Here is a 53,839-nt window from a genome sequence, read left to right as displayed (position 1 = left end):
TAATAAAAGTATATTATTTTAATTCTTAATATGTCTTGACATAATTAGATATAATTAGATACAATTACGTGTTATCAAAACAAAGAGAGGAATTAAATATGAAAAAAGCTGGAAGACCAATTGAAAAAGAAAATCGAACAAAAGTAGGTTTATCGTTACAAGGGTCATCAGTTGACAAATTGTCTGAATTAGCAGCAATGACTGGAAAAAGTAAAAGTAGAATAATAGAAGAAGCTATTTCTATGTTTTCACAAAGAGAAGTTATTGTTCAAGAAAGAATAAAAAAAATAGAAGAGCTTGGAGATAAAGCACTACTAGATATTGATGCTATATTAGAAGATAGACTAAAAAAAGAACAAGAAGAAAGCTCTAATATGGAGGTGAGAAATGTAGTATGAAATATATAAAACTTAACAAAATTTACTACTAATATAAAGGATTAACATGACAATAAGTTGTTATAAAAGAAAAAAAATTAATAAAAAGGAAACCTATGGAAGGTACAAAGTCATGTAAAAATGAATTATCTTTTACAAATCATTTAGAGTTGGATTTTAAAAATAATATACCAACATCTGAACTCAGGATTTTAAAGGAATTATCTTTAGATATAAGAAATACTTTAAAGAAGCACGATGGTTCTATATTAAATACACCTGAACTGGGAAAAAATACTTACCTTATTTTTATCTCAACAATGGTACTAAGAATAGTATGTATAAACGAAAAAATGACTTTAGTAGATATGTCAGATACAGCAAGTTTTGTAAAAAACTTTTTAAACAATTCAAATTCGGACCTTGATTGTTTAAACTAGTTTGAATAGTATAAAATATAAGCTTATATTTTTATTAAAGCCTTGCAGAAATGCAGGGCTTTTTTTATAGTAAATTTTCCCACGGGAAATTTATTCATCTTCTATATCAGGATAATCACTCTTTAATTTTTCAATAGTTTCTTTATATAGATTTGGAGTAGTCATAAGCTTTTCAATAGTAATTCCAAGAGCTATTTCTTCTTCATTCATAAGATATTGTATAACTTCAATAGTTCTAAAACTCAAAGATGGTTTATTGTTTAAATTTGTTCTAGCATCCCAAAAAGATTTATTTATTAAGTGATTTTTTGCCATTAGTAGTTATCTCTCCAATCATTAAAAGAATTTTGTTCTATGATTTCATTTTCTAATATTTTTGTAGAATTAAGTTCTTCTTCTACTCTAGTATTAAAATCTTGCTCTATAACATCCCAATCAATTCCATTTGGATAATATTGATTTTCAAGTATTCTAAGAGTTGCCATAGCATATACTCTTATGTCTAGTGCTTCATTTCTTGCTTGTAAAGGATTTTCCCATCTTCCACTCGTTTTGTTTTTTACTTCAGTAGTAAGCTGCTTAAAATGTGATTCATTGTATTCTGGTTTTTTTGGGAAATGCATAAATCCAGGACCAACATCTTTTGTAGTAAGTTGTCCATATACTACATCTTTAGCACTATTTACTCCTACTAAGTAAACTCTCAGGCTACCATCTTTTGATTTTGATATTCCAGATTTTAAAATAGGAGTTTCTACAGAGTTATCACCTTTCATACAAAATACATTTTGCTCTACCCTAGTTTTGCAATAGCTATATACAAAATCTGTTCTTTGACCTCCACTATCTATTCCCATTCCTAAAATTTTCATATCTATTCCACTTTCATGCTTGTAAGTGCTTTGCAAAATATTGTCAAGTTTTTGCCATACTTTAGGAAATTTTGGATCACCATCTAAAATATATTTTGCAATACTCCAGCTTTCTCCATATTTTCCCCATCCTACAACTTCAACTTCTAATCTATCATTTTGAGTATCAACACCAGCAGTTAAAATATATGCTCCATTTGGTACATCTGCATTATAATCTTCGGGTCTATCTAAAAACTCTTTTACATCAAGTTTTTTTATCTTTTCAACCCAAACATTTGCATCTTTTGTATTTACCCAACCAGCCATTTTTATTGAAACTTTTTTCTCTTTTTGCTCTTTTCTTGCATCTAAAAAACTTTGAAAAATCTCATTCCACTTAGCAAATGGTGAATAATAACTAGGTACTCTATAACCTTTATGTTCTCTTTCTGGATATTTATGTACATATCTTGCACCGTTTTCTTTTTTCATCATCTCATATTTTTGGTGTTCTTCAATAATACAACCATTATTTAAACAAACAAAAACAACATCATCTGTAAGCCTATATTCTTCATCATAAGTGAATTTAAATCCATCTTTTTCAAATACTACATCTTCACCACAATGTGGACATCTCATAGTGTATAATGCTTGAGATGATGATTCATATTTTGGCAATATCTTTGAGTTATGCTTTTTCCCTGGAGATGAATTATTATAAATCTTTTTATTGTTTGGAAATGCTTCAGCTCTATTTTTTGCTAAATCAAGAGGATCACCTCCTTCTATCTCATCAGCCCATCTATCAACATCATCATTTATTACTATTCTTCTACTCATTGAAGCAAATGTTGCAGCTGAATTAGACCAACCAAGAGCTATGCTTCCACCTTTAAATAAAAGTGATGTTATACTTGAACCATCTTTTGTTTTTCTAGCCCTAAATAAATCTTTTAATCTAGGTGTTGCTTTTATTGAAGCCCAAAGTTTTGAAGATGAATGAGTTCTTACAGCACTTTCAGTTGGTAGAATTTGAAGCATAGGGCAAGGATATAAATCTGCATAGCAAAATAGCATATTATTTCCAAGCTCTGTAAAACCAAGTTGTGTGCCTTTTATTACTGTTACTTCAGTTGTTGGACTTTGTGGAGATAGCTCATAAGCAATCTCTTCTAAATATGGCATTCTATCTGTTCTATATTGTCCAGGCTCACTTGAACTCTCACTAGGTAAAACTCTATAAGCATCAGCCCACTCTGAAACTGTCATAAGAGGGTCAGGCTCAAATCCTTTTTTAAAATATTCTAATAATTCAAAATTGATATGATTCGCACTCATCTTGATAGATTCCCTAAAATATATCTAATTTCATCATTTATTGTTGATTCAATTTCTTTAATATCTTTTTTCCCAACAACTCTTGAAGCCATTTTGTTTGGAAGATTTAGAAGCATATCTCTAACTTTTCTAGCTACTTCAAAAAATGTTTGCTCCACCTCAACTTTTGAAACATACTCTCCTAACTTAATTTGATAATCTAGTTCCGCAATTTGTCCCATATAATGTTCTCTATGAGCTTTTGCACTAGCATAATTAAAATCTTTGAATTCACCATATTCAGGAATATTTATATTTTTTTTAGATGCTTCTTTTTTCTTTTCTTCAAGTTCTTTCAGGGCAGCTAAATCATCATCTTCTATTTGTTTTCTCTCTTCAGGAGTTAAGTCTGCTAAAGTTTTATATCCTGGTTCAACATTAAATGGTAAAATTGTCTCACTATCTTGCACTTTATCATCTTTAGGAGTTCTACTTTTTTTTAGCTTATTATTTTCATCTAGTAAATTAAAATCTCTCAATCTTTGTAAAGAAGATTGTAAATCCAATTTTTTATCATCACCAACTTCTAAAATATTTTTTTTAATAAGTTTTGAAATATTTTGCTGTGAGCATCCAACTTCTTTTGCAAACTTACTTTGATTAAATCTCATATCTACCTATCCTTACTACTACAACTTAAAAATAAAAAGTCACAACCAACTTTAAAATTGTAAAACTGCATAACAATCGGGGTTGGCACTACCCTCGGTAGTTTTAAACCCAAAGGAGAACCTATTTTATTATTTAGCTGTTTTGATTGCATATTCCAACCTATCTTTAAAATATTTCATACCATTTAATGTAAATTCTTTTTTAGCTGTTGTTTCTAGATCAAGAACTTTTTTATAAGTTGCATTCCTTACTATTTTAAATAATAAAATTGGTTTATCATAATCATTTATCTTTGTATATATTCCAGCTTTTTTAATTGATATATTTGAATCAATAATGAAAAATTGTTTAGATTTAGAATTTAGTTCTTGCATGATTTTTTTAGAAAGACTTTTTTTAGTTCCAGGTGTTTGAATTAAAATTTCATTCTCTTTTAAAAGATTTTTAGATTTTAGAAACTTTTCCAAACCTTTATTGTGTCTATCTCCACCTAGATAGTGTTGCTTAAGAGCAAAATATCCCCAATTGCTCTTATCTATATATATTTCTGTAAAAGGATTTGACTTAGTTGCTTTTATTATCTTTATTGCATTTGGTAATTTTCTTTTAAAAGCTAAATTTGCTAAAGTTTCAATGTTTTGTCTATTTTTAATTGAAAAAGCCAAATCATTTGTAGCTAAAATTTCAGCATATGGTGTCTGCTCTTTTTCTATATTATCAAATTTATTTATTAATTCACTAATTCCAATTATATTAAAACTCTTCATCATCAAGCTCCTATATATCCAAATCTTTTATCAGTAATATAATTTGCAATATTTGAACTCTCTAGCTTTAAATTCAAATTACTATCTGATATAAACTTATTTTCTATATCATAGAACCAACCAATATGTTTAGTACCATTCTTATCTAATACCCAAGCTCTTTTTGGAATGTATGTATCAATCAATCCATTTAAAAATCCATCAAAGTCTTTTAGATAAGTTAAATCTATTGAAGCTTTATATTTATCAATTGCTTCAAGCATAATTTTTATATCTGTATTTTTCCATCTTCTATTATAAATAGTTTGGCTTCTACCTTTGTTAGAAGTTTTTTTATCATACCTATTCCAAAGTATCTCAAAATTAACTCCATAATTTTTATTTACTTTATCAGAAATTTTATCTGTAGATTCGTTAGAATCTGCATTTATATTATTAGATATATTACTATTAAAATCTTCGTGCTTTTCTTGAGCGATTTGATTTTTTAAGTTGTGCGATTGTATTTGATTACTTATCGTTTTTATCGGTACTTTAATACTGTTTTCTCGAGCGATTTCATTTTTTAAGGTGTGCGATTTTTGAGCGATTTCATTTTTTACATTACTATAGTGTGAGTTGTTTTTAAGTTCCCAAAAAGTAAAGAATTTAGCTATTTCTTCTTTAAATTCTTTTATCCATAGTCCAGAAGTATTTGAAGATTTTAAACCCCAAGAATTTTGATAAAACCTTATAGAATTTATATTTTCATCATGCATATCATAAAAATATTCCATAAATGCTCTTGCTTTATCTCTCTTACCCTTTTGTTGCAATTTTAAAACATAAGAGGTTGGCATCATCATATAAAATTTATTACTCATGATTAGTTATACCTACTTTTATAACTTTAGGCTTAAACCAAGCACAAGGTTTAAATGTAACTTTAGAATAACTGCTAAATGTTTGTTCATCTTTCATATTCAAACTACAATGCAACTCATTGTTTATTTCTCTAACTGCATTGCATTTGCTACAATCTTTTAAATCTTCTTTTTTAACTATTACTTTTTTCATTTTCATTTTTTACCTTTACATATCTATACCAGGAATTTCACCCTCTACATTGCTTGAATCTTCTTTAGAAGCATATACAAGCTCTATATGTGGAAAATTTCCAAAACTGTTTGTAGAGCCTTTAAAGTCACAGCTAATCACACCTGTTCTGCCATTTCTATTTTTAAGCAGTAAAATATTTGCTTTATTTACATCAGCTTCTATTTCATTCTTTTCAGCTTTTTCATAGTAACTATCTCTATGAGGGAACAAAACAGCATCAGCATCTTCTTCTAAACTTCCACACTCTTTTAAATCACTAAGCTGTGGTCTATTTTTAGATAATCCTTTTCTTTCAGTAACTCCACGATTTAATTGAGATAAAGCTATAACAGTTATATTTAACTCTTTAGCCAAGGCTTGAAACATTTTGCTTCCAATACCTAACTCTTCATGTCTTTTTTTATTTGGATTTAATTTTGCAAATCCAATATGATCAACAATCCAAACATTAGTTGGAAGTCCAGCTTTATCTCTTGCTCTTTTGATTTTTAAGAATTTTGATTTTAATTGACTAAAAGTAAGAACTTTGTCATCTATATGGAGATATTTATTATTGCTAAAATACTTCAATGTTTTTTTAAAACTATTTAAATCTTTTATATATCCAGATAACAAATCACTTATGCTTTCTTGATTTTCTTGAGCAATCATTCTCATTAGAGCATCTTCACTACTCATTTCTAAACTATCAATTACAACACCTTTATTTCTTTTAATATTATGTAAAGCTATTTGAAATGCCAAACTAGATTTTCCCATAGATGGTCTTGCCCCAATAACTATAAATTTGCCAGGTTCAAACCCACCAAACTTATTGTCAAAATTAGTTATACCTGTATAAATAATTCTATCTTTTCCCTCAGGTGTTGATGCCTTTTGATGTCTTATTTCAAATGATGCAACTATTTCTGAAATATCTCTACTCTTATAAGTTTTTGAAGTATCTGTTATTTTATATAGTTCATCTTCAACTGTTGCAACTGCTTGTGCAGAACTCATATCTTCTTCAATAGCTACTTTCTTGATAGTTGTTGCTAAACATACAAGCTCTCTTTTAATAGAACTATCTTTTATATCTTTTACATAAGCTTTGATATTTGATATAGGATTTGCAGCTAATATATCAAGCAATACATTATCATTAACATCACTTGAGCTAACTCTTTTTCTTATAAAATCTTCATCAATAGGCATATCTTCACTATGAAGTTTTAACATTGCATCATATATTTTTTGGTGAGCTGGAAAATAAAAATCTTTTGGAGCTAAAAGTTCTTTTGCTGTATAAAGATTTTCACCATCAAAGAAAATAGAACTAAGAACTGCTTTTTCAATATTTAGATTATTGTTCATTGATTGACTCCATATAATATTCTTTAGTTCTTGTATCTGGAATTTCTCTTGCAAGTATTTCAATACCTTTATCTCGAAGTTTTTTTATAACTGCAGCTAAACAATAACAATTAAATTCATGAGCTGCTATTGCTGGAGATATTGCATTTCCATTTTGCAAATAGATTAAAATATTATCTTGAGTTGTGTTAGCCATTTGCAATACCTCTTTTAAGTTTTTCAAGATAATCTTTTGTATCTTTTATGATTGTTTGCATATCTCTCATATTTGATACATCAAGCTTTTTTAATTTTTCTTTTTTTTCAACTTTGAAATTTCTTAGGATATGTATAGCTTCATTCATTGCTTACTCTTTAACTGGTATATATTCAACATCATGTTGAAGTTGTTGAAGCTCTTTGATTGCTTCAGAAATTTCTGTTAGTGTTTCATTTTTTTCTTTTCTATCTAATTTATGATCAAGTAAAGAAGTTTTAACTTTTGCCCAAGCTTCATTAAACTCTATCATTGCCTTATCTGCTTGTAGATTTATTTGAGTATCATCTTTTGAAGTATGGTAAATATCAAGCTTTTTTAACTCAAACCCATGTTTTTGAGCAAAATATTCTAAAGTGCTAAAATCAGCTGTTAGTTCTAAATGATGGTTCCACTCTGTAACTGTAATATCATTTTCAGCACTAGGCTTAAGCTTTTGCTCTAAAGTTCCATGACTAATACCCATTTCATGTGCAGCTTCATCTACAGTAAAACCATTTCTTAGTCTATCTTTATTAAAAGCCTTTTTAAAAATGGCTAAAAATCTTGAATCTTTAGACTGTTTATTATGTAAATAATCTCTCATACTATCTCCTAAAATTAGTGATTTTCACTCTAAAGTGTCCTTTATTTGATATAATCTTGTTGGTCGCAAAAAATACACAAGAAAGGACACATTACAATGGAAAGAACAACCCCTTTAACAAAAGAAGAATTAGCTCTAGAAATTCTTAAGCTTTCAGCTGTTCCTATTGAAAAAAATTCTAGTTACAATCTTAAATCAGAGATTGAAGCAAATGCAAAAGCTACAGCTAAAGCATATACTGAAATTCTAGATATTTTATACAACTATGAACCAAAAATCGAAGATTGATTTTCTCTAATTCCATATGAAGCTTTTAAAATTTCAATAATTTTTTTAGCTTCATATTTATCTTCACCAATTATTTCAATAATCTTTTTTACCTTTTTTAATACTTCTTTTTGTGTTAATTTTTCTGCCATTACTTTTAATTCTCCTTTTGTAATTGGTTTTTATCTTCAATAGATGATAAATTCTTAATTGAAATAAAACTTTTACCGAAGTATTTTAATTGTTCATTACTATCAGTAAATATTTCAACTGGTACATTTAAAGAATCTCTAACTTTCAATGCTGAAATAAGTTTAATTTCTCTTTTTCCAGTTAAATATCTTGATACAGTTGAGAGTTCACAATTTAGTATTTGTCTTATTGTTTCTTGAGTAATTTTTTTCATTTTGAAAAGTTACCATATTGGAAATTAAATTAAACTTAATATATTACCATTTTGGATATTACCAATATGGTATAATTAAATATATTTAGAAAGGCTTTATTATGGGTATTGGTTCAAAAATTAAAGAAATATTAGATTTAAAAAAAATAAAACAAAAACAATTTGCTGAGATGATTAATGAAACAACGGTTAATGTAAATAGATATATAAATGAACAAAGACATATTCCAAATTCATTACTTCCTATTATTGCAAGAGAATTAAACATTAGTGTTGACGAATTACTAGATGGTGAACTTATTGAAAAAAAAGTTAGATTCGTACCAGTTACTGGAACAGCTTCTTGTGGTGGAACTGAAATAAATCATCTTCAAGATGATAATAAAAAAGCATATTACAATGGTGATTTTTGGAAACCAACTTTATACTGCGTTATAGCAAATGGTGATAGTATGAGTCCAGAAATTGATGATGGCGATGAAGTTATTATTGACCCAGATGTAAGCTGTCAACATGGTGATATGGTTTACTACAAAATCGATGGTGAGAGTGCAATTAAAGTTCTAGCTATTGATAAAGAAGCTCACATTATGCAATTTGTACCTTACAACAGTAGTGAAACATTTAAAACTAAGACTATCAGGCTTGATGATGAAGAAACTATTGAAAGGCTTACTTACCATAAAGTTGTTTCTGTAAATAAGTTGAAATTTAATAATAGAGCTGCTAGGTTGAAGTTGATAGGGAGATAGAATATAAAAATGGGAAACATAAATTAAATTAGGAGAATTAAATGGAATTATTAGTAAATATATTAAGAGAAATGGGAATACCTTTAATAATTGCTGGAATAATTATTTATTGGCTATATTATTCTAGTACTGTTAAAGATGTTAATTTTAAAAATAAAATTTTAGATTTAGATACAAATAAAGAATACTCACTTGATGATATAAAAAGGATATATTCAAATACATATATATCTACAAGAAATATTAATGAGTTTGGTGAAACTTCAATTAAAAATATTTGTACTCTTATTGAACAAGTTAATGGAAATCTACATAATAAAGAAACTAAATATTATGACTTTATTGTACTTAGAATATTTAGAAGAAAAAATAAATATGATAATGATAAAAACAAAGTACTTGCTATTACATCTAAAATTTTAGATGAAATTGAGAATGAAAAAAAATTTTTCGGTCTAAATATAAGGGAAAGGGAAATACTAAAAGATTTATCTAAAAATAATAACCTATCAGAAGCAGATAAGAGAAGTATTTCTGATTTAAAAGATATTGTCACTAACAGATATAAAGAATTACTAAATAGGAATGAACAAAGTGATAAAATATCAAAAAAGGCAATGAATCTAGGATATATAAGTATTGGAATTACACTTTTTTGGTCTTCAGATTCTTTAAAAAATGCATTAACAGATATATTAAAAAATGCATTAAAAGAAACATTTACAGTTTTAATGCAAAACTAAACAACACGAAACATATATTAAATTAGGGGAATTTAGAAATTGAAAAAAATTACAAATAAAAAAAAATATATTATAAAACAAGAAATTAATAGAAGAAGATATCTATTAGAAAATAGTAGAAAAGATAAAGAACATCAAAATTCTTTTAGTAATTATTCTTTAGATGATTTAGATTATGTAAAAAAAAGACCTTCACAATCATCAATTTCAAAACGTATTATTGCACCAAAAAAATTTTCATTTATATATAATACGAATGAATCACTAAAATTTTTTAATACTTTTTTTGATGCAATCAAACAAGGATACACTAGATTTGATTTTGAGATGTCTAAGATTGAAGATTTAGGTATAGAAACACTTCTATATATTATATCTTTAGATAAAATATATAATGCTAAAGAAAAAAAAATACAAATAATGATATCCATTCCAAAAAAAGATGATTTGAAATTTAAAATGTATGTATCGGGATTTGCAAAGTATTTTACAAAAAATATACATTTAAAAGATATTGATGAAAAAACCATATTCCCTATATGTGATGGTGCTACAAATAAATATAAAGAGAAAGATGATGCTATAACATGCGGAGAAGCTGTTGATTTTGTTAAAGAACTTATAGATAAAGATAGACACAAGGATATGGTATTAAGATTATTATATACAGGACTTGCAGAACTTATGCAAAATACTGATGATCATGCATATAAAGAAGAAGAAAAAGAAGAAAAAGAAGAAAAAGAAGAAAAAGAAGAAAAAGAAGAAAAAGAAGAAAAAGAAGAAAAAGAAGAAAAAGAAGAAAAAGAAGAAAAAGAAGAAAAAAAGATTAACCCTAATGATATAATAAGAAACTGGTATCTTTTTGCAGTCCAATTACAAAAAGGAATTGCATTTTATTTTTTCGATAATGGAGAAGGAATAACAAAAACAGCTAGAAAATCTATTATAGAAAAAGCATTTGGATTAATTGAACTAAGACAAGAAAAGATTTTAGAATCTACACTAAATGGTCAGTTTCGTTCTGCAACAAAACTACCAAATAGAAATAAAGGTTTACCTCAAGTTAATGATTTATTAGTAAATAATGATATAATGATGTCAGTGATTCTAACAAATAGAATTTTAAGTACTTATGATAAAGACTCAAAAACTAGGAAGTTTAAAAAAATTGATTATAATTTTAAAGGAAGTTTGTTTGTCTGGATTTTACCAGACAGCAATTAAAAAATAAAATGAAAACAAAAACTATTAAAATTTCAAACGAATATTCAAAAACAGTAAAAGGTAGATACCATCCTAAAGATGGCAAATATACTGGTCAAAGATTCAGAGAGGAGTTTTTGCAACCTATTTTCAATGATTATGACAAAATAATAATTGACTTAGACGATTTATATGGATATCCTTCATCATTTCGAGAAGAAGCTTTTGGGGGATTAGCTAGACTATTTCCAGAAAATGATGTTTTAGCTAAATTAGAATTTATATGCAATGATGAGCCTCCTTTAATCAATCAAATAAAGCAAGATATAATTGATGCTAGAAAACAAAAGTAATCAAAATATAATAATTTTTTTACTAGTCTTTTTCAGTCTACTCTTTTTTTTCTTCAAGATAGATATTAAACTAATAATGATACCTATAGAATTGAAATATGATACTATTTTAGGAATATTAGGTAACCTTATGATTGCAGTATACATTGCTTCAGTCATATCTAAAAAACAGAAAAATGATGAACTAAAAATTGATAATTGTTTTAAAGAATTGAATCATTTACTTTGCCTACTTAATGAATTAAGAACTCATATTATGGATGAACAAGAAGAAAATAAACTAGATGATATTAAAATAAGATATATGTCATTAATATCTTTACAAATCGAATTAGTTAAAAAATATAAATTTATCCCAAAACATTTTAATGATAAACTTGCTGAACACTATCGTAACTTAGATAAAAGCTTAACATCGGAGAATACTATATGTCATGAAGACTATAAACATTCTTCATTGCAACTAGAAAGAGTAATATTAAATATAAAAAGTAATATTTTATAAATATTTATTATTTATAAACTCTTAAATAAAAAACTAATCAATAATTGAATGTACTATAACTCAATTCTTAGTCTAATTACTACAACAATTTATATTTTAGTAATTAAAAATTAAATTATTACAAAAAGTAACTATCTTATTCAATTAATAATTTCCATATTGGTAATATTTTAAGTTTAAATTAATTTCCATATTGGTAATATTTTAAAATAATTTCATTGTTTGGCGAGAGCCTTGATTCAAGTTGAATCTAAATGAGCCACTAAACTAGATAGAAAATAGTGAAGCATCTAGGGGTTGAGAGTAATCCATAAACTCGATTTGGTTTTGTACTGCATACCAAGAAAAATAAACTGCAGGAACTATTTATATTTGAGTTACCAATTTTGGTGATTCAATAGTAAATAGGAGAAAAAATGACATTAGAAGAATGTAAAGAAGATTTTATAAGGGAATTAGACAATCTAACTAATTGTGGTAGAGAATATGCTGAAATAGAATGGGAAACTCTTGAAAAAGAGAATTTGGATATAAAAAACTGGAAAAATGGTTATGCAAAATCTTTAGCCAAAGAAATTGTTGATAATTGGGATATATAAAAATTAAAAGGAGAAATAAAATGACTTTAATAGTTTTACTTTTTATGCTTATAATGATTGGAAAAATCTTAAGCGGTTTTAGAATGTTAATCAAAAAAGATTACAAACAAGAGATAGATACAAATGAAGCTTTAGTAAGTTTGACTATATTTATATCTTTCTGCTTATTTGCTTATGCTTTCTACATACTTCTATTGGAATCTCTTTCAAAAGTTTGATTACATTCACTGCATTGATAAGATTTTTTATCCATAAATTCTGGCATTACAGGATGTGGATATATTTTTAAAAGTTTTGTATTTGTCTCATTACAATATGGACATTCAACACCTTTTTTTATTGGTTTTTCAAGTTGTGATTCAAGATCTTTTACTTTTTGTTCTAGTTCTTGAACTCTTTTTGGTAAACCAACTAACTCTTTCCAAACTGGGATTTTTTCTAGTAAAGTATTTAATTCTTTAAGCATAAGTGAGCCTTTGTATATATTTTGTTTCGCAGCTATATTATATAACAAAGGTTCTCTTATGCATATTTCCATAGATTATATTTAAAAAAGTTGGTGCGAGGGTTCAAGCCAACTACTCCTTTTTTTTAGATATCAAAGATGCTTAATTTGAACCAATATCATCAGCAAGGTAAAGTTTTTTGTAGAGTTAAAACTTTAGAACCTAAAAAATAGTAGCCCTACTTCCTTCAAGGGCTACTTACTAATTAAAAAAATACTTATGTAAGAGCAAAAGTTAAAACAAAAAGTTTACAAAAAATATTTCTATAAACTTATAAAATTATTATTTTGACAAAATTATTCATAAAAGCAAGTGCTTCCGTTTCTGGTGCTTTTGCTCTTTTGTAAGTTTTTAAAATCAAAAAAGGAAAAAATATGGCAAAAAATACAGAAAAAAAACTATATATAAGAGTTTGGAATAGTAAAAACAAATTTGTAGGTGTTATATCGGTTAAAACTATTGATGATATAAAAAGACTTGCAAACACATATCCCAGATATGCATATTTAAATTTATAAAGATTTTAAAATATTGGTATAATGTATAAATTAATTTTATTAACAATTTGTAAAATAAAATTACAAGAGAAATATAAATATATTAGAAGCTAGCTAATATTTTAAAAATAATATAGGGAAATGATACAAGTGAAATTTGAACTAAAAAAAATATCAGATGATCAAAAAGATTCTTTGGAACAATTGGGAACAAAAGAAAAATTTTGGTTTATAGATGAAGACAAAGAAAAAAAGCTTTTTAAAATTGGTAGACCAGGAACTGGTGAAGATTGGGTTGAAGTTGTTGCTGCAGAAATTTGTGAACTGTTAGATATACCACATGCTAAATACGAATTTGCTACCTATGAAAATGATCAAGGAACTATTACAACAAATTTTGTTCCACAAAATGGTAGATTGATACATGGAAATGAAGTATTAGCAAGAGCTTATTCTAATGTGCATATAGAATATCAACAAACAATGAAATATCAATTAAGAGAATATAGATTAAGAGTAATAAAAGGAATACTAACTTTACCAACAACATTAAATGGTAAACCTATAAATCCTAGAATGAGCTCTTTTCAAAAAACTCCTGAAATAGTTACGGCTTTTGATATGTTTATTGGGTACATTATGTTAGATTGTCTTATTTCTAACCAAGATAGACATCATGAAAATTGGGGAATTATTATTATTGATAAAGATATCTTTTTAGCACCTACTTTTGATCATGCATCTGGCCTAGGTAATAAAGAAAAAGATTCTGAAAAAAAAGAAAGATTATCAACAAAAGATAAAAATTTTACTGTAAAAGCTTTTGTAAAAAAAGCTAAAACTCCTTTTTATCATAAAACCGATAAAGCACTATCAACACTAGAAGCTTTTCAACTTTGTTATGACTGGGAGCCTAATGTAGCAAATTACTGGTTAGATAAGCTAGATAAAATAAATGAAGATTTTCTATATGAAGTTTTTAATAAAATCCCTGACCATATAATAAGCCAAATATCAGTAGAATTCGCCATCGAGATAATCAAAGAAAATAAAAATAGATTATTAGAGATAAAAGAGGAAAAAAATAATGAAAAATAAATTAATTTTAGCATGGAAAAATCCAAATACAAGAACATGGACTCCTGTTGGAATTTTAGAATATAAAGAAAATAAATACTTTTTTAATTATACAAAGGGTGCAAAAGTTGAAAATTTTAATCCTTTTGGACAAATGATTGATTTAGAAAAAACTTATGAATCAGAAACTTTATTTCCTATTTTCCAAAATAGATTACTTTCTAAATCTAGACCTGAATATGAAGATTATTTAGAGTGGTTAGATATTAAATCATCTGAAAAAAATGATTTACTTGAATTGTCTATTAGTAGAGGAATTAGAGCAACGGATGACTTGCAATTATTTCCTTTCCCAGAAATAAATGAAGATGGTAATTATGAAGTTAAGTTTTTCAGTCATGGAATTAGCCATATGGCATCAAATTATATAGAAAGACTTTCTTCTCTATCTATTGGTGAGAAATTATTAATTACTCATGATTTACAAAATAGATTTGATAAAAATGCTTTATTACTAAGAACAGAAAAAGATCCTATAGAATTACTAGGATTTTGCCCGTCATTCTTTGCAAATGATTTTAATAAATTACTAAAGGCAAATGGACCTCAAAATATTAATGTATATGTTCAAAAAATAAACCATAAAGCTCCTATTCAACTTAAATTACTTTGTAAAATTGAAACAAAATGGCCAGTAGGCTTTACTCCATTTGATGAAGATATATTCAACCCTATAATAAATATAAAATAGCCTACTATAAGAAGGCTATTTTATTGAAATGTATTTGGAAAAAAATACTCCAAATAAAAAAAACTATACCCAAATGCAGTTGATATAGCTATAAATACTATATATATTATAAAAATAAATATTACTTGTATTTTAAATTCTTCAATATTAGTTAGAAACACTAATGCTTTAGCAATAATACATGCAACGATAAACCAAAAAACATCTAAAATCAAATAAGATAAATGATATCCCAAAAAAACTCCTCTTTAAAAAAATTAGTTAAAAAACTATAGGTATATTATCTGTATAACTTTTTTTTGCTATGAATTTATAATATTTTTATTATAAATCTACTAATTTATTGGTAAAATACGAACTACCGTACAAAATATAAATTTAATATTATTTTTTTAAATAACAATACGGATTAACAAAACACAAAACTAAACATAAATTAATCTAGGAGAGAAAGATATGAAAAATGAAATAAATATCATAAAAAATATCTATGCATTAGAAGCTGAACTGAAAAAATGCATAAATAAAAAAGAATCTATACCAAAAGAAATTTTAGCTGTTTTAGATGAAGCCAAATACTCAGTAAATAGGCTATCTGAAATAGTAAAAATTTATAAGGTAACAAAATGAATAGTGCAAAAAGATTATTAGATATTCTAAAAACTATAGAAAAAGAAGCAAATTATTATAAAGCTTGTGAAATTTTATTTAACTGCAAAGATACATTTTTACAACTATATTTTTATAAATACTTTTTAAATGATTTAAAAAATATAGAAAGAATACTCAAAGACACAGGAAAATATAAAGAAAATATACATAAATCAAAAATTGATTTAGTAGCCATAAGTATTTCTCCAAATTATGTAGAAGAAGTAAATTATGACTACTCTATTTCAAGCATTACAGATTCTTATAAACGAAAAAAAGAGTTAAGTATAGTTAATTTAACTGGAGCTATAGAATTTCTAGAACTTATGGAAACTTTTATCCCTGATGAAGTTTTCTACGACAAAGATATTGAAGATTTAAGAATAGCACTAAAAGACATTGATAAAACCAACTCACCTTTAGATGATATTATTGCTGATATTGATGAAGCAGTTCTATACTATGGATATTTTGGAAACAATATTATAGAAGATAAATTCCATAGAGTTCTTGGAAATACTTTAATAAATTTAGAAAAAATCAAACCTTATATAAAACAATTCCCAAAACCTTTTAAAATAATATTAGGCTTTTTTGAAGTTTATAAAAAAATAAAAGATATAAAAGAGGAAATTCCAGTTTTACTTGAATATGTAAAAAAAGAACTAAATGAAAATTCAGAGCCAATTGATGCTGAAATTTTAAGTGAAGAATAAAGGAAAATAATGAATGACAATCTAACTATTGCAATATATTGGAAAGAAATCACTATAGTAATTGAAACAATTTCAATTATTGCCATGAGTGTTTATTTTAAATACTATCTTACATCTTATCTCAAAGAAAAAGGTAAAAATCTTGCAACAAAACAAGATATTGAAGAAATTACAAATAAAGTAGAATCTGTAAAACAAGAGTATAAAATAGAATTTGATTTAATCAAAAATCAAAATGACTTGTATTTCTCTGAAGTAAAAAGTATTAAAGATAGATACAATTCAAAGCAATTTGAGATATACAATAATTTATGGGCTTCTTTAATTGAACTAAAATTATCTGCAGATACTTTATGGGATGAAGCAACAAAAACAAAATTAAAATATTTTGTAAAAAAAATTGCAGAAGCAGAAAAAGCTATAGAAACGAGTTCTTTACTATTAGAAGATACCGACTATTTAAATCTAAAACAACTATTAACAGAATTTAATAATTTTGAAGTTGGCAAAGAAAACATAATTAAGTTATATCAAATCAAAAATAAAACGAATCAAGAAATAACAGATTCTCATATTGAAAATTCTTCTATTAATAGTATGATTAACATAAACAAAACAATAAAAAATGAATACGATACTTTAATTGATACTTTAAAACAAAAATTCAAAGAACAAATTAAAGGTAATAATAAATAAAGGAGAAAAAATGGGAAAACTAATAAAAATTGATGATATAAGTAAGGAATTAGGAGATGTTCCTTTTTTAGATGCACCATACGGGTATTGGAATAAGGATAAAGATGGGTTTAATGGATTTGAACAAATAGCAATTTCAGACATGACTGAAGAACACATAAAAAATTCTATAAATATGATTAAAAAGACATATATTCCACATTATTCTAAAGGCGATTATATTTTAGAATTACTTGAAAAAAAGATTGAAGAATTAGAAGAGGAGTTATAATGAAAATAGAAAACCAAAAAGAAATATATAAAATAGCTAAAGAGATTAAACCTATTATGGATTTAGAAATAGGATGGGGAAATGAAATTTTAAATACTTTAATTGCTGTTGCATTAGATAAATATAAAAAGAATGTAGATGCAAATGCTTCATTTAAAGAATTATTATTATTTGTTGGTATTGATGGTTTTTTAAAAATATATGCTCCAATAAAGCCAAAAGCAGGTGTAATGAATGATAGAGACCATCTATATTCAAATGAAGTTAGTTGGCATGAAGATTATGAGTATTTTGTAAATGCTTTATATAATAAATTTTTGGAATTTAATAATATAGTTAAAAAAGTTTGTACAGAACTTGGAATAACTCAAAAAGAGTTGGCTGAAGAGTTGGGAATGAAAGCAACAGCTTTGTCAAACTGGGCAAATGGCGATATTCCACAAATTGCACAAAAAGCTTTAGAACTTTTACTTGAAAATAAAAAACTAAAAGATGATTTAAATATCATTAAAAAAGCCCACGAAATACTACATAGTTAAGCCGTGTAAAATTTACACAGCTTAAATTCAATATAAAACCAAAGGATGTAAGAAAATATTACACCCTTAAAGGTGTCAAGTTTTTCTTTATACCTTTAAAATTCAAATATTTGATTTAAAATATAATATAAAATCAAATATATGAATAAATACCTTGACATAAATCAAATTATTGATTATAATTTCTCTAATAGTTCAGATATTTGAACTTTTCTAAAAGAAATAAAATCTAAGGAGGATTTATGTTAGCACTTATATACAATGATACACAAATCAACTATGAATTATCAAAAGATTACGGAAAACTATTTTTAAATAGTGATGTTTGCTTAGGATATGGAATATCAAAACAAGCTTTAAATGATAATTTAAAAAGAAACAAAGATGAACTACAAGAAGGTACTCACTATATCTATGATTATGCTATGACAAATGGTGGAAGACAAAGAGTTATCAAATGGACTTCTTTGGGAGTTTATCATCTTGGATTTTTTATCAAATCAAAACAAGCTAAAGAGTTTAGAAAATTTATGGGAAATGTTGTAAATGCTCTTGATCCATTTAAAATAAATGATAAAAGAGTTGAATCAACTATACAGATAGAACTATCAAAACTAAATCAAGAAATCAAAGATTTAAAAAATCAACTAGCCCTAAAAGTACAAGAAGAAGTAAATCCATTTAAAGGTTATTACACTCCAAACTGGGCTTTTAGAGTAAGAGAAAATGAATATGCATATACTCGTAAGGACTGGATGCTACTTTTAAATGAGTGTGAAAGAACACTTGTATATGAAAGACAAAATAGAAGCTATACAAGGCAATTATCTTATAAAGGAGGTAATCTGATATGAAATATGGAAACTATATATTTGAAAGTTTTAAGGAGTTCCAACAAATTCTAAGTTTGGCGACAGCGAATGGAGTTGGAACAGGTGAGAAATTTTTTAATTTCTTAAGTGAAAATTATAGTCATAAACTAATTAAAAGCAACTAAAGGAGAAACAATATGAGTGCAGTTGATTTTGAAGTATTAAAACTAATACCAAAAATGCTTGAAGAAATGCAAGATTTAAAAAAAGAAGTTACTGAACTAAAGCAACACATAAAGCCAAAATATGATTTAACTAAAAGAGATGGAGTTATAAAATATCTCAATGTTTCAAATAGTACAATTACACGATATATAAGTGAAGGGATTTTTAAAGAAGGTTATCACTACCATAGAGAATTAAAGAATAATGCTAGTAAAATTATATTTGTAAGTGGTGCTATTGAAGAGTTCAGAAAGGAAAAAACCAAATGAAACTCTACAACAGAAACGGAATATTATACATCTATTTGAATGGGGTTAGAAAGAGCAGCGGCTTAAAAGATACAAAAGAAAACCGCAAACTCTTAGAAAATCACCATAAAAGAGATGAGTTCTATAAAAAATTTGATGTTAATACAAAAGGCAAAACAGTTATTGATTTTTGCGAAGAGGTTCTAAGAGAAAAAGAGAAAACCTTGGAACCTACATCTATGCATAATTATTATAATCATCTTGAGAAAAATATTTTACCAAAATTTGATAAAAAATATCCTCAAGAAATAACACCTATGTTTTTAAAGCAATGGTATGAAGAGATGGAATTTAAAAGCTCATTAACAATTTGTGTATCAGCTATATTAAAACCAGCATTTGAAAATGCGATTATAGAAGGATATATAAAAACAAGTCCATTTGTAGTTACTCTACCAACAGTAAAGAGTGATTACGAGATAAAACCTTTTACACTAGAAGAAATGACTAGAATTTTGAACTGTGAAAGAGGAGTGTTTAAAAACATTTTAGGAGTAGCTTTTTTCACTGGTATGAGAGCTGGTGAGATTTTGGCTTTAAAATGGAAAGATATTGATTTTGAAAATAAAAGTATCACTATTGAAACACAAAGAACAAGAGGATATACAAAAAAACCTAAAACAAAAAGTAGTGTAAGAACTATTGATATGATTTCTCAATGCGAAGTATTTTTAAAAGAACAAAGAAAACTAACTGGTTTAGGTGAATATGTATTTTTAAATACAAAAAATAAAGTATTCTATGGCTCTGGTGATTTACAATACAAATGGTATGATGTCCTAAGAAGATTAAAACTCGAAAAAAGAGGATTACATCAAACTAGACATACTTTTGCAAGTAATATGCTGTCTAATATGGAAAATCCTCTTTGGGTTTCTCAAATGCTAGGTCATAAAAGCTTAGTAATAACTCTTAATACCTACACAAAATATATCAAAAAAGATAGAAATGCAAAAACTACATTCCTGGACAATATGAATTTACAGTTTTGCACAAATCTAGCACAGTAGCTCATTTAACACCGAAAAGGTCACTATTTTACTAAAAAAAGCACTTTTAGATGATTTTTTATAAAATTTAATAAAAAATTGTAAAAATTTTAGGAAACTTAAAGTTTAACTATAATAAAGTTTTCGCAATTTATTTTATACGAGGAGTTATTATGAACAAAGCGGAATTTATTGATGCGGTTGCTGCAAAAGCTGGTTTATCTAAAAAAGATGCAAAAGGTGCTGTTGATGCAGTATTAGATACTATTACTGAAGCTTTAGTTAAAAAAGATTCTGTAAGCTTTATTGGGTTTGGTACATTCTCAACAGCAGCTAGAGCAGCTAGAGAAGCTAGAGTTCCAGGAACTGATAAAACTGTAAAAGTTGCTGCTACAACAGTTGCTAAATTTAAAGTTGGAAAAGCTCTTAAAGAGGCTGTTGCTAAGTAAGTTTTAAAACTTATTAAGAGAGTTTATTTTTATTTAAAATAAACTCTCCTTTCTTTTTTTATATTTATAATTTACTTTATTTAATATTAAGACTTATTTTAAAATATGTGGCTCTATGGCGGAATTGGTAGACGCGTACGATTCAAAATCGTGTTCCATTGGAGTGCCAGTTCGACTCTGGCTAGGGCTACCACTTGTTTTAATTCAATTTATATTATATTTATTAAACTCTTTTATAAAATTTTCTAATTCAGTTTCTATTTCTTCTTTAGCTATTCCATTTTGTAATGCACCCTTTTTTACACTATTTTGAAAAATCTTAGTTATTTTTCCATCCTCGAAAACTTTATATACAAAATATCCATTTTGTGAGTTATTATTTATATCTAAACTATTAGAAAAACTACCACTTGAATCATTTATCAAATTAATTTTTGAATCTTTAAATATCTTTTCAAGTTCACCATTTACTGCTATTTGTTTAATAAGCCAAGGTGTATTTGATATATTTGCTACTAAAACTATATTTTCATTTATATTTTTCTTATGCAATTCACTAAAAACTGCCAAAGAATCATGATTTAAAACTATCAAATATAATGGAAATTTCTTGAAAAAATCATCTTTTTTTGTATAGTTATTTCCATTTACTACATCAAAAAAAGCAGGTAGATTTTTGAATTCTAACTCTTTTTGATTTTTATCCTCTTTTATATTACTAGGAATCGTAAGATATATTAAAAATCCAAATCCAACAACAAATAATAAAACTACTTTGAAAATATTCTTCATAGACGCTTACCCTCTTTCTTTGCCCATCTTTTAAATAATCTATAATTTAAAACATCTTTTGGCATTTTTACACTATTTACTACAAATTCAGACAAAATATTAGCTAAATATGGAGCTAAAACAAAACCTCTTCCACCAACACCATTTAAAGTATATAAATTTTCATACAAAATCAACTGCTCATCTTTGATAAAAGCCCCATTTTTTATATGTGGATAAGATTTAAAACTATTTTTACTATCAATCAAATTTCCAACCATTGGAAAATAATCAATACTTGAAGCTCTAGCTCCTATTTTTATATCTACAACTTCTACATTTTCAAGTTCCAAAATATCATTTGCTTTTTCTAAAAGCTTTTTTGTATCATTATTCATTATTTTTAAAGTTTTTTCATTGTGAGATATAAAATTTATATCTTTTAAATTCAAATTGTAAGAGCTATCACTCATATCTTGATCAAATCTATTATGTGTCGCACCTATTGAACTTCTATATTTTTCATTTTCTTTAACACTTTTAGAGATTGAACACTCTTTATGATAGTTATACAATACTTTTGTAGTAGTTAAAATATCAATTTTTTGACCCCAAACTGCTCTTAATTTAAAATAATCTTCATTAATTAATGAAATATTTGCACCTGTACATAAAAATAGCTTATTTGCTTTAATCTCACCATTTAAAATCCAATAATTTTCGCTTTGATGAATTGTTTTAACATCATAATTAAATAATTTTTCAATACCACTACTAAGCTCTTTACATAAAATTTCAGGTTTTACAGTACTTCCTATTTCAAAATAATAGCCATTATCTTTTTTTTCAAAAGGAAAATTCATATAAGGTATATAATTATTAAATTTATCTTCATCTTCTTTATTTTTTGGAATTCTTATTGTTCCAGATTTTACAAAACTTTGTGGAAAATTCTCTTCATAAAACTTTGTTGAAAACTTTAAAGCATTTGTTACTAAAGTTTTAAAACTATTATCAATACCTAAAAGAGGCGATAAAAAAGCTCCAGCAGCTCCACTTGCACCCAAACAAACATCACTATTTTTATCAATAAGCAAAATGTTATTAGAATATTTTTTTAAAAAATAAGCTAAAGAACATCCAACTATTCCACTTCCAACAATTACATAATCATATTTTTTCATGAAAATAGTATATCAAAAAAAATCAAAGTATATTTTAAATTTAAGTAGATAAAATATAGAATTATTTTTAAAAGGTAGTTTATGAAAATTTTAGTAACAGATGATTCTAAAATGGCTAGAAAAATGGTAATAAAAACACTTCAAGATGCTTTGAATGATAAAAATTATGAAGTTTTAGAAGCTCAAAATGGTCAAGAGAGTGTTGATTTATATAAAGAGCACAATCCGAATATAGTTTTTATGGATTTAACAATGCCTGTAATGGATGGATTTGAAGCTTTAAAACAAATAAAAGAGTTTAATGAAAATGCAAAAGTAGTTGTAATATCTGCTGATATACAAAAACAAGCTATGGATAAAGTTAGAGAGCTTGGTGCACTAAATTTTGTAAAAAAACCAATAGATTTGAAGAAAATGGAACAAATTTTAAATAGTATAATCTCTTAAAAGGTAAAAAATGAGTAATATAGAATTAACAGAAGATGAAAAAGATTGCCTTCAAGAGCTTATGAATGTAGCTTATGGAAGTGCAACTGCTGCAATTACTGAGATATTTGACGCTTTTGCAAAACTTAGTATTCCAACTATTCAAATAATAAATGCTGTAGATTTAAAAGATTATTTAGCAAAAGAGTTGAATTTTAAAGATGAACACTTTGTAGCATCACAGCAAATAAATGGTCCTTTAAGTGGTGAAAATATGTTTATAATAGATAAAAAATCTGCTACAAATATGTCTATTAAATTTAGTTTTAGTGATGATCAAATTTCAAATGAAGATATTAGCGATATAACTTTAGAAATTACAAATATTTTATCATCTTCAACTATAAGTAAATTAGCAGAAAATATAGAAACTAGCGTCTCTTTTTCTGCTCCAACAATAAAAACTATAAATTCAATCAATCAATTAAACAATATATTTATAAGTAACTATGAAAAAGTTATAATAATATCTACAAAATTGGAGTTTGATGACTTAAATATTCATGGTGAACTATTTATTTTAACAACAGATAACTCAATTTTATTTATAAAAGATAAATTAAATAAGATATTGGATGAACTATGAGTAATCCTGCAAAAAATAAATTTGATATTATTTGTAATACTGTAGATAATGGGATTATTGTATTAAACAAAGAGTTAAAAGTATTTTTCTGGAATAGATGGTTAGAGACTAGAACTGGTATAGAAGCAAATAGTATTATTGATAAAAATATTTTAGATTTTTATTCAAATATTGATGAAAAAAAATTAAAAAGAAAGATAATAACAGCTTTAAAACTAAACTCTCCAACATTTTATACTCCACAAACAGATGATTTTTTAATAAATATAGAGATAAATAATATCTCTGATAGAGTATTTAATCAAATGCAACAAAGCATTACTATAACTCCATTAGACTTGGAAGAAGGTTTAGTTATTTTATATATATACGATATAACTTTTTTAAGTGAAATAAACTATAAACTTGAAATTGCAAAAAAAAGTTTAAGTGAAAAGAATGAAGAATTAAGACTTATTTTAGATACTACTATGGAAGCTATAATTATTTTTAAAGATAATAGTGTTGTTGATTGTAATAAAATAGCAATTGAACTATTTAATAAACAGATGAAATATGAGTTAATAAATAAAAGTTTTAATGATTTAATACATAATAAAAACAGAGATATTCTAAATGAAAAAGAGCCATTTGAAACTAATTTAATAAGAGAAGATGGAAGTGAATTTAATGCTATTATAAACATTAAAGATACAAGTTTAAACAACCAAATATTTAAAATTGTAACTATTGTAGATATAGAAGATTTAAAAAGAAAAGAGAATCTTATGGCAGAACAGACAAAACTGGCTGCTATGGGTGAAATGCTTGGAAATATTGCTCATCAATGGAGACAACCTTTAAATATTATCTCTATGTCATCTTCAAATCTTAAATTAAAAAATGATATTGGAGAGTTATGCAGTTCTACATTAAGTGAGTCATTATCTCTTATTTTAAGAACAACAAATCATTTGTCTGATACTATCGATACATTTAATGATTTTTTAAAAACAGATAAAGAGAAAAGCTTTTTTAATGTAAATGAAAATATCAAAAATAGTATCTCTTTGGTAGATAGTTTTTTCAAAAATTTTAATATTGATATTATTTTAGAATTAGAAGAAGGTATTTTTATAAATAGTTTAGCAAATGAATTTTCTCAAGCATTTATAAATATTTTAAACAATGCAAAAGATGCTATAGTTTTAAATCTAAAAGATGATGAAAATGGTTTAATAAAAATAAAAACAAAAAAACTTGATAATTTTATAGAAATTTCGATTTTAGACAATGCAAAAGGTATCGAAAAAGATATTTTAAATAAAATATTTGAACCATATTTTACTACAAAACATAAATATCAAGGTACTGGTCTTGGTCTTTATATGACTAGAAAAATTATAAATTCTAGCATGGGCGGTGAAATAACTGTTCAAAATAAGAAATTTGTACACAATCATAAAAAGTATGAAGGGGCAGAGTTTAAAATAAAAATTCCTATCAAACTTGATTGACTTTGACTCAAGGTTTGTGATATAATAAAGTCCTAATAATTTAAAAATTTTAATAATATAGGATTTGAAAAATGGCAAAAAGTTTATATGAAACATTAGAAGTAAGTGAAAATGCATCAGCAGATGAGATAAAAAAAGCTTACAGGAAACTAGCAAGAAAATATCATCCAGATGTAAATAAAGATCCAAAAGCTGAAGAGAAATTTAAAGAGATAAATGCGGCTTATGAAGTTTTAAGTGATCCACAAAAAAAACAGCAATATGACCAATATGGAGACTCTATGTTTGGTGGGCAAAATTTTAGTGATTTTGCTAGAAATCAAGGCGGTGGAGTTGATTTAGATGAGATTTTAAGACAGATGTTTGGTGGTGGTGCCGCTGGATTTGGAAGAAGTAATTTTGGTAGCGGATTTGGATTTGATGCTCCAGATTTAGATACAAATGCACAAATTACAATACCTTTTGAAGTTGCAGTTTTAGGTGGGAAAAGAAATATCTCTTTAAATAATGATTCATTTGATATAAAAATTCCAGAAGGAATTGAAGATGGTCAAAGAATAAGAGCAAAAGGAAAAGGAAAATCATATCAAGGACAAAGAGGAGATTTAATTTTAAAGATAAATATCTCTCCTAGCAATGAATATGAAAGAGAGTTTGATAATCTTATAAAATATTTTGATTTACCATTAAAAACAGCTCTATTTGGTGGTAAAGTTGATATTAAAACTATTCACAAAGATATAACTCTAAAAGTTCCACAAAATACAAAACAAAATCAAAAGTTTAGAGTAAAAGAGCTTGGTGTTTTAAATAGAAAAACAAAAGTAAGAGGTGATTTATATCTTAAAGCAAATATTATTTTGCCAAAAGTTGAAGATTTAAGTAGCGAGCTTCGTACACTTCTTGAAAAAGAGTTAAAAGATAGTTAGTAGGAGTTTTTTATGGAAAAAAATAGCTATATTGAACCAGTTTATTTAATATCAGTAGTTGCTGATATTTTAGGAGTACATCCACAAACTTTAAGACAATATGAAAGAGAGGGGCTAATAAAACCATCTAGAACTAATGGTAAAATAAGGCTATACTCGCAAAAAGATATTAATCACATAAAATATGTTTTAACACTCACAAAAGAGATAGGTGTTAATTTAGCTGGCGTTGATATTATATTAAAATTAAATGATAAAATAGAAGAACTTGAAAGTATAATTTCAACATACAAAAAAAAGGCTCAAAAAGCAGATAATTTGTCTGTTGTTCCTGATAAAAAAGCATTAGTAATTCAAAAAAGCTCTTTAGAGATGGTTATTATAAAAAAGTAATTAGTAATTTTTGGGAAATTATCCCAAAAAATTACTATTTTGGATCAATTAAGAATTTTCTATTTTTATAAATAGAGTGAATAAAAGCCAAACCAATTGGTACTATTGCGAAAGTTGTAATCAACATAGGTGGTAAATGATGGAAAATTTGAACTATCATAGATAAAGCTAAAAGCCCAATTGACCACATAGCACCATGCTCAAGATATATATATTTTGAAACAACCTCTCTTTCAACCATAAAGATAGTAAGACTTCTTACTGCCATTGCACCAATACCAAGTCCTAACATAATTATCACAACATTTTGAGTAATAGCAAATGCTCCTAAAACTCCATCTAAAGAGAAACTCATATCAATTACCTCAAGATACATAAAAGATATAAATCCTCCACTTAATTCTGTAACTTTAGAATCATTAGAATCTGTTTTAAGTTCTATAACACCCTTCAAAAGCTCTAAAAGATAAAAAGCAATCACACCAATAATCATTGGAACTAAAATTTCTAATTTATTTACAGTTACTAATTGCTCTCCCATAACTACTTCATTTGGAGCAACATATGTAATTACAAGCATTAAAAACATTATAAATAGAGCTTTAATATCACCTACTTTTGATAATTTTGTAGCAAAAGATTCTATGTATTTAACCCAGTGAGTATCTTTGTTTTCATCAAAAATGAATTTTAAAAATAACATTAATAGGAACATTCCACCAAAAGACATAATTACGTGGTGAGAACTTTGAATAATTTTTTCATACTCTTGAGGATTTTTAATAGCTAATTCAAAAGAATCAATAAATCCCATAGATGTTGAAAAATATACTATTAAAATAGGAAATACAAATCTAACCCCAAATACTGCAATAATCATACCCCAAAGAAGAAATCTTCTTCTCCAAACAAGAGCCATTGTTGCCAAAATAGTAGCATTTACAACTGCATTATCAAAAGATAAACTAAGCTCCAAAACAGATAAAATGGTACCTTGGTAAAGTGCAAAAAAGCCACCATATAAAAATAGTAACACTGAAGCTACAAACCAAACAGCAAAAAAGCTGTAAAAATAAGATATTAGAGGTTTTTGTTTCAATATAATCCCTTGATTTATAAATTTTTGCGATTATATCAAAATTTAATAAATATTAGCCATTTGCATTTAAGTAACTATTTAATTCTTTCAAATCCAATTTTTCAGATATTTTAATTTTTAAATCCATAATATAAAGATTATTTAAATCGAACTGCTCTAGTTTAACAAAATCTTTTTGTGTTGTAACAATTCCAAAATCTTTGTATTTTTTTAAAATAGTATCTATATCATCTTTTGTGAAAGTGTGATGATCTTCAAAAAAGATAGTCTCTATATTTTTTGGTAAAAATTCTAAAAGCCTTTTTGGTTTTGAAATTGCAGTTAAAAGAATAGTTTTTTCTGGAAGTTTTGATTTCTCACCATCTTTTTTTATCTCTACCTCTCTTTTAAAATCAATACCTTCTTTTAAAACTAAATTTGCTTTTTTATAAAAACTCTTTGGCTCTCTATAGGCTCCGCTTGGAATACAAAAGTTATTTGTTGGTTCATCTTTTGGTTTTAATAAAATATCAAATTTTTTAATATTGTATTTTGAAAATCCATCATCTAAAAAAATAACTTTACAGCCTAACTCTTTAGCTTTATTTATACCCAAAACTCTATCTTCACTAACTATTACTGTTGCATTTTTCAAAGATGTAGCTAAAAGCATAGCTTCGTCACCACTTATATTTACATCAACTTTTATTTCACCATATAAACTAACTACAAAAAGTCCTTTTGAAGCTCTTCCATAACCTCTTAAAATGATGCAAACATCTTTAATATTTTTTGCTAATTCAATTGTAATTGGTGTTTTCCCACTTCCTCCAACTGTTAAATTCCCAATAGATATTATAGGAATACCAAAATCAACTTTTGATGAAGTAACTCTTTTGATAAAAATAATAAAAATGTACAAAAAGCTAAAAGGTAAAAGTAAATAAGATAATATTTTTTGGAAAGAATTTGGAAAAAAGAGATAATCTTCAATCCAAAAAATAATTTTTTGCTTCAAAATTTCAAATCCACTCTTGTGCAATTTGCACAACTTGGTCACAAACATAATTTACCTCTTCATTTGTAAGCCCAGCATATATAGGTAAAGATAAAATTTGTTGGTAATTATTTAAAGCATTAGGAAATGCTGTTATTTTTATAGAATATTTATTTTTATAATAAGTCAAAAGATGAAGAGGAATATAATTTAAAGCTGTAGAAACACCTTTTTCTTTTAAAGCCCTCGCAAAAGCATCTCTATTTCTAGATATTTTTATTATAAATTGAGTGTATATATGTTCATCTTTATGAGGCAATATAGTAATATGTTTTATATCTTTTAATCTATCTTCATATAGTTTTGCTATCTCTTGTCTTCTTTTTATAAAGCTATCCGTTTTTTTTAGCTGAGCTATTGCATAAGCAGCATCAAGTTCAGAAATATCAAATTTATGCCCAATATCATCTACATCATAAACATAATCTAAGTTTCCATAACTATCATATGCTGTTGTAATTGCATGGTTTCTTAAAAGTTTTGCTCTAGTTGCTAACTCTTCATTATTTGTAACTAAAACTCCTGAACGACTAATTGCATACCTAGATGGAGATGGATTTGTTGAAAAGATTGTCATATCAGCACCTAAATTTCCAACTTTTTTTCCCTTATATGTAGTTCCTAATGCAGCTCTACAATCTTCAATAATTAAAATATTATATTTTTTACCTATTTCATAAATTTTGTCTAAATTTGGAGCAAGTCCACCAATAAAAGTAATAATCGCTGCTCTTAATTTTTTCGATTTATTTGCAATAATTGTCTCTTCAAACTTCTCAATATCTAAATTCATATCCTCTAAATTTATATCCACAAATATAGGTTCTGCATCAAAATGTCTTACAGTCTCTGGTAAGTTTACAAAAGAGTTTACAGACATTAAAACCTTATCACCTCTTTTTAATCTCATAGAACTAAGAGCTAAATGAAGAGCTGCTGTTGAAGTTGCCGTTGCAATAGCATACTTTGCTCCAATATATTTAACCATCTTCTCTTCAAACTCTAAAACTTTTGATAAATCATCTTTAGCTTGAAGAACTGACTTTAACTGATCAATCTCTTCGTTATCTAAAGTTGCTTTATATATTGCAATATTTCTCATCTTTACCTCAATTTCTATATTTTAGCAACTATTGGCAATCTTCTTTTGAACTCATTTATCTTTACTCTTTTTTTTATTGTCTCTATAAATTCATCTTCAAAACCAAGAGCCAAAAGCTCATCTTTACTTCTCTTTTCATCTATCATCTTCTTTAATAAAGAGTCTATTTTAGAATAACTATATCCCAAATCAGCCTCATCACTTTGACCTTCATAAAAATCAGCGCTAGGTGCCTTTTTTACTATACTATCGTTCACACCTAAATATTTTGCTAACTCAAACAGATCACTTTTATAAATATCTCCTATTGGATTAATTGCACAAGCTAAATCACCAAAAATAGTTCCATACCCTAAAAGTAATTCACTCTTATTTGAAGTTCCAACTACCAAAGAGTTTTCTCTTGCACTAATATCATATAAAACTGACATTCTTAATCTTGCACTAAAATTTCCAATTCTAAGGCTATTTTCGTCCATATTTTTTAGATATGCGCTTAACATTGGTTCAATTGAAACAATCTCATGCTTTATATCAAACTTTTTACAAAGCTCTATCGCATCTTCAACAGATGATTTTGATGAGTATTGTGATGGCATCAAAACGCAGTTTAAATTATCATCGAACACTTCTTTGCATAAAACTGCTACAACAGCAGAATCAAGTCCACCTGAAAGTCCTAAAGTAACTTTTTTTAATCCAGTTTTTAAAACTTCTTCTTTTAAAAAACTAATTAAATTTTGCTTAATATTTTTTATTTTATTCATTTTTAAACCTTAGTTTAAGATTATATATCATCTTTCTTTGTTTTTTGATAAATCTCATCTAAATAAGCCGAATTTCCCTCTTTTTGTTCAACTTTTTTTTCTATTAATCTAAATACAATATCTTTTAGTTCATCTTCATCAAAGTAGTTTAAGTAGTTTGGATTTATATCTATATTCTCATTTTCATCTGTTTTTAAAAGCTCTTTTATCTCTCTTATTAACTCTTCTTTTATATCTATCAATTCTTACTCTTTATTAAACTTTTTTAAAATCTCATCTAAATATAGTTCCATTTTTTGCTCACCAATATCAGTTTCACCACACTTACAACAGCCACATGAACTTCCAGCATCTGTTAAATCTTCTAAATCTTCAAGTGTTTTAGCACCTTTTTCTTTAATTGCATGTATTATTTCGCCAAGACTTACCTGCTTACAATCACAAACAATAAATGAGTGAGGAAAATTTCTTGCCATTAAATACCTCTTTGTTTTTTAATAATTTCATAAGCTTCATTTATCTCTTGAAGTTTTGTTGTAGCTTCATCAATAATATTTTGAGAAGCACCCTGCCCTGTAATAATATCTGGATGATATTTTTTAACTAAATTTCTGTAATTTTTCTTTAAAGTTGAATCATCATCATTTGGATTTGATTCTAAAATATTATAAGCTTTTTCTAGTGACAGTGCTTTTTCATTTGCTCTATGTTTATAAAAATTCTCAAAATTTGATATAAGATTTACATAATCTTTTTGTTCAATTTTTAAAGCTTGAGCAATATCTTCAGTTATCTCTTGTTCTTGTTTTGAAAAATCACCATCAATAAAAGAGAGATTTAATAAATACTCCATATATTTTAATCTTTTAGAGTAATCTGTTTTTGTTAAAATATATAATCTTTCACAAACAGTAATAAGATTTTCAAAGCTATCTTTCTCTTGATCATATAATTTTTTTAGATTTTCTCGAACTTCTTGTGAGTTTTGAAAATGAGTTGAAATATCTGTAAATGTATGTTTTATAATCTCAGCTTCAAGCTCTCCTACTTTTCCATCAGCTTTTGCAACTTTTGCCATAAGTGCAACCAAAAGCCCTGCTTCATGGTTTAATAAATCACCTCTAAAAATCTCTTTTTGTTTTAGATTAATATTTTTAAACTCTTCTGTTTTATAATTTTTTCCTATAATAAATAAAATCGCTATTACAATAGCTAAAACTACTAACTCCATTAATATCCTATTTTTGATTTTAAAATTTGAGTTTTTATTTTATCAAATTTAGACTGAGAGTATAAAAAGCTTAATTAATTATTTTTTTATTAATATTTAATTTTTTAAAACCATATCTAAAGTATATTGCATATCTTCATCAAGTTCCATATTTTTAATCATCCAGTTTAAATAGTTTGCATCTTTTTTAGCAACATCTTCTATATTTTCACCTTTATATTTCCCAAATTTAAAAGTTTGTACAAATACTGGAGTAGAAGTTAATTCCACTAATTTTTTCATAGGATTTTCATCTGGAAAAATTTCTTTTACTTTTGCTACAAGTTTTGATAAGAATAGCTTCATAACCAATACATCACCTATTGCATCATGAGCTTTTATTGTAATATTATATTTTTTTGCTTCACTCTCTTCTTGTTTGAAAAGTTCCAAAGCGTATCTTAGATATTGTAATCTATGATATGGAAGTTCGCTATAAAGATGTCTAGCGCATCTTAAAGTATCTATTAATTGAAAATTATTAATAAAACCCTCTTTTTTTATCATATCTAAATCAAAATTTATATTGTGTGCTATTAAAAAATTTTCACTACTATTTAATTCTTCTAATCTTTTATAAAATTTTGTATCAATAGCTTTTGGCTTATTTTCTAGTAAATTTGGTGTAATATTGTGAATTTCCATAGCTTCAAGTTTTATTGGAATATCACTACTACAAAGTTCATCAAAAGCTTCAATCTGTCCTTTTTGATCTACAATTAAGCTTCCAAATTGAATAACTCTATCTTCTTGTGAAGCACCTGTTGTTTCAGTATCAAATAAAATATAATATGCCATAGTAATTTTAATATCCTTTATATAATTAACATTCCATCACCATAAGAGTAGAATCTATAATTCTCTTTTATAGCAATATTATAAAGCTCTAAAGTTTTTTCTAATCCAATAAAAGAAGCAACAAGCATAATCAAAGTAGATTTTGGAAGATGAAAATTTGTAAGTAAATAATCAACTTTTATAGGTTTATTCATAGGATTTAAAAACAGATCACACTCACCTTGAATTTTGTTTGTTCTTGAATAATATTCAATAGTTCTAGTAACCGTAGTACCAACTGCTAATACTTTTTTCGCATTATCTAAACTCTTTTTTGCATCAATTCCTATTTCAAAATATTCACTATGCATTGGATGAGATAAAATATCTTCAACATCTACAGGTTTAAATGTACCTGCTCCCACATGAAGTGTAAGATAATTTAAACCATATTTCTTCTCAATTTCTTCTAATAACTCTTTTGTAAAATGTAACGATGCAGTTGGAGCAGCAACTGCTCCATAATTTTTTGCAAAAAGTGTTTGATAATTTACTTCATCCTCTTTTTTATCATCTCTTTGCATATATGGAGGAAGTGGAATATGTCCAATTTTATTTAAAATCTCAACCAAAGATAAAAAATCAACTCTTTTCTTACTATTTTCATCTTTAAAAAATACTACAACTCTTGTACCATCTTCATTTAATTCTAAAACCTCTGCTATTAGATTTTCATCAAAAAATATTTTAGTACCAATTTTTACTTTTCCTTTTATCATAACTAAATATCTATCCATAAAAAGAGGTTTATTTAAAAGAAGTTCTAATTTAGCACCTGTAGATTTTTGTCCAAATATTCTAGCTTTTATAACTTTTGTATCATTTAAAAATATTGTTAAATCTTGCGGTAAAAACTCTAAAATATTCTCGAAAGTAGAGTGAAAAATCTCATTTTTCTCTCTATTATAAACTAGCATTTTTGCACTACTAGGAGGATTTACGGGAAAAGTAGCAATTTGACTTGCAGGAAGATTAAAATCGTAACTTGAAGTTTTTAAAACATCTATCAAACTACTCTTCTTCCTCTTCTTCTTTTTGCGCTGGATTAAATACTTTTGCTATATAAATAGATACTCCATAAAGAATCAACAAAGGAGCAGCCATTAAAACTTGGCTAATAACATCTGGTGGAGTTAAAACTGCAGCAACAATAAAGATTAAAACAACAGCATATCTAAAAAAATCTTTAAGCATTTGATCATTTACAAGACCAATTTTTGCAAGGAAAAATGTAATAACAGGTAATTCAAATGCAATACCAAAACCAATCAAAAGTTTTGTAAAAAATCCAACATATTTTCCAATACTAGGTAAAACACTAACAACACTATTACCAAATGCGATTAAAAAATCAAATCCTACAGGAACAACTATATAATAAGCAAAAGATGCTCCTAGTAAAAACATTAAAGTTGCAAAAAATACAAAAGGAACAACAAGTTTTTTCTCATGGTCGTACAAACCAGGAGCCAAAAATAACCATAACTGCCAAAAAATTACAGGTAAAGAGATAATAAATCCTCCAAAAAATGCAACTTTCATAGCTGTAAAAAATGTCTCTTGAATTTCAACTGCTATCATAGAAGTTCCAGCTGGAAGAGCGTGTTTAACAGGAGCCATCATCCACTCTAAAATAGGTTCATAAAAAGAGAAACAAGCAAAAAACATAATAACTACAGTAATACTAGAAATAACCAATCTCTTTCTAAGATCTGCTATATGGGGTTTTAAATCATCAAACATTATTTAACTTCCTCACTATTTTTTAAAGAGAACTTTTCATCTTTACTTTTTTGAGCTTTATCTTCATTTACTTTTGCAAATTTTTCTTTAATTTTTTCAACCTCATTATCATTTTTTGAAGCTTCTAAATCATCTTTTAAAATATCATCTAGACCCAAATCAAACTTATTTTCAATACTTAAAGATGATTTTGTATCTTCAATTTGAGCTTTAAATTTATTTGCCTCTTCTTTTAATTCTGCTATATTTAGCTCATTATCCAAAGTTGTTTTTGCATCGCTTATCCCTTTTTTAATACTGTTAAACATTTTTGCTATTTTTACCATAGCATCTGGCAGTTTTTCGGGACCTAATGCGATAACTGCAACTATTGCGATTAGAAGAATTTCAGTTATTCCCATTCCAAACATTTTTTGCTCCATTTTTTTATAAGGTTGTGATTTTATCAAAATAGAACAAAGATAGTGATTAATCAAAAAATCTAAACTACTAAAAAAGTTCTAATTTATCTAAATTTAACCCATAGGGTATAAGATATCTTTTTGAATTATCTCAATTCTTTTTAATAACTCATTTGAAATTTTAAAATCAAAAGCTTTAAAAGAGTCATCAAGTTGCTCTATTTTTCTTGCCCCTACAATTGTAGAAGCTACAAAATCAAAATGCTTTGAATAAGAAATTGCTAAAGTAACAGGACTTACTTCATACTCTTTTGCAAGTTCTAAATATTTTTTAGTAGCCTCTAGAGTTCTTTCATTTACAAATCTATGTGCCATAGCTTGAACTCTTTTATTACTCTCTTTTAAATATGTTTCAAATCTTGAACCTTCTGGATAAAATCCACCACAATATTTTCCACTTAAAACTCCACCCGCCATTGGTGAATATGGTAATAAAGATATGTTTTCAAGCCTACAAACATTTGCTAACTCATCATGAAATCTTGGATTTAAAAGTGAGAAATTATTTTGAATAGACTCAAATCTAGCATATCCTTTATATTTACTTATTTCATTTGCTTTTGTAAGCCCATAAGCACTATCATTTGAAGTTCCTATATATCTTACTTTTCCCTCTTTTACGAGTGCATCAAAAGCTTTTAGACTCTCCTCTATTGGAACAATAGTATCTGGCCAATGCATTTGATAAAGATCTATATAATCTGTTTGAAGTCTTCTTAAACTATCTTCAATAGCTTTTTTTATATGAAAACTATCAATTGCTGTCAAACCATGTCTTACAGGTGGAACAAACCAACCTGAAGCAGCTCCTGCAATTTTTGTTGCTAGTATTACACTATCTCTTGGCTTTGTTTTAAGCCACTCTCCTACTATTTTTTCAGTATTTCCAATAGTCTCTTTTTTAGGACTAACAGGATATAGTTCTGCCGTATCAAAAAAATTTATTCCTCTATCATAAGCCTTATCCAATATCTTAAATGCTTCATCTTTTGATGTACTACTTCCAAAAGTCATAGTTCCCATACAAATAGAACTTACTCTAAGACCTGTTTTTCCAATATATCTATATTCCATTTTTAGCCTTTTATATCTAATTTTAAAGATTATACAAATCTCTTTCTTAAAAATATAAATAAAAAAAGAAATTTATTTTAATACTATTTTAGTAGAATTTAAAAAATATTTTTTAGGATTTAATTTTGATAAAAAAGAAAATAGTAGATTTAAAAGATAAAAATCTTGAATTTATACAAAAAGATGAAACAATAAAACTTCTAAGTTTTAATACTTTAAAAATGAGTTTAGAAATAGCTATTTTTAAAAATGATAAGTTTATAAAAAATAGCTCTATGGTATTTGCCCATCTTCCAAAAAGCTTAAAAGCAAAACTAAACCCTAAATAAAAGGAGATAAGTTTTACTTTTTATAAATTAATTTTGATTATATTTTAATTTTAATTGTTCATAAAGTTCATCAAAACTTACATCTTCTATTGTTTTAAGTAATTCAACCATCACAACATTATCTTCGCTTCCATTCCAAACTTTTTTATACGTTCCCTCTTTGTAGCCATTATCTTGTCTAAATTGATTTAAACAATTTTTACCAATATATAATTTTTGAAGCCAAGAAAAAGATAATCCAGCACTTTTACAAGCTCTAAAAAACTGCTCAATGAATCTCTCTATTCCACTAAAAGATGGCATATTTTTTGTCTCAATAGCAAGTGCTATATATGAAAGTTTTTCAGACTCTTTTATTATTAAATTTACATCAATATTTTGTGCTGCTTCATAAATACAGTGTGTATTTACTAAAGATACAGCTTTTGGAACATTTGTTTCTTGTAAAATATAACTCATTAAAAAGTGCCAAATATCTACAAGCTCAACATGAATATTATTCATATCAGGAGCTGAATTGATATTTTTCCAGTGCTTCCAAGGAGTTGAATCAATTAGCTCAGCTACTTCCATATGAATACATCTAAGCCAATTTATCTCTTTATTAAATTTATTTAGACCCAACTCCCAATTTTTACCATTTGTACTATCATTTAGCTGTTTTTGCAATAAAAACATCTCTTCAAGTTTTGAAGGGAAAGATGAAGCCTCTTCAAGTAAAGAAGCAAGAGGTAAACACTCCTCAACAATACTTTGTAAACTTAAACTTGATGGTAAAACCTCTTTATCACCTTTTAAAATATGTAAAAGTAATGATACAAAATATGGAATTTCATCTTTTGCTTCCCAAGTTAATACATCATTTGAGTCTAACTTTGCATATTTTATAAACTCATCAACTGAAGTAAATCCAACAACTTTTACAGCCTCTTTAAAATCTTTATATAACAAATCAACTCCTATTTTCAAATTTTTTTTCAACAAAAAGCTTACAATTTTCTCCACTACTATTTTTTACAACAATACTAGGAATTGCCTTTGACTTAAATCCATAAGCCTTACAACCATGAGGTTTCCCTGCTTCCCAAGTTACAAAATAGTTTGTACATTTTTGACAAATTATTTTTTTCTCCATCTTATATTCCTACTTGACTTTGAATAGCTTTCGATAAAGACATTAAATCTACATTTTCTAAACTAACTCCAGTAGGAACACCTTGAGCTATTTTTGTAAAACTTATATCAAAATCTTTTAATTTATCTTCAATATATAGTATAAAAGCATCATTTGCAATAGATGGAGTAATAGCAAATAAAATATTTTTTACCCCACTATTTTTTATATACTCTTGAAGCTTAATTATTAAATCAATTTCAAGCTCATCAATTACAAAATATCTTCCATCAAACTCTTTTGAATCTTCAATAATAAAAATATCTTTTGCACTTTGTACAATACACAATTTACTACTATCACGACTCTCATCTAAGCAATATTCGCAAATCTCATTTTCACTCATACTTTGACATCTTTTACATTTTTTAATACTTTTTAATGCATTTTCTATACTATGAGATAGTTTTATTCCACAATAGTTGTCATTCATTACAATGTGATAAGCAAGTCTTAAAGCCGATTTTTTTCCAATAGTTGGTAAAGATTCAAAAGCTTCTACTAGTTCATAAAATTTTTCTAACTCTCTATTCATTTTGGGATTATATTCTAATATTTATATTAAATTAATTAAAAGGTTTTTTGGATAAACTATATACTTTTAAATTTAAAAGGTTTTTTTATAATGGCACTAATCGACTTACAAAATATTTCCAAACAATACGATATTAAAGTTATTTTAAAAGATGCAAATTTCACTCTTCAAGCTGGGCAAAGAGTTGCAGTTATTGGTCAAAATGGACAAGGAAAATCAACGCTTTTCAAAATAATTATGAAAGCAGTTGAACCTGATAGCGGTGAAATAGCGATAGATAGAAGTATCAAAATAGAGATGCTAGACCAACAACCAAAATTCAAAGCAAATTTGAGTGTAAGAGATGCTATTGAAAATCAATTAGTTGAACTTAAAAGTGCAAAATTAGAGTATGAAAAAATTACAAATGAGCTAATGACAAATTATGAAGATGAAAATTTACTAAGAAGACAGAGTGATTTAGCATCTTTTATAGATTTTCATAATGCTTGGGATTTAGACAATATGATTGAGAGAGTTTTAATTGAATTTCAATTAAAACAGTATGAACACAAAGATGTAAATTTACTAAGCGGTGGAGAGCAACGTCGTGTGAGTTTAGCTGGTTTGATTTTAAAAAAACCAGATGTTTTACTTCTTGATGAGCCTACAAACCACCTTGATGTTTACATGGTTGAGTTTTTAGAAGAGTTACTATTAAAAAACAACTTTACCCTACTTTTTATATCTCACGATAGATATTTTATTGATAATATTGCTACAAATGTTGTTGAAGTTGATGGTGGAGAATTAAGAAGATTTAATGGTGGATACTCTTCATACTTAGAACAAAAAGCGCAAATTTTATCAAATTTACAAAAAGAGCATGAAAATCTTTTAAGACTTGTAAAACAAGAAGCTCACTGGATGCAACACGGTGTTACGGCAAGAAGAAAAAGAAACGAAAGAAGAAAAGCTGAATATTTTGATTTAAAACAAAAAGCAAAATCAAATCCAGCATATATTAAAAAAATGAGTATAGAGCTTCAAAGAGAGCAAAAATCTTTTAATAGTGAAGAGAAACAACAAAATAAGAAAAAAATGCTTTATGAGCTTGATAATATTTATAAATCTTTAGGTGAAAAGGATTTAATAAAAGATTTCACTGCTAGAATCTTACAAAAAGATACTATTGCTATTGTTGGTCCAAATGGAAGCGGAAAATCAACACTGCTTAAAATTTTTATGGAAAAAATGAAAATTGATAAAGGAAGCTTTAAAAAAGGTGATTTTCAAATAGGTTATTTTGATCAACAAAGAGATATGCTTGATGATGATAAAACTATTATGGAAATTTTCTGCCCAAATGGTGGAGATAGAGTTGTTTTAGATGATGGAAGAAATATGCATGTTTTTGGATATTTAAAAAATTTCCTATTTCCAAAAGAGTATTTAGATAAAAAAGTTGGTGTTTTAAGTGGTGGGGAGAAAAACAGAGTTGCACTTGCACTACTTTTTACAAAAAGAGTTGATTGTATGATTTTAGATGAGCCTACAAATGATTTAGATATTCCTACAATTAATATTTTAGAAGAGTACTTACAAAACTTTCAAGGTGCTTTAATATTTGTATCACATGATAGATATTTTGTAGATAAAATTGCAAAAAAACTTTTTGTATTTACTGGAAATGGTCATATTATGGAGAGTTTCCAACCATATAGTGAATATTTACAAATTGAAAAAGAGTTAAAAGAGCTGGATAATTTAGAAGTTGAATTAGAAAAAGAGAAAACATCTGTAAAAGTTGTAAATGAACCTAAAAAACAGACAAAATTATCATATAAAGATCAAAGAGAATATGATAGTTTACCAAATGAGTTTGAAGAGCTTGAAGCTAAAATAGAAGAGTTAAACAGCTGTTTAGCAGATCCAAAATGTTATGAAAAAATTGGAATTGTAGCACTTTCAAAAGAGCTTGAAGAGAAAAAAGCTATTTATGAAGAGAAAGTTGAGAGATTTTTAACTCTTGAAGAACTAGTTGAGAGTTTTAATTCTTAAAAAAGTATAATCGAGTTTCAAAAAATTTATATTTAAAAAAGGAGTTTAAAAATGAGCTTAAAAGAGAAATTAAACGAAGATTTAAAACAAGCAATGAGAGATAAAGAGGTTGTAAAAAGAGACTCTATACGAGCCATAAATACAATGATTAAACAAGTTGAAGTAGATGAAAGAAGAGTTTTAGATGATGCTGAAGTTATAAAACTAATTCAAAGAGGAATAAAACAAAGAGAAGAGGCAATTTCTCAATATAGAGCTGCTTCAAGAGATGATTTAGTTCAAAAAGAGCAAGAACAAGTTGATGTTTTTATGCTTTATCTTCCTAAACAATTAAGTGATGAAGAGCTTGAAAATGGAATGAAAGAGATAATAAGTGAAGTTGGAGCAACTAGCTTAAAAGATATGGGTAAAGTTATGGGAGTTGCTTCTAAAAAGTTTGCTGGTGTTGCCGATGGAAAAAGAATAAATGAGATGGTGAAAAAATTATTATCATAATACTATTACCTAAAGTTTAAGAGGATTAATGGATAAATATGAAAACAAATATATAACATTTACAATAAATGATGATAATGGTATAAAACAGATAAAACTAAGAAAAAAGCCTTTCTTTTATACTTTATATACATTTATTGGACTATTTTTTATATTTGTAGCAGCATTTATTTTTATAAATCTTTCGTTAATTCAAATGGATAATGATAGATTAGATATTGAACTTGAATTAGTAGAGTTTAAAAGAATAAACGAAGAGCTAAATAATTTAGTTAGTCAAACTCAACTAGAACTTCATGAAAAAAATGAAGAGATAAGTGAAGCTACTGATTATTTCAATAAAATGGAAAACATCATAGGAATTCCAACTGAAAATGAACTTCCACTAAAACAAAGAGTAGATATTGCAAGACTTAATACAGAAGAGAGAACAACACTTTTACAACTAATTCCTAGTGGTTCTCCTGTAGAAGATAGGGTTATAAATAGCTACTTTGGATATAGGCATCATCCTATTTTAAATAGGAAAGCTTTGCATATGGGGATTGATTTAAAAGCATCTGTTGGAACGCCTGTTTATGCAACAGCAGATGGTATTGTTGAGACTTCAAGTTTTGATAGATTTAATGGAAATTTAATAGCAATTCAACATATATATGGCTTCAAATCCTATTATGCCCACTTAAACAAAACTTTGGTAAAATCTGGCTCTTTTGTTAAAAAAGGGGATTTAATAGCATATTCAGGAAATACAGGGATAAGTAGCGGACCTCATTTACACTATGAAGTTCGTTTTTTATCAAGATCTCTTGATCCACTTACTTTTGTAATGTGGGACATGAAAAATTATACAGAAATTTTTGAAAAGGAAACAGAAATATCATGGGATTCTTTAATAACAGCAATCAGTCACATAAAAATACAAAATCCGACTCCACAACCACAATTATCACTGCAGGCACAAAAATAACGGGGAATATAAACTTGTCTTGTAATTTATATATTGATGGTTACTTTGAAGGAAATATAAACTCAGAACAAGAGATAAATATTGGAAAGAATGGAAAAATAAAAGGAGAGATAACTGCTTTAAGAGTTATTGTTCAAGGCTTAGCAGAAGGCTCAATAAATGCAACAAGAGTAGATATAAAACCAGATGGGAAAGTTACAGGCTCAATTGAATCAGAAGAATTTGTAATTGAAGCAAAAGGTATATTTGAAGGAAATAGTCTTGTAAAGACAAGTTTAAGCGAAAAATTAAAAGAGGAAAAAGAAGATTTTATTGAAAAAGAAGATATACAATAATAAAAAACATATAAAATTATCTTTTATACATTTTTAGTTATAATCACACTCATGCTGTTTGGTTTGCCACTCTTTTATTTTAGATAAATTAAAAAGGAAAATATGAAAAATTTTTTAAGTCAATTAAATGATATTGAATACAATGAAGCAATTTCAAATCAATTAGATACTCCTGAAAAACTAATACAGCTTCTGCTAAAAAGAGTTCATCCAAAAAATGTTGAAGTTATAATTGATATTTTAAAACAAGCTATTATTCCATCTATTAGCTCTGATTTAAACAATATTGCTGATGTTTTATTTGAACAACTTAAAAAAAATCCAAAAGATATTTTTGAAAAATCAGTACAGATACAAATAGAAAAATTAATATTTGAGAGATTTGAAAAAGATAAAAAATTAGTTATTCAAAAAACAGAAGATATATCAAAACTTGTTGTACTTATGGAAGAGTATTTCAATGAAGCTATTTTTAGTAGCGGAAATGGTTCTAAAAAAGTTTTAAATATAAAAGAGAAAATCCAAGCAATTAATCTAACAAATGGTGGAATCGAAGTTTTAAGCAAACTACAAAATGAACTTGTTGTTGCTGCTTCTTCTATTGAGCAAGAGATAAATAGTGTTACAAATAAACTAGAAAATGGAAAATCTAAAATAGAAGAGTTAGAAGAAAAAATAAATAGTTTAGAAAATGAATTAAATAAAACAAAACAAGAAAATAGAAAAGATTTTTTAACTCAAGTTCTTACAAGAAAAGCATTTAATGAAGAGATGGTAAAAGTTGAAAACTCTTACAGTAGATTAAAAACTCAATATGCAGTAATATTTTTTGATATAGACCATTTTAAAAAAGTAAATGATACTTATGGTCATGAGTGTGGAGATGTAATTCTTTCAACTTTTGGAAAAATTTTAGAGAAAAGTATTAGAGATATAGATTTAGTAGCAAGATATGGTGGAGAAGAGTTTATTGCTATTATACATTTTAATCTGGATAGAGAGCTATTAATGTTATTAAAAAGAATAAAATCAATAGTTACAGAAAATAGCTTTATTTATCAAGATAAAAAACTAAAAATCACTTTTAGCGCTGGAGTTACAATAAGAAATAAATATCCTACTTATGATATTGCTCTTCAAAAAGCAGACTCTTTATTATACAAAGCCAAAGATAGTGGGAGAAATAAAATTTTGTTAGATAATGGAATCGAGATTTAAAAGAGGTAGAAAAAAACCTACTTCTCTTTTCTTATTTTTGTAACTGATTTTCCACCAATAAAGTAGTTATCTGTACTAATCTCTTCTATTAAAACTATTGCATTTGAGCTAGAACGATTAAATATTTTACTAAAAAGTTCATTTATACCTTTTACTAACTCCTCTTTTTGCTCAACTGTTGCTCCGCCATCCTCATGCGTCATTTTTACATTTATTACTGGCATTTTTACTCCTTTTTTAAATTAAATTTAATAATATAAAATAGATTAATTTAGAGCATTTTTAAATTTTTTCAATTCCTCTTTTATATTTGGAACTCTCATAAAATGCTCTCCTATTAAAAAAGCATCAGCTCCAAGATTATGGAGTCTTTTTATAACTTCAATATCACTAACTCCAGATTCAGCAACAATTATTTTACCTTCAGGAATAAGTGGAATTAGCTCCTCACATAAATTCATATCCATCTCAAAAGTTTTTAAATTTCTATGGTTTATTCCTATAATATCTGCTTTACTTTTTAAAGCTTTAGTCAAATCCTCAAAATCGTGAATTTCAACTAAAACTTCTAAATTCAAACCTCTAGCATAACTATATAATTCATTTAACTCATCTTGACTCAGTGATTTTGCAATTAATAGTATAAAATCTGCTCCATATATCAAAGCCTCTGCAATTTGATATTTTGTAAGAATAAAATCTTTTCTTAAAAGTGGAATATTTGTAATATTTTTTATCTCTTTTAAATAATCTAAATTTCCTAAGAAAAAGTGTGGTTCTGTTAATATAGAAATTGCATTTGCACCAAAATCATTGTACTCTTTTGCTATTTGAAGATGATCAAAATCTTCTTTTATAACCCCTTTACTAGGACTTGCTTTTTTTACTTCAGCAATTATTCGAATAGGTTCATCGATTGAAGATTTTAAAAATTTCTTTACATCTTTTGTGGGGAAATTACCATCTGCTATTATATTTTCAAGTTCATCTAAAGATATTTTCTCTTCTCTTTTTTTTACATCTTCTAAAGTTTTATTATTTATTTTTTCTAGTATCATTCTCTTTACACTCCTTAATTTTTTCCCAATGCATCTTTATCTCTTCATCATTTAAACCTATTTCATCTACAATTAATTTCATATTTTTATATGCATCTTTACAATTTTTACTCTTATAATCGCCCCATGCTAGAGTATCTATAAAAGCAATATTTGTAGGATCTTGCTCCAATGCTTTTTTTACCAAAACCAAACCTTTTGGTATATCAATATCATAATCAATTAATAAATATGCCAAATAATTTTGATAAATAGGATTTGAAGATGTTTTTAAAGAGATATTAAATTTTTCAATAACACTTGCTAAAACACTATTTTTATCTTCTGCTAATTCAAACTCAATAATAGCTTGCTGTGCTAAATAATCAGGATTTGAACTATTTGTATATAATTTTTTGAGTAAATTATATGCTTTTTCTGGCTGTTTTGTTCGTTTATAAAGCTCTAAAAGAAAATCATCTTCAAGATTATTTCCTTCCAAAAACATTATAATATCATTTGCTTCAAAATTTTGAAACATTAAATTTGCTGTTTTATTTAATTGTAAAGCATCTTCACTATTTTTATAGTATAAAAACATCTCTTTTAGCAAAGATTGTATATTTTGCTTATCATTTAATTGATTATAAAAAGTCAAAAGTTGAAGTGCAATATTAAAATCATATTGGCTTTTTGGTAGATAATCTTTAAGATTTTCTACTGCATCTTTTTGTCGATTTAATTGGAAAAACTCTAAACTTGCCTTTGTCTGTATAAGTGAGCTTGAAACACCGTATTTTAGAGCTTTATTAAAACTATCATAAGCTTTTTGAAACTCCTCTTTTGATATATATATTGTTCCTAAAAGTTCATAGTTAATACTATTTTTATATAAATCTGCTAGAGTAACAGCATTTTTTAAAGCCAAATCAAACTCTTGAAGCTTTAAAAGAGCAAAACTATACAATCTTAAAAGTATCTCTTCTTCTTTAATATTTGGTATAAAATATTTTGAAATTTGTTCTTTTATCCCTTGATAATCTTGAAGTTGTGTAGCAATTGTTGCATAAGCAACCAAATATTCATATTTACTTGTATTTAAAAATAGTTTCAAGTATATCTCTTTTGCACTATCGTACATTCTTGAATTTTCCATCTCTAAAGCGTAAATTATGTAGTAATCTTCTAGTTGAAAACTTTTTTCTTCTACTTTTAAATACTTTCTATTCTCTTTTTCATTTTTAAACTCTGCATCTTTAATAGTGCAAGAGACAAAAAAACTTAGAACTACTGATATTATTAAATATTTTTTATAGCTGGGCACTCTTTATATACCTCTTTTTCATTATTTTTAAAATATTCCCAAAATGGAAAAGTCCTACACTGCGTTGGTCTATAATCATAAATAGAGCATTTTCTTTTTTCTAAATCAAAAAAACAACAAGCAAAACTATTATCTGCTAATTCTACCTCTTTTATGCTATATTTATACCCTACTTTAAAAAGATATTTTTCTCTAAAACTATCTAAAGTAAGTCCTAAATATTTTGATAAAGCTTCTATTTCAATAATATTTATCCAAATATATCCACTTTCACCTATGCAACAATTTCCAGCACAACTTTCACAAGCAGTAGGATTAAAAGAGAAATTGTATCCATTCTTTTTGATTAAATTACTCACAAAAAACCTTTATACTATGTGTTTGAGCCTCTTTATATATATTTTGTACAGTTTTCGTAAACTCATTGTTTTCATTAAAAACAATCAAAGGATTTAAAATTTTCACCAAAGATTTAGAATTTTTCTTAGCACAAATCATCACCAAAGTTGCATCTTTTGAATCATTTGGATGTACAAATTGTAAAGCTTCAAGGTTCAATTTAAACTCTTTTAAATATAAAATAATATCCGCTAACTGCTTACAATCATAACAGAAAAAAAATTTTCCATCATTTTTCAAAACTTGTGAAGATTTTTTTATAAAATCTCTTAAAGGCATATAATCATTGTATCTTGCAATTTTAATATTCTCTTTTTCACTTTTTATTACATCACTATGATAAAATGGTGGATTTGATATACAAATATCAAATTTTTTATCAAAATCAAGATCTAAAAATGAGCCTTTGTGCATTGTTGAAGATATTTTATTTATTTTTGCATTTTTTGTTGAAAAAAATTGAAAAATATCTTGAATCTCAACTTGATTTAGATTTGTTTTTCTGTATTTATTAAAAAATAAAAGACCTAAAATACCACTTCCACTTCCAATATCGAGAACTTCTCCACTTATATTTTTATATTTTTCTAAAGATTTACAAATAAAACTATGTAAAAAATGTGTATCACTATTGTAACAATAACCATTTTGAGGTTGATATAATACCAAAAAGCTTCCTTTTTTAAAATCTTTGGATTATATCTAAATTATTTATAGTTTTCTTTTAATAAAATAAGCTAAATTATAGTAATATTGTTTCCAAAATTATAAAATTTATAAATTTTTATTATATTTTAGTAAAGGAAAATTATGTCAAATGTTGAAGCTCCTTTAAATACACCTGTATGGGTAAATGAGAGTAGATGTAAAGCCTGTGATAGATGTGTATCTGTATGTCCAGCTGGAGTTCTTGGGATGAGACAAGATATTCACTCAACTTTAGGTTCTATGGCAACTGTTATTCATCCTGAAGCTTGTATTGGATGCAATGATTGTGAATTATCTTGCCCTGATTTTGCTATTTTTGTCGCTGATAAAAAAGAGTATAAATTTTCAAAATTAAGTGATGAAGCAAAGCAAAGACAAGAGAGAATTATAAAAAATAATTATAAAATATTAGATGAAGATAAAAAGGTTTGATTATGTCAAGAGAATTAATATCAACAGGAAATGAATTAGCAGCATTAGCAGCTATTGATTCAAAATGTGAGTTTTTTGGTGGCTATCCAATAACACCATCTAGTGAAATCATGCACGTATTATCATCAAAACTACCTGCAATTGGTGGAGTTTGTATGCAAATGGAAGATGAGATTTCTGGTATTTGTGCAAGTCTTGGTGCAGCTATGAGTGGAAAAAGAGCTATGACAGCATCAAGTGGACCTGGAATTTCACTAAAATCTGAGAATTTAGGATTAGGTTATATTGCAGAAGTTCCTCTTGTAGTTGTAAATGTAATGAGGGGAGGACCTTCAACTGGACTTCCTACAAGAGTTGCTCAAGGTGATATTTTACAAGCAAAAAATCCAACTCATGGTGATGTAAAATCTATCACTTTAATGCCTGGAAATTTAACTGAGTGCTATACAGAAGTAGTACGTGCTTTTAATCTAGCAGATAGATTTATGCAACCTGTTTTTGTGCTTTTAGATGAAACTATTGGGCATATGGCTGGAAAAGTTGTACTTCCACCTTTAAGTGAAATAGAAAAAAACAGAGTTTTTAGAAAAAGATTTGATGGAGATAAAAAAGAGTATCTTCCTTATGGTGCAAAAGATGATGAACCAGCTGTTTTAAATCCAATGTTTGAAGGTTATAGATACCATTTTACAGGACTTCATCATGGACCAACAGGTCATCCAACTGAAGATGCTGTTGTTTGTAGTGCTTTGATGAGTAGATTATTTAAAAAAGTTGAAAATCATACAGATGAACTTGAACTAAATGAAGAGTATATGATAGAGGATGCTGATATTTTAATTATTGCTTATGGTTCTGTTTCATTAGGAGCTAAAGAGGCTGTAAATCGTCTAAGAAAAGAGGGAATAAAAGCCGGAATGTTTAGTCCAAAAACTATTTGGCCAAGTCCTGAAAAAAGATTAAATGAACTTGTAAACAGATTTGAAAAAGTATTAGTTGCAGAGCTTAACATGGGACAATACACTCAAGAGATACAAAGAGTTAGTGGAAGAAAAGAGTTTGATACTCTTTTAAAAGCAAATGGAAGACCACTTTCTCCACTTGAAATAATAGAAAAAGTAAAAGGAATGTAATATGGCTTTTAACTACGATGAATATTTAAGAACAGATAAAATGCCAACACTTTGGTGTTGGGGATGTGGTGATGGAGTTATATTAAAAGCTTTAATAAGAGCAATTGATAAACTGGGTTGGAATATGGATGATGTTTGTGTAGTTTCAGGAATTGGTTGCTCTGGAAGATTTAGCTCATACATAAACTGCAATACTGTTCATACAACTCATGGAAGAACACTTCCTTATGCAACTGGAATAAAAATGGCGAATCCAAATAAAAAAGTTATAGTTGTAGGTGGAGATGGAGATGGTCTTGCAATTGGTGGAAATCATACAATTCATGCTGCTAGAAGAAATATTGATTTAACTTATATTTTAATAAATAACTTTATTTATGGACTTACGAACTCTCAAACAAGCCCTACTACTCCAAAAGGGATGTGGACAGCTACGATGGAAAGAGGAAATATTGATCCAACTTTTGACTCTTGCAAACTTGTAGAAGCAGCGGGTGCGAGTTTTGTTGCAAGAGAAACTATGATTGATCCAAAAAAACTTGAAAGAACTTTAGTTAAAGCTCTTGAGCATAAAGGGTTCTCATATTTAGAAGTATTCTCAAATTGCCATGTAAATTTAGGAAGAAAAAATAAAATGGCAAGTGCAACATCAAATTTAGAGTGGATTGACTCAATATCTTTGGCAAAAACAAAATTTGATATGCTAGAAGAGAGTGAAAAAATTGGTAAATATCCAACTGGAGTTTTAAAACAGGATGAAAATGCACTAGAATATTGTGAAGCTTATGAAAAAGTAAAAGAAGCACACAAAAATAAAACTATGGTAGAGCTTTAAGGAAATAATATGTCAAATAGAACTTTAATGAGATTTACAGGAGTTGGGGGACAAGGTGTTTTACTAGCAGGTGAAATTTTTGCTGCTGCAAAAATAAGTAATGGTGGATTTGGATTAAAAACAGCTACTTATACTTCACAGGTACGTGGTGGACCAACTGTTGTTGATATTACACTTCAAGATGAAGAGATTATCTATCCATACGCAAATGATGGAGAGATTGATTTTATGCTTTCTGTTGCTCAAATATCTTTTGATCTATTCAAAAATGGTGTAAAAGATGGTGCAACAATAGTTATTGAGCCAAACTTGGTACACCCTAGTGAAGAAGATAAAAAAAGATGGAATATTATTGAAATTCCAATTATTACAATTGCAAAAGATGAAGTAGGAAATGTTATTACTCAATCTATTTTAGCATTAGCAATAGCAAACTATTTCACAGGAGAAACTATTCCTAAAGAGGTTTTAAGAAGTACAATGCTCTCAAAAATTCCTCCAAAACTTCATGAACTTAACAACAAAGCTTATGATTTAGGTTATAAGTATGCAAAAGAAGCTGATAATAGAAAATAAAAGTTTAAACTAAGAAGTTTTTACTTCTTAGTTGTTTTCTTTAGGAATTTTTAAAATATTGTTGGATTTACTAAAAGCTATCAAATCTTCAGTATATTTTATCTTACTAAAATCTATATTTTCTAAACATCTTTCAAAAATAATCTCTGTTGATAGTGCATCAAAATATGCTCTATGATGATTTTGTACATCTATATTTAAAAGTTCTTTTAAAGTACTAAGACCATATTTTTGAGATTGTATGCATCTTTTTGATAAATCTATTGTACAAATTTTCCTATTTAAAAGTTTCCCTAAATTATACTTTTCAAAACTATCGGAGATAAAATTATAATCAAATTTTATATCATGAGCTACAAATACATCATCACCTAAAAACTCTTTAAACTCTTTTAGAACTTTCTCTAGTCTTGGTGCAGTTTGAAGCATATCTAGACTTATATTTGTAACTTCTTGAATATAAATAGGAATCTCTTTTGCAAAAACCAAAGAGTCAAATTTATCTAAGATTTGTCCATTTTTATACTTAACTGCTCCCAATTCTATAATTTGATGACCATTCTTTGGACTTCCACCATTTGTTTCAATATCAACAAAACAAAAAGTTTGTTCACATATTGGAGTTTTTGTGGTTCTAAGATATACAAAATCATCTTTTATATCTAAAGGAAACCCATTTATTAAAAGTAGCTCAAATTCTAGTTCACTATTTTCATAAAACTTATCACTTATATTTTCTAAAAGATCTAAAAATTCAGAAAATTCTATTGGCTCTTTTTTTAATCTTCTTACAATATCTAAAAAAGTCTGCTTTTGAGGTTTTAAAATATACTTTTTTTTAGGAGATTTCATTTGCAGCTTTCACAAAATCAAACATCTTTTGTTTATCTTTAACCCCTTTTTGCTTTTCAACTGCACTACTTACATCAACTCCAAAAAAATCAAAATTCTTTAACTCTTTTAAATTTTCAGAGCTTAATCCTCCAGCAAGTATAAATTTAGAACAGTTTATATCTTTAAACCAATCCAGTGCTAATCTTTTACCAGCTCCACCAAATTCATCTACAAATGCATCAACTAAATAGTAATCATCTTTTAAACTGTTTAAGTCTTCTTTACTTTTTACTCTTAAAACTTTTAAATGTTTAACTTCTAGTTTAAAAAAATCTACTATATTCTCATCATCAATAATTTGAGCTAGTTGCATTTTCGACTCTTTACAGGTTTTGTTTATAAAATCTGTTGTTTCGTTCACAAAAAGTCCAACAGTTTGTACAAAAGGTGGTAAATTTTCAACTATTTTTAAAGCAACAAGAGGTTCAATATATCTAGGAGATGGTTTATAAAACACAAATCCCAAGGCAGAAGCACCTGCATTTATGGCATTTAATGCATCTTCTAAATTTGTTATACCACAGATTTTTACTCTCATATTTTGAACTTCTTAATTTATACTTTTAAACTATCTATAGCTTTTTTATAATCACCACTTCCAAAAACAAAGCTTCCTGCAACAACAACATCAACTCCAGCATCTTTTAACTCTTTTATATTTTTATCACTAACTCCACCATCAACTTCAATTAAACAATTTGGATTTTTTTTATTTATAAGCTCTTTTAATTTTTTTGCTTTTTCAATCACGCTTGGAATAAATTTTTGCCCACCAAATCCTGGATTTACAGACATTAGTAAAACCATATCTAAATCTTCGAGTAAATACTCAATATCTTCTACTTTAGTATGAGGATTAAGTGTAATTGCAGGGCTTATACCCAAACTTCTTATTTTTTGAATAAGTCTATGTGGGTGTTTTTCACTCTCAATATGAAATGATAGATATTTTGGCTTTAATGGAGCAAATAGATCTACAAAGAAGTTGTTATTCTCAACCATTAAATGAATATCAAGTGGTTTAGAACTAGCTTTACTAACAGGTTCTACAACAACTGGACCAATAGTTAAATTTGGTACAAAGTGTCCATCCATAACATCTACATGAACTAAATCACAACCAGCTTCACAAATAGCCTTAATCTCTTGTTCCAAATTGCCAAAATCAGCTGATAGTATAGATGGAGCAACTAACATATTATTTACCTTTTTTATAAAAATTAGCCAAGATTATATCAATTTATCGCTTTTAGATAGTATAAATAAATTTTAGAGTAAAATTTGACTCATTATAAGGAATAATTTGGAAAAGAAACTATTTATACTATTTATATTTACTCTATCACTATGTTTTTCAGAAGATTTAAACTCTATTTATAAAAAAGCAAAAGAGCTAGAAGATAGTGGAGATTATAAATCTGCAATGCTTTTATATAAAAAAATAGCAAATGAGAGTTTAAAAAATCATTCTTTAGATAAAAGTGAAGATTTAGTAATCAAAGAGATTAAAAAAGAGCCAAAAAAAGAGTTTTTTGAACATAATATAGATAAATCTAAAGATAAAGATACAAATGATAATTTAGAGCAACTAGTTACAAAAGATTTTGGTATATATCCTTACAAAAAGAACTATTTTTTACCAGCAACATATACTTTTAACAATATTTCAAATAGAGATAATTTTGAAACTTCTTTTCAAATTAGTTTAGAAAAACCAATTTCTAATGATTTTTTTGGTTTAAACGAGACAATAAGTATTGCATATACTCAAAAATCATTTTGGCAAACTGCTTCTAGTTCTGCTCCATTTCGTGAAACAAACTATGAACCAGAAATTTTTATGCAAATTCCTAATGATGATAAATACTTAAAGCTTTATAAAACATCATTTTTACACACTTCAAATGGAAAAGGTGGCGATGATTCAAGATCTTTAAATAGATTATATTTACAAACATTTTTTCAATTTGATAATCTTTTTGTGTCTCCAAAAATTTGGTATAAAATCCCCCAAAATAGTAAAGATGATGATATGAAAGATTTTTATAAATATTATGGATATGGAGATATTTCATTTTTGTATGCTTATGGTAAACAAACTTTTGAACTACTTTTAAGAGATAATTTGAGATTAAATAGTTCAAACAAGGGGGCAGTTGAATTTAACTACACTTTTCCTCTTCCAGATTTTATATCTTCAAAAAATAGTTATGGTATTTTTCAAGTTTTCCATGGATATGGTCAAAGTTTGATAGATTATGATAGAGAAGTTACAAATATTGGTATTGGACTTACTTTTTCTAGATAAAACTTATTTTATACTTTCTTATGGCGAGAGAGTAGAGGAATCGAACCTCTCACGGCGTTTACACAAAAACCGTCAATCAGGGTTGAAGTTCAATATCATTTTTTTATAAAAGCATTATAAAATAGTACTTTGAAGCTTATCATTTATTTATTTTCACAACAAATTTCCCAACAGTTTAAAAAATATTTGGCACAATATGGCATATTTTTTTTAAAGTTTGAGTTATTTTATATTGTTCAAATATTCTAAAATTTAACTCCATACTTTCTATTCATTTCTAAATAATGTTCAACAGTACCCTTACCTAATCTAGTGTTATAATGTAATTTCCAATAAGCAGCTCTTTCTTCAATTGTTTTTGGAATTGGATCACCTTTTAACCAATAAAACAATCTTGCAAACAACAAAGCCAAATAACTGTTGTATCTTAAATCATTCCACTCAATCAAACCTATATCAACTCCAAGCTCTTTTAAAATTTTATCTCTTGACTTCATATTTCTTTTTAAAATATCTTTAAAAGGTAACTCATCAAATTGAGTTAATCCCATTCCAGCACCTATAGTCTTATCTTCAATTCTGCCAAGTCCAGTTTCAGTAACAGCAGTTTCAATTATCATATGCATAGCAGTTCCATGCATACCATGTCCTATACAATCACAGATTTTTTTAGCTTGTTTTACTATTGTTTCATCATCTACAAAACCATAATTCATATTTCACCCTCTTTTAGATTTTCCCGTGGGAAATTTTTATTAATTTGTTTTTCACAAAAAGCGTTATATCTATCAATTTGGTTTTCATAAAAAGTCATTGCACTTT

General features: G+C 26.8%; 78 protein-coding genes and 1 tRNA gene. 40 read left to right on the top strand and 39 right to left on the bottom strand.

Going from position 1 to position 53,839, the window contains the following annotated elements; genetic code table 11:
* Window positions 1–98 precede the first annotated feature (98 nt).
* Window positions 99–398 (top strand): ribbon-helix-helix protein, CopG family, encoded by a 300-nt coding sequence (locus AC5LG6_RS10570; protein WP_498586549.1) that lies wholly within the window; start codon window positions 99–101, stop codon window positions 396–398.
* 95 nt (window positions 399–493) lie between these two features.
* Window positions 494–817, top strand: coding sequence for a hypothetical protein (locus AC5LG6_RS10565; protein ID WP_498586548.1), 324 nt, complete (start codon window positions 494–496; stop codon window positions 815–817).
* A 90-nt stretch (window positions 818–907) separates the two neighbouring features.
* On the opposite strand, the gene AC5LG6_RS10560 is transcribed toward AC5LG6_RS10565, so the two are convergent.
* The 10 genes from AC5LG6_RS10560 to AC5LG6_RS10515 all read right to left on the bottom strand — a co-directional run bounded on the left by AC5LG6_RS10560 (window position 908) and on the right by AC5LG6_RS10515 (window position 7,723).
* Entirely contained in the window at window positions 908–1,132 is a 225-nt protein-coding gene (locus AC5LG6_RS10560; RefSeq protein WP_498586546.1) for a hypothetical protein, read from the bottom strand.
* Window positions 1,132–3,012: a phage terminase large subunit family protein gene (locus AC5LG6_RS10555; protein WP_498586544.1), complete on the bottom strand. Its 1,881-nt coding sequence runs from the start codon at window positions 3,010–3,012 to the stop codon at window positions 1,132–1,134. The genes AC5LG6_RS10560 and AC5LG6_RS10555 overlap by 1 nt, the downstream gene beginning before the upstream one ends.
* Window positions 3,009–3,662, bottom strand: coding sequence for a hypothetical protein (locus tag AC5LG6_RS10550; protein ID WP_498586543.1), 654 nt, complete (start codon window positions 3,660–3,662; stop codon window positions 3,009–3,011). The genes AC5LG6_RS10555 and AC5LG6_RS10550 overlap by 4 nt, the downstream gene beginning before the upstream one ends.
* A 129-nt stretch (window positions 3,663–3,791) precedes the next feature.
* Window positions 3,792–4,430: a hypothetical protein gene (locus AC5LG6_RS10545; RefSeq protein ID WP_498586541.1), complete on the bottom strand. Its 639-nt coding sequence runs from the start codon at window positions 4,428–4,430 to the stop codon at window positions 3,792–3,794.
* A 2-nt stretch (window positions 4,431–4,432) separates the two neighbouring features.
* Window positions 4,433–5,293 (bottom strand): LvrA C-terminal domain-related protein, encoded by an 861-nt coding sequence (locus AC5LG6_RS10540; protein ID WP_498586540.1) that lies wholly within the window; start codon window positions 5,291–5,293, stop codon window positions 4,433–4,435.
* The gene (locus AC5LG6_RS10535) at window positions 5,286–5,492 is read right to left on the bottom strand and encodes a hypothetical protein (protein WP_498586538.1); all 207 of its coding nucleotides are present in this window, start codon (window positions 5,490–5,492) and stop codon (window positions 5,286–5,288) included. The genes AC5LG6_RS10540 and AC5LG6_RS10535 overlap by 8 nt, the downstream gene beginning before the upstream one ends.
* A gap of 9 nt (window positions 5,493–5,501) precedes the next feature.
* Window positions 5,502–6,881 (bottom strand): DnaB-like helicase C-terminal domain-containing protein, encoded by a 1,380-nt coding sequence (locus AC5LG6_RS10530; RefSeq protein WP_498586537.1) that lies wholly within the window; start codon window positions 6,879–6,881, stop codon window positions 5,502–5,504.
* Complete coding sequence (locus AC5LG6_RS10525; RefSeq protein ID WP_498586535.1) at window positions 6,871–7,077, bottom strand: helix-turn-helix domain-containing protein; 207 nt, start codon at window positions 7,075–7,077, stop codon at window positions 6,871–6,873. The genes AC5LG6_RS10530 and AC5LG6_RS10525 overlap by 11 nt, the downstream gene beginning before the upstream one ends.
* The gene (locus AC5LG6_RS10520; RefSeq protein ID WP_498586450.1) at window positions 7,070–7,225 is read right to left on the bottom strand and encodes a hypothetical protein; all 156 of its coding nucleotides are present in this window, start codon (window positions 7,223–7,225) and stop codon (window positions 7,070–7,072) included. The genes AC5LG6_RS10525 and AC5LG6_RS10520 overlap by 8 nt, the downstream gene beginning before the upstream one ends.
* 3 nt (window positions 7,226–7,228) lie before the next feature.
* The gene (locus AC5LG6_RS10515; protein ID WP_498586534.1) at window positions 7,229–7,723 is read right to left on the bottom strand and encodes a phage regulatory CII family protein; all 495 of its coding nucleotides are present in this window, start codon (window positions 7,721–7,723) and stop codon (window positions 7,229–7,231) included.
* 96 nt (window positions 7,724–7,819) lie between these two features.
* Here AC5LG6_RS10515 and AC5LG6_RS10510 point away from each other — a divergent pair, with 96 nt between their 5' ends.
* Complete coding sequence (locus AC5LG6_RS10510) at window positions 7,820–8,011, top strand: hypothetical protein (protein WP_498586533.1); 192 nt, start codon at window positions 7,820–7,822, stop codon at window positions 8,009–8,011.
* Here the strand turns inward: AC5LG6_RS10510 and AC5LG6_RS10505 are convergent.
* Window positions 7,987–8,142, bottom strand: coding sequence for a hypothetical protein (locus tag AC5LG6_RS10505; protein ID WP_498586531.1), 156 nt, complete (start codon window positions 8,140–8,142; stop codon window positions 7,987–7,989). The genes AC5LG6_RS10510 and AC5LG6_RS10505 overlap by 25 nt on opposite strands.
* 5 nt (window positions 8,143–8,147) lie before the next feature.
* Window positions 8,148–8,396: a hypothetical protein gene (locus AC5LG6_RS10500; protein WP_498586530.1), complete on the bottom strand. Its 249-nt coding sequence runs from the start codon at window positions 8,394–8,396 to the stop codon at window positions 8,148–8,150.
* Between the two features lie 101 nt (window positions 8,397–8,497).
* Here AC5LG6_RS10500 and AC5LG6_RS10495 point away from each other — a divergent pair, with 101 nt between their 5' ends.
* From AC5LG6_RS10495 to AC5LG6_RS10465, 7 genes are all read left to right on the top strand, one after another.
* Window positions 8,498–9,148, top strand: a complete 651-nt coding sequence (locus tag AC5LG6_RS10495) for a S24 family peptidase (protein WP_498586529.1) — start codon at window positions 8,498–8,500, stop codon at window positions 9,146–9,148.
* Window positions 9,149–9,189: 41 nt separating this feature from the next.
* A complete protein-coding gene (locus AC5LG6_RS10490; protein WP_498586528.1) occupies window positions 9,190–9,891 on the top strand; it encodes a hypothetical protein in 702 nt (233 codons plus the stop codon).
* A gap of 39 nt (window positions 9,892–9,930) precedes the next feature.
* Window positions 9,931–11,118, top strand: coding sequence for a hypothetical protein (locus tag AC5LG6_RS10485; protein WP_498586527.1), 1,188 nt, complete (start codon window positions 9,931–9,933; stop codon window positions 11,116–11,118).
* Between the two features lie 8 nt (window positions 11,119–11,126).
* Window positions 11,127–11,450 (top strand): STAS-like domain-containing protein, encoded by a 324-nt coding sequence (locus AC5LG6_RS10480; RefSeq protein WP_498586526.1) that lies wholly within the window; start codon window positions 11,127–11,129, stop codon window positions 11,448–11,450.
* Window positions 11,451–11,526: 76 nt separating this feature from the next.
* Window positions 11,527–11,955, top strand: a complete 429-nt coding sequence (locus AC5LG6_RS10475) for a hypothetical protein (RefSeq protein WP_498586525.1) — start codon at window positions 11,527–11,529, stop codon at window positions 11,953–11,955.
* 416 nt (window positions 11,956–12,371) lie between these two features.
* On the top strand, window positions 12,372–12,554 hold the full coding sequence (locus tag AC5LG6_RS10470; RefSeq protein ID WP_498586523.1) for a hypothetical protein: 183 nt from the start codon (window positions 12,372–12,374) through the stop codon (window positions 12,552–12,554).
* Window positions 12,555–12,574: 20 nt separating this feature from the next.
* Window positions 12,575–12,772, top strand: a complete 198-nt coding sequence (locus tag AC5LG6_RS10465; RefSeq protein ID WP_260959875.1) for a hypothetical protein — start codon at window positions 12,575–12,577, stop codon at window positions 12,770–12,772.
* On the opposite strand, the gene AC5LG6_RS10460 is transcribed toward AC5LG6_RS10465, so the two are convergent.
* The gene (locus AC5LG6_RS10460; RefSeq protein ID WP_319046684.1) at window positions 12,736–13,020 is read right to left on the bottom strand and encodes a hypothetical protein; all 285 of its coding nucleotides are present in this window, start codon (window positions 13,018–13,020) and stop codon (window positions 12,736–12,738) included. The two genes, AC5LG6_RS10465 and AC5LG6_RS10460, sit on opposite strands and share 37 nt — an antisense overlap.
* 414 nt (window positions 13,021–13,434) lie before the next feature.
* Between AC5LG6_RS10460 and AC5LG6_RS10455 the strand changes: the two genes are divergently transcribed.
* The 14 genes from AC5LG6_RS10455 to AC5LG6_RS10390 all read left to right on the top strand — a co-directional run bounded on the left by AC5LG6_RS10455 (window position 13,435) and on the right by AC5LG6_RS10390 (window position 21,234).
* On the top strand, window positions 13,435–13,578 hold the full coding sequence (locus tag AC5LG6_RS10455; RefSeq protein WP_498586522.1) for a hypothetical protein: 144 nt from the start codon (window positions 13,435–13,437) through the stop codon (window positions 13,576–13,578).
* A 129-nt stretch (window positions 13,579–13,707) separates the two neighbouring features.
* On the top strand, window positions 13,708–14,655 hold the full coding sequence (locus AC5LG6_RS10450) for a HipA domain-containing protein (RefSeq protein WP_498586521.1): 948 nt from the start codon (window positions 13,708–13,710) through the stop codon (window positions 14,653–14,655).
* A complete protein-coding gene (locus AC5LG6_RS10445) occupies window positions 14,645–15,385 on the top strand; it encodes an HIRAN domain-containing protein (protein WP_498586519.1) in 741 nt (246 codons plus the stop codon). Before AC5LG6_RS10450 ends, AC5LG6_RS10445 begins: the two co-directional genes overlap by 11 nt.
* A 456-nt stretch (window positions 15,386–15,841) precedes the next feature.
* A complete protein-coding gene (locus tag AC5LG6_RS10440) occupies window positions 15,842–16,015 on the top strand; it encodes a hypothetical protein (protein WP_479798211.1) in 174 nt (57 codons plus the stop codon).
* Window positions 16,012–16,752 (top strand): hypothetical protein, encoded by a 741-nt coding sequence (locus AC5LG6_RS10435; RefSeq protein WP_498586517.1) that lies wholly within the window; start codon window positions 16,012–16,014, stop codon window positions 16,750–16,752. Before AC5LG6_RS10440 ends, AC5LG6_RS10435 begins: the two co-directional genes overlap by 4 nt.
* Window positions 16,753–16,761: 9 nt before the next feature.
* Window positions 16,762–17,448, top strand: a complete 687-nt coding sequence (locus AC5LG6_RS10430; RefSeq protein ID WP_498586515.1) for a hypothetical protein — start codon at window positions 16,762–16,764, stop codon at window positions 17,446–17,448.
* Between the two features lie 10 nt (window positions 17,449–17,458).
* The gene (locus AC5LG6_RS10425; protein WP_498586513.1) at window positions 17,459–17,719 is read left to right on the top strand and encodes a hypothetical protein; all 261 of its coding nucleotides are present in this window, start codon (window positions 17,459–17,461) and stop codon (window positions 17,717–17,719) included.
* Window positions 17,719–18,258 (top strand): helix-turn-helix domain-containing protein, encoded by a 540-nt coding sequence (locus AC5LG6_RS10420; protein WP_498586511.1) that lies wholly within the window; start codon window positions 17,719–17,721, stop codon window positions 18,256–18,258. Before AC5LG6_RS10425 ends, AC5LG6_RS10420 begins: the two co-directional genes overlap by 1 nt.
* 242 nt (window positions 18,259–18,500) lie before the next feature.
* A complete protein-coding gene (locus AC5LG6_RS10415; protein ID WP_498586510.1) occupies window positions 18,501–19,112 on the top strand; it encodes a BRO-N domain-containing protein in 612 nt (203 codons plus the stop codon).
* Complete coding sequence (locus AC5LG6_RS10410) at window positions 19,109–19,255, top strand: hypothetical protein (RefSeq protein ID WP_479798200.1); 147 nt, start codon at window positions 19,109–19,111, stop codon at window positions 19,253–19,255. The genes AC5LG6_RS10415 and AC5LG6_RS10410 overlap by 4 nt, the downstream gene beginning before the upstream one ends.
* 12 nt (window positions 19,256–19,267) lie before the next feature.
* Window positions 19,268–19,564: a hypothetical protein gene (locus AC5LG6_RS10405; RefSeq protein WP_498586508.1), complete on the top strand. Its 297-nt coding sequence runs from the start codon at window positions 19,268–19,270 to the stop codon at window positions 19,562–19,564.
* Window positions 19,561–20,613 (top strand): site-specific integrase, encoded by a 1,053-nt coding sequence (locus tag AC5LG6_RS10400; protein WP_498586507.1) that lies wholly within the window; start codon window positions 19,561–19,563, stop codon window positions 20,611–20,613. Before AC5LG6_RS10405 ends, AC5LG6_RS10400 begins: the two co-directional genes overlap by 4 nt.
* Before the next feature lie 152 nt (window positions 20,614–20,765).
* Window positions 20,766–21,041, top strand: a complete 276-nt coding sequence (locus tag AC5LG6_RS10395) for an HU family DNA-binding protein (RefSeq protein ID WP_066154492.1) — start codon at window positions 20,766–20,768, stop codon at window positions 21,039–21,041.
* A gap of 109 nt (window positions 21,042–21,150) precedes the next feature.
* Window positions 21,151–21,234: transfer RNA gene (locus AC5LG6_RS10390), tRNA-Leu, on the top strand.
* A gap of 11 nt (window positions 21,235–21,245) precedes the next feature.
* Here the strand turns inward: AC5LG6_RS10390 and AC5LG6_RS10385 are convergent.
* A complete protein-coding gene (locus tag AC5LG6_RS10385; RefSeq protein WP_498586506.1) occupies window positions 21,246–21,833 on the bottom strand; it encodes a hypothetical protein in 588 nt (195 codons plus the stop codon).
* A complete protein-coding gene (locus AC5LG6_RS10380; RefSeq protein ID WP_498586504.1) occupies window positions 21,830–22,996 on the bottom strand; it encodes an FAD-dependent oxidoreductase in 1,167 nt (388 codons plus the stop codon). The genes AC5LG6_RS10385 and AC5LG6_RS10380 overlap by 4 nt, the downstream gene beginning before the upstream one ends.
* Before the next feature lie 81 nt (window positions 22,997–23,077).
* Between AC5LG6_RS10380 and AC5LG6_RS10375 the strand changes: the two genes are divergently transcribed.
* The 5 genes from AC5LG6_RS10375 to AC5LG6_RS10355 all read left to right on the top strand — a co-directional run bounded on the left by AC5LG6_RS10375 (window position 23,078) and on the right by AC5LG6_RS10355 (window position 26,886).
* Window positions 23,078–23,443 (top strand): response regulator, encoded by a 366-nt coding sequence (locus tag AC5LG6_RS10375; protein WP_066359962.1) that lies wholly within the window; start codon window positions 23,078–23,080, stop codon window positions 23,441–23,443.
* A gap of 10 nt (window positions 23,444–23,453) precedes the next feature.
* On the top strand, window positions 23,454–24,068 hold the full coding sequence (locus AC5LG6_RS10370; protein WP_498586503.1) for a chemotaxis protein CheX: 615 nt from the start codon (window positions 23,454–23,456) through the stop codon (window positions 24,066–24,068).
* Window positions 24,065–25,564 (top strand): PAS domain-containing sensor histidine kinase, encoded by a 1,500-nt coding sequence (locus AC5LG6_RS10365; RefSeq protein ID WP_498586502.1) that lies wholly within the window; start codon window positions 24,065–24,067, stop codon window positions 25,562–25,564. The genes AC5LG6_RS10370 and AC5LG6_RS10365 overlap by 4 nt, the downstream gene beginning before the upstream one ends.
* Window positions 25,565–25,635: 71 nt before the next feature.
* Window positions 25,636–26,493: a DnaJ C-terminal domain-containing protein gene (locus AC5LG6_RS10360; RefSeq protein WP_498586500.1), complete on the top strand. Its 858-nt coding sequence runs from the start codon at window positions 25,636–25,638 to the stop codon at window positions 26,491–26,493.
* Window positions 26,494–26,505: 12 nt separating this feature from the next.
* Complete coding sequence (locus AC5LG6_RS10355; protein ID WP_066222860.1) at window positions 26,506–26,886, top strand: heat shock protein transcriptional repressor HspR; 381 nt, start codon at window positions 26,506–26,508, stop codon at window positions 26,884–26,886.
* 34 nt (window positions 26,887–26,920) lie between these two features.
* On the opposite strand, the gene AC5LG6_RS10350 is transcribed toward AC5LG6_RS10355, so the two are convergent.
* The 12 genes from AC5LG6_RS10350 to AC5LG6_RS10295 form a co-directional block, all read right to left on the bottom strand.
* The gene (locus AC5LG6_RS10350) at window positions 26,921–27,985 is read right to left on the bottom strand and encodes a DUF475 domain-containing protein (protein WP_260874865.1); all 1,065 of its coding nucleotides are present in this window, start codon (window positions 27,983–27,985) and stop codon (window positions 26,921–26,923) included.
* A gap of 52 nt (window positions 27,986–28,037) precedes the next feature.
* The gene (locus tag AC5LG6_RS10345; protein WP_498586499.1) at window positions 28,038–28,982 is read right to left on the bottom strand and encodes a tetraacyldisaccharide 4'-kinase; all 945 of its coding nucleotides are present in this window, start codon (window positions 28,980–28,982) and stop codon (window positions 28,038–28,040) included.
* A 4-nt stretch (window positions 28,983–28,986) separates the two neighbouring features.
* Window positions 28,987–30,123 (bottom strand): DegT/DnrJ/EryC1/StrS family aminotransferase, encoded by a 1,137-nt coding sequence (locus AC5LG6_RS10340; RefSeq protein WP_148624928.1) that lies wholly within the window; start codon window positions 30,121–30,123, stop codon window positions 28,987–28,989.
* 14 nt (window positions 30,124–30,137) lie between these two features.
* On the bottom strand, window positions 30,138–30,890 hold the full coding sequence (locus AC5LG6_RS10335) for an NAD+ synthase (protein ID WP_498586498.1): 753 nt from the start codon (window positions 30,888–30,890) through the stop codon (window positions 30,138–30,140).
* A 20-nt stretch (window positions 30,891–30,910) separates the two neighbouring features.
* A complete protein-coding gene (locus AC5LG6_RS10330) occupies window positions 30,911–31,132 on the bottom strand; it encodes a hypothetical protein (protein ID WP_181403271.1) in 222 nt (73 codons plus the stop codon).
* A gap of 3 nt (window positions 31,133–31,135) precedes the next feature.
* Window positions 31,136–31,366, bottom strand: coding sequence for a (2Fe-2S)-binding protein (locus AC5LG6_RS10325; RefSeq protein ID WP_066359973.1), 231 nt, complete (start codon window positions 31,364–31,366; stop codon window positions 31,136–31,138).
* Window positions 31,366–32,121, bottom strand: a complete 756-nt coding sequence (locus AC5LG6_RS10320; protein WP_498586496.1) for a TerB family tellurite resistance protein — start codon at window positions 32,119–32,121, stop codon at window positions 31,366–31,368. The genes AC5LG6_RS10325 and AC5LG6_RS10320 overlap by 1 nt, the downstream gene beginning before the upstream one ends.
* Before the next feature lie 96 nt (window positions 32,122–32,217).
* Window positions 32,218–32,958 carry an exonuclease domain-containing protein gene (locus AC5LG6_RS10315; protein ID WP_498586494.1) on the bottom strand — a complete coding sequence of 247 codons (741 nt, stop codon included), beginning with the start codon at window positions 32,956–32,958 and terminating at the stop codon, window positions 32,218–32,220.
* Between the two features lie 17 nt (window positions 32,959–32,975).
* Window positions 32,976–34,007, bottom strand: a complete 1,032-nt coding sequence (gene queA / locus AC5LG6_RS10310) for a tRNA preQ1(34) S-adenosylmethionine ribosyltransferase-isomerase QueA (RefSeq protein WP_498586493.1) — start codon at window positions 34,005–34,007, stop codon at window positions 32,976–32,978.
* Window position 34,008: 1 nt separating this feature from the next.
* Window positions 34,009–34,740, bottom strand: a complete 732-nt coding sequence (gene tatC / locus AC5LG6_RS10305) for a twin-arginine translocase subunit TatC (protein ID WP_066154442.1) — start codon at window positions 34,738–34,740, stop codon at window positions 34,009–34,011.
* Complete coding sequence (gene tatB, locus AC5LG6_RS10300; protein WP_228280906.1) at window positions 34,740–35,189, bottom strand: Sec-independent protein translocase protein TatB; 450 nt, start codon at window positions 35,187–35,189, stop codon at window positions 34,740–34,742. Before tatB ends, tatC begins: the two co-directional genes overlap by 1 nt.
* 66 nt (window positions 35,190–35,255) lie before the next feature.
* On the bottom strand, window positions 35,256–36,275 hold the full coding sequence (locus AC5LG6_RS10295) for an aldo/keto reductase (RefSeq protein WP_498586492.1): 1,020 nt from the start codon (window positions 36,273–36,275) through the stop codon (window positions 35,256–35,258).
* Between the two features lie 125 nt (window positions 36,276–36,400).
* Between AC5LG6_RS10295 and AC5LG6_RS10290 the strand changes: the two genes are divergently transcribed.
* Window positions 36,401–36,604 carry a malate dehydrogenase gene (locus tag AC5LG6_RS10290; RefSeq protein ID WP_066166216.1) on the top strand — a complete coding sequence of 68 codons (204 nt, stop codon included), beginning with the start codon at window positions 36,401–36,403 and terminating at the stop codon, window positions 36,602–36,604.
* A gap of 27 nt (window positions 36,605–36,631) precedes the next feature.
* On the opposite strand, the gene AC5LG6_RS10285 is transcribed toward AC5LG6_RS10290, so the two are convergent.
* The 3 genes from AC5LG6_RS10285 to recR are packed head-to-tail and all read right to left on the bottom strand — an operon-like array spanning window position 36,632 to window position 38,313.
* Window positions 36,632–37,555: a dUTP diphosphatase gene (locus tag AC5LG6_RS10285; protein ID WP_066222829.1), complete on the bottom strand. Its 924-nt coding sequence runs from the start codon at window positions 37,553–37,555 to the stop codon at window positions 36,632–36,634.
* A gap of 1 nt (window position 37,556) precedes the next feature.
* Window positions 37,557–37,739: a uracil-DNA glycosylase gene (locus AC5LG6_RS10280; protein ID WP_066154426.1), complete on the bottom strand. Its 183-nt coding sequence runs from the start codon at window positions 37,737–37,739 to the stop codon at window positions 37,557–37,559.
* A 1-nt stretch (window position 37,740) separates the two neighbouring features.
* Window positions 37,741–38,313 carry a recombination mediator RecR gene (recR, locus tag AC5LG6_RS10275; RefSeq protein WP_066222826.1) on the bottom strand — a complete coding sequence of 191 codons (573 nt, stop codon included), beginning with the start codon at window positions 38,311–38,313 and terminating at the stop codon, window positions 37,741–37,743.
* A gap of 90 nt (window positions 38,314–38,403) precedes the next feature.
* Between recR and abc-f the strand changes: the two genes are divergently transcribed.
* The 5 genes from abc-f to AC5LG6_RS10250 all read left to right on the top strand — a co-directional run bounded on the left by abc-f (window position 38,404) and on the right by AC5LG6_RS10250 (window position 43,371).
* On the top strand, window positions 38,404–40,353 hold the full coding sequence (gene abc-f / locus AC5LG6_RS10270; protein WP_498586491.1) for a ribosomal protection-like ABC-F family protein: 1,950 nt from the start codon (window positions 38,404–38,406) through the stop codon (window positions 40,351–40,353).
* A gap of 51 nt (window positions 40,354–40,404) precedes the next feature.
* Window positions 40,405–40,848 (top strand): GatB/YqeY domain-containing protein, encoded by a 444-nt coding sequence (locus AC5LG6_RS10265; protein WP_120986835.1) that lies wholly within the window; start codon window positions 40,405–40,407, stop codon window positions 40,846–40,848.
* 28 nt (window positions 40,849–40,876) lie between these two features.
* Window positions 40,877–41,818, top strand: a complete 942-nt coding sequence (locus tag AC5LG6_RS10260; protein ID WP_498586490.1) for a M23 family metallopeptidase — start codon at window positions 40,877–40,879, stop codon at window positions 41,816–41,818.
* Between the two features lie 14 nt (window positions 41,819–41,832).
* Window positions 41,833–42,153, top strand: coding sequence for a bactofilin family protein (locus AC5LG6_RS10255; RefSeq protein WP_498586489.1), 321 nt, complete (start codon window positions 41,833–41,835; stop codon window positions 42,151–42,153).
* Between the two features lie 102 nt (window positions 42,154–42,255).
* Window positions 42,256–43,371, top strand: coding sequence for a GGDEF domain-containing protein (locus AC5LG6_RS10250; RefSeq protein ID WP_260895323.1), 1,116 nt, complete (start codon window positions 42,256–42,258; stop codon window positions 43,369–43,371).
* A 17-nt stretch (window positions 43,372–43,388) separates the two neighbouring features.
* On the opposite strand, the gene AC5LG6_RS10245 is transcribed toward AC5LG6_RS10250, so the two are convergent.
* From AC5LG6_RS10245 to AC5LG6_RS10225, 5 genes are read right to left on the bottom strand one after another with little or no spacing between them, the layout of a single operon-like run.
* A complete protein-coding gene (locus tag AC5LG6_RS10245) occupies window positions 43,389–43,595 on the bottom strand; it encodes a tautomerase family protein (protein ID WP_066153547.1) in 207 nt (68 codons plus the stop codon).
* A gap of 42 nt (window positions 43,596–43,637) precedes the next feature.
* Window positions 43,638–44,429, bottom strand: coding sequence for an indole-3-glycerol phosphate synthase TrpC (trpC, locus tag AC5LG6_RS10240; protein WP_479798182.1), 792 nt, complete (start codon window positions 44,427–44,429; stop codon window positions 43,638–43,640).
* The gene (locus AC5LG6_RS10235) at window positions 44,407–45,732 is read right to left on the bottom strand and encodes a tetratricopeptide repeat protein (protein WP_498586487.1); all 1,326 of its coding nucleotides are present in this window, start codon (window positions 45,730–45,732) and stop codon (window positions 44,407–44,409) included. Before AC5LG6_RS10235 ends, trpC begins: the two co-directional genes overlap by 23 nt.
* The gene (locus AC5LG6_RS10230) at window positions 45,708–46,091 is read right to left on the bottom strand and encodes a YkgJ family cysteine cluster protein (protein ID WP_498586486.1); all 384 of its coding nucleotides are present in this window, start codon (window positions 46,089–46,091) and stop codon (window positions 45,708–45,710) included. Before AC5LG6_RS10230 ends, AC5LG6_RS10235 begins: the two co-directional genes overlap by 25 nt.
* Window positions 46,084–46,800, bottom strand: coding sequence for a tRNA1(Val) (adenine(37)-N6)-methyltransferase (locus tag AC5LG6_RS10225; protein ID WP_498586484.1), 717 nt, complete (start codon window positions 46,798–46,800; stop codon window positions 46,084–46,086). The genes AC5LG6_RS10230 and AC5LG6_RS10225 overlap by 8 nt, the downstream gene beginning before the upstream one ends.
* Window positions 46,801–46,941: 141 nt before the next feature.
* On the opposite strand from AC5LG6_RS10225, the gene AC5LG6_RS10220 reads away from it, so the two are divergent.
* From AC5LG6_RS10220 to AC5LG6_RS10205, 4 genes are read left to right on the top strand one after another with little or no spacing between them, the layout of a single operon-like run.
* Entirely contained in the window at window positions 46,942–47,271 is a 330-nt protein-coding gene (locus AC5LG6_RS10220) for a 4Fe-4S binding protein (protein WP_066153566.1), read from the top strand.
* 2 nt (window positions 47,272–47,273) lie between these two features.
* The gene (locus AC5LG6_RS10215; RefSeq protein WP_498586483.1) at window positions 47,274–48,404 is read left to right on the top strand and encodes a 2-oxoglutarate synthase subunit alpha; all 1,131 of its coding nucleotides are present in this window, start codon (window positions 47,274–47,276) and stop codon (window positions 48,402–48,404) included.
* A gap of 1 nt (window position 48,405) precedes the next feature.
* Window positions 48,406–49,239: a 2-oxoglutarate ferredoxin oxidoreductase subunit beta gene (locus tag AC5LG6_RS10210; RefSeq protein WP_066153572.1), complete on the top strand. Its 834-nt coding sequence runs from the start codon at window positions 48,406–48,408 to the stop codon at window positions 49,237–49,239.
* 9 nt (window positions 49,240–49,248) lie between these two features.
* Window positions 49,249–49,815 carry a 2-oxoacid:acceptor oxidoreductase family protein gene (locus AC5LG6_RS10205; protein ID WP_066153575.1) on the top strand — a complete coding sequence of 189 codons (567 nt, stop codon included), beginning with the start codon at window positions 49,249–49,251 and terminating at the stop codon, window positions 49,813–49,815.
* A 27-nt stretch (window positions 49,816–49,842) separates the two neighbouring features.
* Here AC5LG6_RS10205 and AC5LG6_RS10200 read toward each other — a convergent pair whose 3' ends face one another.
* Genes AC5LG6_RS10200 through rpe form a run of 3 tightly spaced genes read right to left on the bottom strand, consistent with a single transcriptional unit; the run spans window position 49,843 to window position 51,906 of the window.
* Window positions 49,843–50,667 (bottom strand): 3'-5' exonuclease, encoded by an 825-nt coding sequence (locus AC5LG6_RS10200; RefSeq protein ID WP_498586482.1) that lies wholly within the window; start codon window positions 50,665–50,667, stop codon window positions 49,843–49,845.
* Window positions 50,654–51,247 carry a phosphoribosylanthranilate isomerase gene (locus AC5LG6_RS10195; protein WP_498586481.1) on the bottom strand — a complete coding sequence of 198 codons (594 nt, stop codon included), beginning with the start codon at window positions 51,245–51,247 and terminating at the stop codon, window positions 50,654–50,656. The genes AC5LG6_RS10200 and AC5LG6_RS10195 overlap by 14 nt, the downstream gene beginning before the upstream one ends.
* Window positions 51,248–51,264: 17 nt before the next feature.
* On the bottom strand, window positions 51,265–51,906 hold the full coding sequence (gene rpe / locus AC5LG6_RS10190; protein ID WP_260876459.1) for a ribulose-phosphate 3-epimerase: 642 nt from the start codon (window positions 51,904–51,906) through the stop codon (window positions 51,265–51,267).
* A 106-nt stretch (window positions 51,907–52,012) separates the two neighbouring features.
* Between rpe and AC5LG6_RS10185 the strand changes: the two genes are divergently transcribed.
* Window positions 52,013–53,017, top strand: coding sequence for a phospholipase A (locus AC5LG6_RS10185; RefSeq protein ID WP_498586479.1), 1,005 nt, complete (start codon window positions 52,013–52,015; stop codon window positions 53,015–53,017).
* 245 nt (window positions 53,018–53,262) lie between these two features.
* Here the strand turns inward: AC5LG6_RS10185 and AC5LG6_RS10180 are convergent, their stop codons facing one another.
* Window positions 53,263–53,733, bottom strand: a complete 471-nt coding sequence (locus AC5LG6_RS10180; protein WP_498586478.1) for a hypothetical protein — start codon at window positions 53,731–53,733, stop codon at window positions 53,263–53,265.
* Window positions 53,734–53,839: the final 106 nt, after the last annotated feature.

This window comes from Arcobacter thermotolerans (assembly GCF_983172305.1).
Note: the sequence above shows the minus strand (reverse complement) of the source record. Positions and strands in the feature narration are given on the sequence as shown.

Coding starts and splice junctions, on each gene's coding strand:
- AC5LG6_RS10490 (WP_498586528.1), top strand. CDS start 9,190: ATGGAATTATTAGTAAATATATTAAGAGAAATGGGAATACCTTTAATA.
- AC5LG6_RS10535 (WP_498586538.1), bottom strand. CDS start 5,492: ATGAAAATGAAAAAAGTAATAGTTAAAAAAGAAGATTTAAAAGATTGT.
- AC5LG6_RS10365 (WP_498586502.1), top strand. CDS start 24,065: ATGAGTAATCCTGCAAAAAATAAATTTGATATTATTTGTAATACTGTA.
- AC5LG6_RS10265 (WP_120986835.1), top strand. CDS start 40,405: ATGAGCTTAAAAGAGAAATTAAACGAAGATTTAAAACAAGCAATGAGA.
- AC5LG6_RS10380 (WP_498586504.1), bottom strand. CDS start 22,996: ATGAAAAAATATGATTATGTAATTGTTGGAAGTGGAATAGTTGGATGT.
- AC5LG6_RS10200 (WP_498586482.1), bottom strand. CDS start 50,667: ATGAAATCTCCTAAAAAAAAGTATATTTTAAAACCTCAAAAGCAGACT.
- AC5LG6_RS10435 (WP_498586517.1), top strand. CDS start 16,012: ATGAATAGTGCAAAAAGATTATTAGATATTCTAAAAACTATAGAAAAA.
- AC5LG6_RS10460 (WP_319046684.1), bottom strand. CDS start 13,020: ATGCTTAAAGAATTAAATACTTTACTAGAAAAAATCCCAGTTTGGAAA.
- AC5LG6_RS10505 (WP_498586531.1), bottom strand. CDS start 8,142: ATGGCAGAAAAATTAACACAAAAAGAAGTATTAAAAAAGGTAAAAAAG.
- AC5LG6_RS10220 (WP_066153566.1), top strand. CDS start 46,942: ATGTCAAATGTTGAAGCTCCTTTAAATACACCTGTATGGGTAAATGAG.
- AC5LG6_RS10355 (WP_066222860.1), top strand. CDS start 26,506: ATGGAAAAAAATAGCTATATTGAACCAGTTTATTTAATATCAGTAGTT.
- AC5LG6_RS10385 (WP_498586506.1), bottom strand. CDS start 21,833: ATGAAGAATATTTTCAAAGTAGTTTTATTATTTGTTGTTGGATTTGGA.
- AC5LG6_RS10500 (WP_498586530.1), bottom strand. CDS start 8,396: ATGAAAAAAATTACTCAAGAAACAATAAGACAAATACTAAATTGTGAA.
- AC5LG6_RS10455 (WP_498586522.1), top strand. CDS start 13,435: ATGGCAAAAAATACAGAAAAAAAACTATATATAAGAGTTTGGAATAGT.
- rpe (WP_260876459.1), bottom strand. CDS start 51,906: ATGTTAGTTGCTCCATCTATACTATCAGCTGATTTTGGCAATTTGGAA.
- AC5LG6_RS10280 (WP_066154426.1), bottom strand. CDS start 37,739: ATGGAGAAAAAAATAATTTGTCAAAAATGTACAAACTATTTTGTAACT.
- AC5LG6_RS10295 (WP_498586492.1), bottom strand. CDS start 36,275: ATGGAATATAGATATATTGGAAAAACAGGTCTTAGAGTAAGTTCTATT.
- AC5LG6_RS10205 (WP_066153575.1), top strand. CDS start 49,249: ATGTCAAATAGAACTTTAATGAGATTTACAGGAGTTGGGGGACAAGGT.
- AC5LG6_RS10515 (WP_498586534.1), bottom strand. CDS start 7,723: ATGAGAGATTATTTACATAATAAACAGTCTAAAGATTCAAGATTTTTA.
- AC5LG6_RS10555 (WP_498586544.1), bottom strand. CDS start 3,012: ATGAGTGCGAATCATATCAATTTTGAATTATTAGAATATTTTAAAAAA.
- AC5LG6_RS10215 (WP_498586483.1), top strand. CDS start 47,274: ATGTCAAGAGAATTAATATCAACAGGAAATGAATTAGCAGCATTAGCA.
- AC5LG6_RS10195 (WP_498586481.1), bottom strand. CDS start 51,247: ATGAGAGTAAAAATCTGTGGTATAACAAATTTAGAAGATGCATTAAAT.
- AC5LG6_RS10440 (WP_479798211.1), top strand. CDS start 15,842: ATGAAAAATGAAATAAATATCATAAAAAATATCTATGCATTAGAAGCT.
- AC5LG6_RS10540 (WP_498586540.1), bottom strand. CDS start 5,293: ATGAGTAATAAATTTTATATGATGATGCCAACCTCTTATGTTTTAAAA.
- AC5LG6_RS10525 (WP_498586535.1), bottom strand. CDS start 7,077: ATGGCTAACACAACTCAAGATAATATTTTAATCTATTTGCAAAATGGA.
- AC5LG6_RS10445 (WP_498586519.1), top strand. CDS start 14,645: ATGAAAAATAAATTAATTTTAGCATGGAAAAATCCAAATACAAGAACA.
- AC5LG6_RS10340 (WP_148624928.1), bottom strand. CDS start 30,123: ATGAGAAATATTGCAATATATAAAGCAACTTTAGATAACGAAGAGATT.
- AC5LG6_RS10180 (WP_498586478.1), bottom strand. CDS start 53,733: ATGAATTATGGTTTTGTAGATGATGAAACAATAGTAAAACAAGCTAAA.
- AC5LG6_RS10250 (WP_260895323.1), top strand. CDS start 42,256: ATGAAAAATTTTTTAAGTCAATTAAATGATATTGAATACAATGAAGCA.
- recR (WP_066222826.1), bottom strand. CDS start 38,313: ATGAATAGAGAGTTAGAAAAATTTTATGAACTAGTAGAAGCTTTTGAA.
- AC5LG6_RS10405 (WP_498586508.1), top strand. CDS start 19,268: ATGAGTGCAGTTGATTTTGAAGTATTAAAACTAATACCAAAAATGCTT.
- trpC (WP_479798182.1), bottom strand. CDS start 44,429: ATGATACTAGAAAAAATAAATAATAAAACTTTAGAAGATGTAAAAAAA.
- AC5LG6_RS10470 (WP_498586523.1), top strand. CDS start 12,372: ATGACATTAGAAGAATGTAAAGAAGATTTTATAAGGGAATTAGACAAT.
- AC5LG6_RS10395 (WP_066154492.1), top strand. CDS start 20,766: ATGAACAAAGCGGAATTTATTGATGCGGTTGCTGCAAAAGCTGGTTTA.
- AC5LG6_RS10530 (WP_498586537.1), bottom strand. CDS start 6,881: ATGAACAATAATCTAAATATTGAAAAAGCAGTTCTTAGTTCTATTTTC.
- AC5LG6_RS10375 (WP_066359962.1), top strand. CDS start 23,078: ATGAAAATTTTAGTAACAGATGATTCTAAAATGGCTAGAAAAATGGTA.
- AC5LG6_RS10495 (WP_498586529.1), top strand. CDS start 8,498: ATGGGTATTGGTTCAAAAATTAAAGAAATATTAGATTTAAAAAAAATA.
- AC5LG6_RS10480 (WP_498586526.1), top strand. CDS start 11,127: ATGAAAACAAAAACTATTAAAATTTCAAACGAATATTCAAAAACAGTA.
- AC5LG6_RS10400 (WP_498586507.1), top strand. CDS start 19,561: ATGAAACTCTACAACAGAAACGGAATATTATACATCTATTTGAATGGG.
- AC5LG6_RS10425 (WP_498586513.1), top strand. CDS start 17,459: ATGGGAAAACTAATAAAAATTGATGATATAAGTAAGGAATTAGGAGAT.
- AC5LG6_RS10430 (WP_498586515.1), top strand. CDS start 16,762: ATGAATGACAATCTAACTATTGCAATATATTGGAAAGAAATCACTATA.
- AC5LG6_RS10565 (WP_498586548.1), top strand. CDS start 494: ATGGAAGGTACAAAGTCATGTAAAAATGAATTATCTTTTACAAATCAT.
- AC5LG6_RS10410 (WP_479798200.1), top strand. CDS start 19,109: ATGAAATATGGAAACTATATATTTGAAAGTTTTAAGGAGTTCCAACAA.
- AC5LG6_RS10260 (WP_498586490.1), top strand. CDS start 40,877: ATGGATAAATATGAAAACAAATATATAACATTTACAATAAATGATGAT.
- AC5LG6_RS10245 (WP_066153547.1), bottom strand. CDS start 43,595: ATGCCAGTAATAAATGTAAAAATGACGCATGAGGATGGCGGAGCAACA.
- AC5LG6_RS10315 (WP_498586494.1), bottom strand. CDS start 32,958: ATGGCATATTATATTTTATTTGATACTGAAACAACAGGTGCTTCACAA.
- AC5LG6_RS10475 (WP_498586525.1), top strand. CDS start 11,527: ATGATACCTATAGAATTGAAATATGATACTATTTTAGGAATATTAGGT.
- AC5LG6_RS10325 (WP_066359973.1), bottom strand. CDS start 31,366: ATGGCAAGAAATTTTCCTCACTCATTTATTGTTTGTGATTGTAAGCAG.
- AC5LG6_RS10570 (WP_498586549.1), top strand. CDS start 99: ATGAAAAAAGCTGGAAGACCAATTGAAAAAGAAAATCGAACAAAAGTA.
- abc-f (WP_498586491.1), top strand. CDS start 38,404: ATGGCACTAATCGACTTACAAAATATTTCCAAACAATACGATATTAAA.
- AC5LG6_RS10360 (WP_498586500.1), top strand. CDS start 25,636: ATGGCAAAAAGTTTATATGAAACATTAGAAGTAAGTGAAAATGCATCA.
- AC5LG6_RS10465 (WP_260959875.1), top strand. CDS start 12,575: ATGACTTTAATAGTTTTACTTTTTATGCTTATAATGATTGGAAAAATC.
- AC5LG6_RS10420 (WP_498586511.1), top strand. CDS start 17,719: ATGAAAATAGAAAACCAAAAAGAAATATATAAAATAGCTAAAGAGATT.
- AC5LG6_RS10520 (WP_498586450.1), bottom strand. CDS start 7,225: ATGAATGAAGCTATACATATCCTAAGAAATTTCAAAGTTGAAAAAAAA.
- AC5LG6_RS10415 (WP_498586510.1), top strand. CDS start 18,501: ATGTTAGCACTTATATACAATGATACACAAATCAACTATGAATTATCA.
- AC5LG6_RS10510 (WP_498586533.1), top strand. CDS start 7,820: ATGGAAAGAACAACCCCTTTAACAAAAGAAGAATTAGCTCTAGAAATT.
- AC5LG6_RS10370 (WP_498586503.1), top strand. CDS start 23,454: ATGAGTAATATAGAATTAACAGAAGATGAAAAAGATTGCCTTCAAGAG.
- AC5LG6_RS10335 (WP_498586498.1), bottom strand. CDS start 30,890: ATGAATAAAATAAAAAATATTAAGCAAAATTTAATTAGTTTTTTAAAA.
- AC5LG6_RS10545 (WP_498586541.1), bottom strand. CDS start 4,430: ATGAAGAGTTTTAATATAATTGGAATTAGTGAATTAATAAATAAATTT.
- tatC (WP_066154442.1), bottom strand. CDS start 34,740: ATGTTTGATGATTTAAAACCCCATATAGCAGATCTTAGAAAGAGATTG.
- AC5LG6_RS10550 (WP_498586543.1), bottom strand. CDS start 3,662: ATGAGATTTAATCAAAGTAAGTTTGCAAAAGAAGTTGGATGCTCACAG.
- AC5LG6_RS10560 (WP_498586546.1), bottom strand. CDS start 1,132: ATGGCAAAAAATCACTTAATAAATAAATCTTTTTGGGATGCTAGAACA.
- AC5LG6_RS10320 (WP_498586496.1), bottom strand. CDS start 32,121: ATGGAGTTAGTAGTTTTAGCTATTGTAATAGCGATTTTATTTATTATA.
- AC5LG6_RS10210 (WP_066153572.1), top strand. CDS start 48,406: ATGGCTTTTAACTACGATGAATATTTAAGAACAGATAAAATGCCAACA.